Origin of the sequence: Paenibacillus sp. 1_12 (assembly GCF_900114475.1) — a bacterium.
Taxonomy (GTDB): domain Bacteria; phylum Bacillota; class Bacilli; order Paenibacillales; family NBRC-103111; genus Paenibacillus_S.
On record NZ_FOTE01000001.1, the window covers coordinates 601,662 to 659,332 of the forward strand.

56 protein-coding genes and 1 riboswitch (2 of these 57 cut by a window edge) are annotated in these 57,671 nt (G+C 44.0%); of the genes, 13 read left to right on the top strand and 43 right to left on the bottom strand.

Features of this window, described 5'->3' with window-relative positions; translation table 11 throughout:
- From BM210_RS02640 to BM210_RS02665, 6 genes are all read right to left on the bottom strand, one after another.
- Positions 1–474: the 5' end (the start) of a hypothetical protein gene (locus BM210_RS02640; protein ID WP_091164149.1), read on the bottom strand. The gene continues 702 nt to the left of window position 1, outside the view; only the first 474 of its 1,176 coding nucleotides appear in the window; it begins with the start codon at positions 472–474; its stop codon lies off the left edge, out of view.
- A gap of 128 nt (positions 475–602) precedes the next feature.
- On the bottom strand, positions 603–1,835 hold the full coding sequence (locus BM210_RS02645) for an MFS transporter (RefSeq protein WP_256223208.1): 1,233 nt from the start codon (positions 1,833–1,835) through the stop codon (positions 603–605).
- Between the two features lie 199 nt (positions 1,836–2,034).
- Entirely contained in the window at positions 2,035–2,883 is an 849-nt protein-coding gene (locus BM210_RS02650; RefSeq protein WP_256223209.1) for a C40 family peptidase, read from the bottom strand.
- Positions 2,883–3,027, bottom strand: a riboswitch (cyclic di-AMP (ydaO/yuaA leader). (Overlaps the previous gene by 1 nt.)
- Positions 3,028–3,145: 118 nt before the next feature.
- The gene (locus BM210_RS02655) at positions 3,146–3,691 is read right to left on the bottom strand and encodes a hemerythrin domain-containing protein (RefSeq protein WP_091164151.1); all 546 of its coding nucleotides are present in this window, start codon (positions 3,689–3,691) and stop codon (positions 3,146–3,148) included.
- Between the two features lie 174 nt (positions 3,692–3,865).
- Positions 3,866–4,483: a molybdenum cofactor guanylyltransferase gene (locus tag BM210_RS02660; RefSeq protein ID WP_091164153.1), complete on the bottom strand. Its 618-nt coding sequence runs from the start codon at positions 4,481–4,483 to the stop codon at positions 3,866–3,868.
- A 102-nt stretch (positions 4,484–4,585) separates the two neighbouring features.
- Positions 4,586–5,128, bottom strand: a complete 543-nt coding sequence (locus BM210_RS02665) for a DoxX family protein (RefSeq protein ID WP_177237585.1) — start codon at positions 5,126–5,128, stop codon at positions 4,586–4,588.
- A 229-nt stretch (positions 5,129–5,357) separates the two neighbouring features.
- On the opposite strand from BM210_RS02665, the gene BM210_RS02670 reads away from it, so the two are divergent.
- The 3 genes from BM210_RS02670 to arsC are packed head-to-tail and all read left to right on the top strand — an operon-like array spanning position 5,358 to position 7,434.
- On the top strand, positions 5,358–5,681 hold the full coding sequence (locus tag BM210_RS02670; protein ID WP_091164155.1) for an ArsR/SmtB family transcription factor: 324 nt from the start codon (positions 5,358–5,360) through the stop codon (positions 5,679–5,681).
- Positions 5,682–5,696: 15 nt separating this feature from the next.
- Positions 5,697–6,989: an arsenic transporter gene (locus tag BM210_RS02675; RefSeq protein ID WP_091164156.1), complete on the top strand. Its 1,293-nt coding sequence runs from the start codon at positions 5,697–5,699 to the stop codon at positions 6,987–6,989.
- A gap of 22 nt (positions 6,990–7,011) precedes the next feature.
- The gene (gene arsC / locus BM210_RS02680) at positions 7,012–7,434 is read left to right on the top strand and encodes an arsenate reductase (thioredoxin) (protein WP_177237586.1); all 423 of its coding nucleotides are present in this window, start codon (positions 7,012–7,014) and stop codon (positions 7,432–7,434) included.
- 34 nt (positions 7,435–7,468) lie between these two features.
- On the opposite strand, the gene BM210_RS02685 is transcribed toward arsC, so the two are convergent.
- Positions 7,469–8,479: a PAS domain-containing sensor histidine kinase gene (locus BM210_RS02685; RefSeq protein WP_091164706.1), complete on the bottom strand. Its 1,011-nt coding sequence runs from the start codon at positions 8,477–8,479 to the stop codon at positions 7,469–7,471.
- A 43-nt stretch (positions 8,480–8,522) separates the two neighbouring features.
- The gene (locus tag BM210_RS02690) at positions 8,523–9,173 is read right to left on the bottom strand and encodes a response regulator (RefSeq protein ID WP_091164709.1); all 651 of its coding nucleotides are present in this window, start codon (positions 9,171–9,173) and stop codon (positions 8,523–8,525) included.
- Between the two features lie 224 nt (positions 9,174–9,397).
- Here BM210_RS02690 and BM210_RS02695 point away from each other — a divergent pair, with 224 nt between their 5' ends.
- Positions 9,398–9,850 (top strand): MarR family winged helix-turn-helix transcriptional regulator, encoded by a 453-nt coding sequence (locus BM210_RS02695; RefSeq protein WP_091164159.1) that lies wholly within the window; start codon positions 9,398–9,400, stop codon positions 9,848–9,850.
- An 11-nt stretch (positions 9,851–9,861) separates the two neighbouring features.
- Entirely contained in the window at positions 9,862–11,067 is a 1,206-nt protein-coding gene (locus BM210_RS02700; RefSeq protein WP_091164160.1) for an MFS transporter, read from the top strand.
- Positions 11,068–11,102: 35 nt separating this feature from the next.
- Here the strand turns inward: BM210_RS02700 and BM210_RS02705 are convergent, their stop codons facing one another.
- Positions 11,103–11,618 (bottom strand): GAF domain-containing protein, encoded by a 516-nt coding sequence (locus BM210_RS02705; protein ID WP_091164162.1) that lies wholly within the window; start codon positions 11,616–11,618, stop codon positions 11,103–11,105.
- A gap of 286 nt (positions 11,619–11,904) precedes the next feature.
- On the opposite strand from BM210_RS02705, the gene BM210_RS02710 reads away from it, so the two are divergent.
- Positions 11,905–12,642: a Crp/Fnr family transcriptional regulator gene (locus BM210_RS02710; protein WP_091164712.1), complete on the top strand. Its 738-nt coding sequence runs from the start codon at positions 11,905–11,907 to the stop codon at positions 12,640–12,642.
- Positions 12,643–12,729: 87 nt separating this feature from the next.
- Here BM210_RS02710 and BM210_RS02715 read toward each other — a convergent pair whose 3' ends face one another.
- Both BM210_RS02715 and BM210_RS02720 read right to left on the bottom strand, forming a co-directional pair.
- Complete coding sequence (locus tag BM210_RS02715; protein WP_091164164.1) at positions 12,730–13,371, bottom strand: NAD(P)-dependent oxidoreductase; 642 nt, start codon at positions 13,369–13,371, stop codon at positions 12,730–12,732.
- Between the two features lie 13 nt (positions 13,372–13,384).
- Complete coding sequence (locus BM210_RS02720; RefSeq protein WP_091164166.1) at positions 13,385–14,254, bottom strand: VOC family protein; 870 nt, start codon at positions 14,252–14,254, stop codon at positions 13,385–13,387.
- Between the two features lie 239 nt (positions 14,255–14,493).
- On the opposite strand from BM210_RS02720, the gene BM210_RS02725 reads away from it, so the two are divergent.
- Positions 14,494–14,838 carry a winged helix-turn-helix transcriptional regulator gene (locus BM210_RS02725; protein ID WP_091164167.1) on the top strand — a complete coding sequence of 115 codons (345 nt, stop codon included), beginning with the start codon at positions 14,494–14,496 and terminating at the stop codon, positions 14,836–14,838.
- 79 nt (positions 14,839–14,917) lie between these two features.
- Here the strand turns inward: BM210_RS02725 and BM210_RS02730 are convergent, their stop codons facing one another.
- From BM210_RS02730 to BM210_RS02770, 9 genes are all read right to left on the bottom strand, one after another.
- A complete protein-coding gene (locus BM210_RS02730) occupies positions 14,918–15,748 on the bottom strand; it encodes a carbohydrate ABC transporter permease (protein WP_091164170.1) in 831 nt (276 codons plus the stop codon).
- Positions 15,748–16,650 (bottom strand): carbohydrate ABC transporter permease, encoded by a 903-nt coding sequence (locus tag BM210_RS02735; protein WP_091164173.1) that lies wholly within the window; start codon positions 16,648–16,650, stop codon positions 15,748–15,750. The genes BM210_RS02730 and BM210_RS02735 overlap by 1 nt, the downstream gene beginning before the upstream one ends.
- Positions 16,651–16,702: 52 nt before the next feature.
- Positions 16,703–18,052 (bottom strand): ABC transporter substrate-binding protein, encoded by a 1,350-nt coding sequence (locus BM210_RS02740; protein ID WP_371263404.1) that lies wholly within the window; start codon positions 18,050–18,052, stop codon positions 16,703–16,705.
- A gap of 139 nt (positions 18,053–18,191) precedes the next feature.
- Positions 18,192–19,775, bottom strand: a complete 1,584-nt coding sequence (locus BM210_RS02745; protein WP_091164176.1) for a response regulator — start codon at positions 19,773–19,775, stop codon at positions 18,192–18,194.
- Positions 19,750–21,546 (bottom strand): cache domain-containing sensor histidine kinase, encoded by a 1,797-nt coding sequence (locus BM210_RS02750; RefSeq protein WP_091164178.1) that lies wholly within the window; start codon positions 21,544–21,546, stop codon positions 19,750–19,752. Before BM210_RS02750 ends, BM210_RS02745 begins: the two co-directional genes overlap by 26 nt.
- 203 nt (positions 21,547–21,749) lie before the next feature.
- The gene (locus BM210_RS02755; protein WP_091164180.1) at positions 21,750–22,223 is read right to left on the bottom strand and encodes a DinB family protein; all 474 of its coding nucleotides are present in this window, start codon (positions 22,221–22,223) and stop codon (positions 21,750–21,752) included.
- A gap of 136 nt (positions 22,224–22,359) precedes the next feature.
- Positions 22,360–23,739, bottom strand: coding sequence for a hypothetical protein (locus BM210_RS02760; protein WP_091164182.1), 1,380 nt, complete (start codon positions 23,737–23,739; stop codon positions 22,360–22,362).
- A gap of 229 nt (positions 23,740–23,968) precedes the next feature.
- Positions 23,969–24,358, bottom strand: a complete 390-nt coding sequence (locus BM210_RS02765) for a tautomerase family protein (RefSeq protein ID WP_091164713.1) — start codon at positions 24,356–24,358, stop codon at positions 23,969–23,971.
- Positions 24,359–24,459: 101 nt separating this feature from the next.
- Complete coding sequence (locus tag BM210_RS02770; protein WP_091164183.1) at positions 24,460–25,809, bottom strand: multi antimicrobial extrusion protein MatE; 1,350 nt, start codon at positions 25,807–25,809, stop codon at positions 24,460–24,462.
- 142 nt (positions 25,810–25,951) lie between these two features.
- On the opposite strand from BM210_RS02770, the gene BM210_RS02775 reads away from it, so the two are divergent.
- A complete protein-coding gene (locus tag BM210_RS02775; protein WP_091164185.1) occupies positions 25,952–26,515 on the top strand; it encodes a 5' nucleotidase, NT5C type in 564 nt (187 codons plus the stop codon).
- 4 nt (positions 26,516–26,519) lie between these two features.
- On the top strand, positions 26,520–27,095 hold the full coding sequence (locus BM210_RS02780; protein WP_091164187.1) for a MepB family protein: 576 nt from the start codon (positions 26,520–26,522) through the stop codon (positions 27,093–27,095).
- A gap of 9 nt (positions 27,096–27,104) precedes the next feature.
- Here the strand turns inward: BM210_RS02780 and BM210_RS02785 are convergent, their stop codons facing one another.
- The 6 genes from BM210_RS02785 to BM210_RS02805 all read right to left on the bottom strand — a co-directional run bounded on the left by BM210_RS02785 (position 27,105) and on the right by BM210_RS02805 (position 32,695).
- Complete coding sequence (locus BM210_RS02785; RefSeq protein ID WP_091164188.1) at positions 27,105–27,527, bottom strand: VOC family protein; 423 nt, start codon at positions 27,525–27,527, stop codon at positions 27,105–27,107.
- A gap of 163 nt (positions 27,528–27,690) precedes the next feature.
- On the bottom strand, positions 27,691–27,999 hold the full coding sequence (locus tag BM210_RS02790) for a hypothetical protein (RefSeq protein WP_091164190.1): 309 nt from the start codon (positions 27,997–27,999) through the stop codon (positions 27,691–27,693).
- Between the two features lie 82 nt (positions 28,000–28,081).
- The gene (locus tag BM210_RS02795; RefSeq protein WP_091164191.1) at positions 28,082–29,023 is read right to left on the bottom strand and encodes a methylenetetrahydrofolate reductase; all 942 of its coding nucleotides are present in this window, start codon (positions 29,021–29,023) and stop codon (positions 28,082–28,084) included.
- Between the two features lie 628 nt (positions 29,024–29,651).
- A complete protein-coding gene (locus BM210_RS34605) occupies positions 29,652–29,798 on the bottom strand; it encodes a hypothetical protein (RefSeq protein ID WP_177237587.1) in 147 nt (48 codons plus the stop codon).
- Positions 29,799–29,915: 117 nt separating this feature from the next.
- The gene (locus BM210_RS02800; RefSeq protein WP_091164193.1) at positions 29,916–30,275 is read right to left on the bottom strand and encodes a VOC family protein; all 360 of its coding nucleotides are present in this window, start codon (positions 30,273–30,275) and stop codon (positions 29,916–29,918) included.
- 239 nt (positions 30,276–30,514) lie between these two features.
- The gene (locus BM210_RS02805) at positions 30,515–32,695 is read right to left on the bottom strand and encodes a malate synthase G (protein ID WP_091164194.1); all 2,181 of its coding nucleotides are present in this window, start codon (positions 32,693–32,695) and stop codon (positions 30,515–30,517) included.
- Between the two features lie 299 nt (positions 32,696–32,994).
- Between BM210_RS02805 and BM210_RS02810 the strand changes: the two genes are divergently transcribed.
- The gene (locus tag BM210_RS02810; RefSeq protein ID WP_177237588.1) at positions 32,995–33,963 is read left to right on the top strand and encodes a DMT family transporter; all 969 of its coding nucleotides are present in this window, start codon (positions 32,995–32,997) and stop codon (positions 33,961–33,963) included.
- A 71-nt stretch (positions 33,964–34,034) separates the two neighbouring features.
- Here BM210_RS02810 and BM210_RS02815 read toward each other — a convergent pair whose 3' ends face one another.
- The 3 genes from BM210_RS02815 to BM210_RS02825 all read right to left on the bottom strand — a co-directional run bounded on the left by BM210_RS02815 (position 34,035) and on the right by BM210_RS02825 (position 36,758).
- Positions 34,035–34,895 (bottom strand): CAP domain-containing protein, encoded by an 861-nt coding sequence (locus tag BM210_RS02815; protein WP_091164197.1) that lies wholly within the window; start codon positions 34,893–34,895, stop codon positions 34,035–34,037.
- A gap of 314 nt (positions 34,896–35,209) precedes the next feature.
- Complete coding sequence (locus tag BM210_RS02820; protein WP_091164198.1) at positions 35,210–35,392, bottom strand: hypothetical protein; 183 nt, start codon at positions 35,390–35,392, stop codon at positions 35,210–35,212.
- 133 nt (positions 35,393–35,525) lie between these two features.
- Entirely contained in the window at positions 35,526–36,758 is a 1,233-nt protein-coding gene (locus BM210_RS02825; RefSeq protein ID WP_091164200.1) for an aminopeptidase, read from the bottom strand.
- 263 nt (positions 36,759–37,021) lie between these two features.
- Between BM210_RS02825 and BM210_RS02830 the strand changes: the two genes are divergently transcribed.
- Both BM210_RS02830 and BM210_RS02835 read left to right on the top strand, forming a co-directional pair.
- Entirely contained in the window at positions 37,022–37,726 is a 705-nt protein-coding gene (locus tag BM210_RS02830; RefSeq protein ID WP_091164201.1) for a hypothetical protein, read from the top strand.
- Positions 37,723–38,439: a hypothetical protein gene (locus tag BM210_RS02835; protein ID WP_091164203.1), complete on the top strand. Its 717-nt coding sequence runs from the start codon at positions 37,723–37,725 to the stop codon at positions 38,437–38,439. Before BM210_RS02830 ends, BM210_RS02835 begins: the two co-directional genes overlap by 4 nt.
- A 25-nt stretch (positions 38,440–38,464) precedes the next feature.
- Here the strand turns inward: BM210_RS02835 and BM210_RS02840 are convergent, their stop codons facing one another.
- The 5 genes from BM210_RS02840 to BM210_RS02860 all read right to left on the bottom strand — a co-directional run bounded on the left by BM210_RS02840 (position 38,465) and on the right by BM210_RS02860 (position 45,753).
- Positions 38,465–40,069, bottom strand: coding sequence for a helix-turn-helix domain-containing protein (locus BM210_RS02840; protein ID WP_091164205.1), 1,605 nt, complete (start codon positions 40,067–40,069; stop codon positions 38,465–38,467).
- A 5-nt stretch (positions 40,070–40,074) separates the two neighbouring features.
- Positions 40,075–41,841 carry a cache domain-containing sensor histidine kinase gene (locus BM210_RS02845; RefSeq protein WP_091164207.1) on the bottom strand — a complete coding sequence of 589 codons (1,767 nt, stop codon included), beginning with the start codon at positions 41,839–41,841 and terminating at the stop codon, positions 40,075–40,077.
- A gap of 124 nt (positions 41,842–41,965) precedes the next feature.
- Positions 41,966–43,726, bottom strand: a complete 1,761-nt coding sequence (locus BM210_RS02850; protein ID WP_091164209.1) for a glycoside hydrolase family 3 protein — start codon at positions 43,724–43,726, stop codon at positions 41,966–41,968.
- A gap of 254 nt (positions 43,727–43,980) precedes the next feature.
- Positions 43,981–44,811, bottom strand: coding sequence for a carbohydrate ABC transporter permease (locus tag BM210_RS02855; protein ID WP_091164211.1), 831 nt, complete (start codon positions 44,809–44,811; stop codon positions 43,981–43,983).
- Positions 44,812–44,823: 12 nt separating this feature from the next.
- Positions 44,824–45,753 (bottom strand): carbohydrate ABC transporter permease, encoded by a 930-nt coding sequence (locus tag BM210_RS02860; RefSeq protein WP_091164715.1) that lies wholly within the window; start codon positions 45,751–45,753, stop codon positions 44,824–44,826.
- A gap of 294 nt (positions 45,754–46,047) precedes the next feature.
- Between BM210_RS02860 and BM210_RS02865 the strand changes: the two genes are divergently transcribed.
- Complete coding sequence (locus BM210_RS02865) at positions 46,048–46,437, top strand: hypothetical protein (protein ID WP_091164214.1); 390 nt, start codon at positions 46,048–46,050, stop codon at positions 46,435–46,437.
- A 101-nt stretch (positions 46,438–46,538) separates the two neighbouring features.
- On the opposite strand, the gene BM210_RS02870 is transcribed toward BM210_RS02865, so the two are convergent.
- The 9 genes from BM210_RS02870 to BM210_RS02910 all read right to left on the bottom strand — a co-directional run.
- The gene (locus BM210_RS02870; protein WP_177237590.1) at positions 46,539–47,879 is read right to left on the bottom strand and encodes an ABC transporter substrate-binding protein; all 1,341 of its coding nucleotides are present in this window, start codon (positions 47,877–47,879) and stop codon (positions 46,539–46,541) included.
- 112 nt (positions 47,880–47,991) lie between these two features.
- Positions 47,992–49,338 carry an ABC transporter substrate-binding protein gene (locus tag BM210_RS02875; RefSeq protein ID WP_177237591.1) on the bottom strand — a complete coding sequence of 449 codons (1,347 nt, stop codon included), beginning with the start codon at positions 49,336–49,338 and terminating at the stop codon, positions 47,992–47,994.
- A 315-nt stretch (positions 49,339–49,653) separates the two neighbouring features.
- A complete protein-coding gene (locus BM210_RS02880; RefSeq protein WP_091164218.1) occupies positions 49,654–51,819 on the bottom strand; it encodes an alpha-amylase family protein in 2,166 nt (721 codons plus the stop codon).
- Between the two features lie 24 nt (positions 51,820–51,843).
- A complete protein-coding gene (locus BM210_RS02885) occupies positions 51,844–52,881 on the bottom strand; it encodes a Gfo/Idh/MocA family protein (protein WP_091164220.1) in 1,038 nt (345 codons plus the stop codon).
- Positions 52,878–53,726 (bottom strand): carbohydrate ABC transporter permease, encoded by an 849-nt coding sequence (locus BM210_RS02890; protein ID WP_177237592.1) that lies wholly within the window; start codon positions 53,724–53,726, stop codon positions 52,878–52,880. The genes BM210_RS02885 and BM210_RS02890 overlap by 4 nt, the downstream gene beginning before the upstream one ends.
- A gap of 19 nt (positions 53,727–53,745) precedes the next feature.
- Positions 53,746–54,618: a carbohydrate ABC transporter permease gene (locus BM210_RS02895; RefSeq protein WP_091164224.1), complete on the bottom strand. Its 873-nt coding sequence runs from the start codon at positions 54,616–54,618 to the stop codon at positions 53,746–53,748.
- A 111-nt stretch (positions 54,619–54,729) separates the two neighbouring features.
- The gene (locus BM210_RS02900) at positions 54,730–56,040 is read right to left on the bottom strand and encodes an ABC transporter substrate-binding protein (protein WP_256223234.1); all 1,311 of its coding nucleotides are present in this window, start codon (positions 56,038–56,040) and stop codon (positions 54,730–54,732) included.
- 26 nt (positions 56,041–56,066) lie between these two features.
- Positions 56,067–57,056 carry an amidohydrolase family protein gene (locus BM210_RS02905; RefSeq protein ID WP_091164226.1) on the bottom strand — a complete coding sequence of 330 codons (990 nt, stop codon included), beginning with the start codon at positions 57,054–57,056 and terminating at the stop codon, positions 56,067–56,069.
- Positions 57,057–57,083: 27 nt separating this feature from the next.
- A protein-coding gene (locus BM210_RS02910; protein WP_091164227.1) for an aldo/keto reductase crosses the window boundary here: on the bottom strand, positions 57,084–57,671 show its 3' portion. 303 nt of this gene lie beyond the right edge of the window; only the last 588 of its 891 coding nucleotides appear in the window; the start codon falls outside the window, past its right edge; it ends in the stop codon at positions 57,084–57,086.

Genomic DNA, 57,671 nt, shown 5'->3' on the forward strand with positions numbered 1-57,671 from the left:
AATTGGCTCTGACATCAACCAGTCCAGCTCAATCTTGCGATCCGCAAACTCTTCCAAACTAAGCACGCCTTGTTCCTTTAATACCTCTTCCCCATGGCGTGTTACCAAATCAGCGTAATTGAGGTCCAAATCCTCTGCCATTTGTGTAAAAGCTTCGCGCTCTTGGGCGTTGACTCCAAATCTTATCGACATTGCACGTACCCACTCCGACATCGCCAAAGGGCTTTGCTGATACATCATCAAAGCAAAGGTCACCATATCCTTGTCATAAGGCAGTGGATGCCGGGCAAATCGGGCCAAAATGGTTTGAGCATCATTTTCCCGACGCATTAAGCTAAGTGAAAGCACAAGTCCGTTCCAAGCGTTTCCATTGTTAGGATCTTCAAGAATGGCACGATAAAAACAGAACGCAGAAGCACCATAGGACTCTGCTTGTAAATAGTGACGTCCCAAGCCGTTAACATCTTGACTCATTGTAAGTTCAACCCCCGTGTCATGTTACCAACAAGTATACAATACTCGCCAGATCAATCAAAATCTTTTATTTGGTGTCCAACAAGATATTCGGCATTAATTGACATATTTCCTGCTTAGCTTTTATTTCACGTATTCTCCAGTTTGGCTGATTTACCAGTTCGCTTCATATACAGCAGCATCAGAATAGCGCTCCATATGAATGCGGCGATGATAAGGATAAAAGGCAGTCTGGGATCAATCGAATAGGTCCATCCTCCAATCAAGCCTGCCGGAGAAATAAAAATGAGAATCAATACGGATAAAATTGAAAAAATACTTGCACGCTTTTCATCGTCAATGGCATTCTGCACGGCAGCTTCCAGGTTCGGATACACAATAATACTGCCTGCTGCCGTGAGCACTGTGCTTAACAGGATTGGCATGATTGCGCCTGGCGGTGTCACAATCTGAATGATATAGGCGGCCGTACAAATCAGCAAACCGACCAACATATATGAATTCATTCGATCCCGGTTCAATCTGGGTATATACAAGAACAGCAGCAGTAAAGTAGCTACGGACGTCACAGCCGGCAGCCAGGCGATCCATACTGCATCGAATTGCAGCGATTGCACCAAATAAATCGACAAATACGTATTGCGCATCGTCAGCTGAAATTGGTACAGCACATAAATACCGAACACAAGCAGCAAAGCCTTGTTCCCGACGATCGTTTTTAGCACCCCTATGTACTCCTGTAAAAGCGATCTCCACTCAAAGGAGGCGTTCTCCTTCATTTTCCTGATTCCGATTTCAGTCTCATAGGTCGCAAAATGGCGACAAATAAACATGGCAGTCATGCTGAGAAAGGCTAATCCATACATCATTCGTTCGGCTGGGATCAGCGTGTAACGCTCTACCAGAAGTCCTCCCAGCGGTGCGAGCAGCCCGCTTGCCACACTGATAAATTGCAGTGTCGAGAAGATATAAGCACGGTCCTTAGGATGGGTGTCTTCAACGAGCAGACAGTACCATGCGGTGTTGGGCACCTTTTGAAAGCTGTTGAGCGCTGCCGCAATTACGAAAAACCAAACATTGTCTGCGGTCATCCACAGCAGCGTGGCTAGACTCCAACTAATCAGATCATAAATTAATAGCGCCCTCTTGCGCCCCATTCGATCCGTCAAATAACCGCTGATTAAGGAAGTGAATATTTGCAGCACCAGCCCCAGTGACGTCACCAGCCCGATCTCGGTCTCCGTGATGCCAAGCTCCAGCATGAATATGGATGCATAAGTGAGATATAGGCTATAGGGGATAATGAACATCGGCTCATAAATCAAACACCCGCGGGCGTTCCCTTGCAGCTTATTGAACAACGCACTCGCCTCTTTTGAGTTCAGAATAAGAAAGCAACTGATCCATGCTTATAGAGTGAAGATCCTTTCGTGCTGCAGCGGATGCTTTTATTGAAATATTAAATGTTCAGCTTCACTGAAACTTATTATTCTGATATTAACACAAAAGACCCGCCTTTCGGCAGGTCTTATTAACAATTCGATATAATTGCAGCCTCTACTATAGTCGTTTGGCACCTATGTATCTGGAACCCCAGTAACCGCTGCTCAAGCTGGCTACCGTGACACCACCATAGGTAGTGGCCGAGATAAATTGATCATTGCCCATATAAATTCCCACATGAGAGGTTTTTCTGCCTTCAGCAAAAAATACCAGATCTCCTTCTTGAATATCCATTACCCGAGTACCCACCGAATTGTACATTTCTGCCGATGTTCTGGGTAAATAAACTCCACTTAACTGAAATATATAACCTACATAGCCTGAGCAATCAAATCCATTCGGCGAGCTTCCTCCCCATGCATAAGGAACTCCCAAATAGTTAGAGGCGGCTTGCAGGATCGAGGACTTGGGTTTAGGTGCATACCAGGCCGGAGCATGATAAAGGCCATCCGCATCAATGATCGCGACCTTGTTATCCGCATCCCACTGTATTTGATAACCAAAAGTTTCGGATACGAATCGGAGTGGCACGAACACCGTTTGCTGTGAAAACAGCGGTGGTGATTCCAACATAACGGTTTTTCCATTCACAAGCACTTGACGGTCTCCCGTTTGCAGCACGACCTTCTGCTGCTTGCTGCTCAGCGTAACCTGTATCGCTTGTTCATTCTTGCTCCATTCCATCTGATATCCCAGCTGTTCGATCAACAGTCTTAAGGGCACCTGTAAATTACTGCTGCCATCGATGAAGGGCTTGGCGTCAGGAAAGGTCACCAGGTAATCGTTAATTTGTATTTTGACCTCATCAGACGCTGCTGCCTTAGCAACTCCTGCATGCATGACAGCCAACAAACCAAACGTAAAAAAAGCGAAAAACCAAATAAACTTCTTGTGTAATAAATTCAAGTTGTTCCTCCTGCGGCCTTCGAGGTTAGTTGACGGATTCGGGAAGAGGTTTCTCCCTAGTTCGAGACAGACGAACATTCACCCCATGTGAAAGAATCCCCCGTACCAGTTCTTGTGATGAACTGGATTCGGCCTTTTTTTAACAGAGTAGCACACCCCATACCCAAATTTCAAATTTTCTAAACGTCCAATCCGGTAATTATTCCAAATAATTACCAATTATTTTTAACTTTCGCCATATTTCCCCCAAATTATTGCAAATTTAATGGCTGGGAAGTGAATAATTGATATCGTCCAAAACCTGTTGGGTCAGTGGAAAAACAAGCTGTTCCTCCTTAGCCAAATGGTCCTGTAAAATATGGCATGCTTGAACCAAATAGGCAGCGGCCTGCTTGAAGCTCATCGCCTCCGGATTTGCCTTCAGCAAATGAACCGACCTCAGGAAGGCTTGCATGTGCTCATCAGCCAGCTCATGATCTTTCTCTAACGACCAGAAGGAAGGCAGTAAGGAGGGAGACATTTTACGTTCGATATATGAGGTCAGAAAAGGAAACAGTTCGAGCTCCTCCCAATTCGAATGCCGCTCAAGCTCTTCCCGGAACGCAAGCGCCCAGAGTCGTAAATTCAGCAGCGACTGCATCGCTCCCATGTGCTCGGGTGCGGATTCAACCTGCTTCGCTTGCTTTTCCATTTCCAGTAAAACCTGCTTGAGCTCACCATGCTCTTGCTTCAAGCGCTCCAACCCTTCCGATAAGGCTGTCACTGGTGCCTTACTCATTTCAACTCTCGGCTTTTGATATAAGTTCATTGTTAATTCCTCCTAAAGGTTTCGCTAAAGCGAAACCAGCATCGTAAGCATATTCTTTGGGTTTCGCTTTAGCGAAACCGGCATCGTAAGCACATTCTTGGGTTTCGCTAAAGCGAAACCAGCATCGTAAGCATATTCTTTGGGTTCGTTTTTCACCTTTACTATCATGTATATTTATCCGGACTGTACCTTAGTCTTCTCCAGATGCTGTTGCGCAAGAAAGTAATCATCCCTTGTCTTAATCGTAGTCACAAAGCTGCATTCAATACCTACAGCATGAAACTCGGACTCGACAGTCTCCTGCCATAATAAGCCTTTTCTTAGCGATGACAATTCAGAATCCTGATTTTTCAATAAGGTCCAAATGTGCCCTGCACAGTCCCTGTCATAGATACCATGCAGCGGATGCATGACACCTTTGAACCAAGGAATGATTGCGTCCAAACCTGCCTTTTTTTTGCGCAGCATCAGCTCGGCTGCAGCAGGCGATAGAAATGGCATATCGCAGCCAACCACCCAAGCACTGCGGTTACGGGATAACGTAATTCCTGCATGCATCCCACTAAGCGGCCCTTTTCCCGGTATATAATCAGTAATAATTCGTACCGAAGCATCGACTACTCGCAGGAATGGCTTCGGTGTATTAGTCACAATAATAACCTCACTGCACAGCTCCCGCATGATTCGGATTTGACGCACAATGATCGCTTCCTCACCGAGCAGCAGCAAGCTTTTATTTTCACCACTCATACGCAAGCTGTCTCCGCCTGCCAAAATTATGCCTGACAGCATATCCATCCTCTCCTTTCGATGGCGGCCCGTTTATGCAAAGAGGCTGGAGGAACAGCCAAGCTCGACTGTTCTTCAGCTCTTATTCCAATCAACGATGTGAAGTTAAGCATGAGCCCGTTTGTGAGTTTCCCCTGCTGCCGGATGAACCGGTTTGTCTTTTGTATATTTAGTAATCAGCTTACGAGCCACTGGAGCAAGGTAATGGTCAACACCGAACCGACCAGCATTCGTTCCAGCCATGAATATAATGCCACCAAGTAAAATCAACCATGGGTTGGTGCTAACGGTTCCAGCGAACATAAACATAAAGTTCATCAGCAGTCCGAAAAATGCAGCCGTAGTTGTTAGTGCTCCAACGATTAGTCCCAATCCAACGAGCAATTCCCCAATAGGGATTACCACATTGAAAATCGCTGCATTCGGCAGTGCAAAGTGTTCAAGAAATGCTGTAAAGGTCGGATAAATCAGCTCATTGGTCGCCTTGTCGATAACTGGCTTGGTCACAGCCCCTTTGATAAACCCCGTGGCATCAAACCCTCCTGTAAGCTTATGAAAGCCCGCTGTCGCCCATTCCCAACCCAGATAAATCCGAAGCAAACAAAAGATTCCCGCTGCGTATACATTTTCCTTCATCCATTTCATCATCTGAACCATCTCCTATTTTATTGTGAATGACATTCACCTGATTCGCTGCTTAAGTTTGTTTGTTCTCCATGGCTATAATTTACCACTCTGATGTGGCGACCGCTGTGAAATAGATCACATTGGAAAGAGAATTTATGTATAATCAAATAATTATATATTTATTTACAAATGATGTTGATTGTGCGAAAATAATTATTGCTGGAGCGGATGTATGTAGGAAGGAGCAAATATGAGCCAAATCCAAGAGATAGCCGATGTGTTAAAACTGCTGGGAGATAAAAATAGATTAACCATTGTTGCCCTGCTGAAGGAACGGGAATTGTGCGTGTGTGAAATTGTCGACATTTTGCAAACCAGCCAGCCCAACATCAGTCAGCATATGCGCAAATTAAAAGATGGCGGCCTCGTCAAAGAGACGAAAAAAGGTCAATGGGTTTATTATGCTTTACATATTCAAGACAAGCCTTATGTATCCGAAATTCTTAAGCATATCCCTTCACAGAAAGAACAGCTCAAACCAGTACGATGTGAGGATAATGAATGCTGCACTTGATCTCAGGAGGTTGTTATGGTTTACGCTGCTTTTTTTATTTTTGTGGTTACCCTGGTTTTTGTCATCTGGCAGCCTAAAGGGCTGAGCATTGGGTGGTCTGCTGCGGGAGGAGCGATTCTGGCACTGCTGTGCGGGGTCGTCAGCTTCATGGACGTGAGGGATGTAACGTTAATCGTATGGAATGCCACGTTCGCTTTTGTTGGAATTATCCTCTTTTCTATTATTCTCGATGAAATCGGCTTCTTCGAATGGGCTGCGCTGCATGTCGTACGGATGGCTAAAGGAAACGGCATGGTCATGTTCGTATACGTCGTTCTCTTGGGAGCCGCTGTGTCCGCATTGTTTGCTAATGATGGTGCCGCACTCATCCTGACCCCTATCGTGCTTGCCATGGTCCGGGCGCTGAAATTTGAGGATCGGATGATCTTGCCGTTCATCATGGCCAGCGGCTTTATCGCAGACACCACCTCACTGCCTCTAGTCGTAAGCAATCTGGTGAATATCGTCTCGGCCGACTACTTTGGTATTGGATTCTTAGAATACGCAAGCCGAATGATCGTTCCTAATTTCTTTTCGCTCGCTGCGAGCACACTTGGGCTGTATCTTGTGTTCCGCAAGGACATTCCCAAACAGTATGATGTTTTGCAGTTGAAACGCCCCATTGAAGCGATCAAAGATATCCGCCTGTTTCGTTTATCCTGGATCATTCTTGCGGTGCTTCTATTCGGTTATTTGATAAGTGAGTTCCTTCATGTACCCGTCTCAATTATTGCGGGCATTGCCGCTGTTTCATTTGTTGTTGCTGCTCATCGAAGTCCAGCGATTGACACCAAACGCGTCATTCTGCAAGCTCCGTGGTCCGTCGTTGTGTTCTCCATCGGGATGTATGTTGTCGTCTATGGGCTGCGTAATGCCGGTCTCACGGATCAATTGGGAATACTCATTCAGGCGATTGCAGACAAAGGATTACTCTCTGCCACACTGGGGATGGGATTTATTGCAGCCTTGTTGTCATCAATCATGAACAATCTGCCGACCGTGATGATCGATGCGCTGGCAATTCAAGGGACGAACACTGGAGGGGTAATCCGTGAAGCCTTAATTTATGCCAATGTGATCGGCTCCGATCTGGGACCCAAGATTACCCCCATCGGTTCGCTGGCAACGCTGTTATGGCTGCATGTGCTCGCTCGAAAAGGTGTGAGGATCACTTGGGGCTACTATTTTAAAATCGGTATCTTACTTACGATTCCTACGTTATTGATTACATTACTTGGGCTTTATGGCTGGCTATGGCTAATCTCATAAAATCAGGAAAAGAGGCATTTATATGAACAAAAAAATCGTTTACTTTCTATGTACAGGCAACTCCTGCCGAAGTCAGATGGCCGATGGATTTTTACATGCTTTAGGTGGGGATCGCTATGAGGTGCACAGTGCTGGCCTTGAAGCTCATGGCTTAAATCCACGAGCAGTTCAAGTGATGCAGGAGATCGGCGTCGATATTAGCCGCAATATGTCCAATGTGATTGATCCGGAACTACTGAACCTTGCGGAATATGTGATAACCTTATGCGGTCATGCCGATGAGCACTGCCCCGTGATCAGTAATCCAAATGTGGTGAAATGGCATTGGGGCTTTGATGATCCTGCTAAGGCTGCAGGAACAGAAGAAGAAATCATGATCCAATTCCGCGCAGTTCGGGATGCGATCAAGTCACGTATAGAACAATTTGTAGCTCAACAGAATTAGTCTGACTGTCATTTCGTTGATTGTTCAACTCACCTTACCGATACGGGACTACTAGCACCACACGGGTCCCGTTTCCAGGTTCCGAATGAATCGTCAACTGACCTCCTACAGCACGGGCACGTTCCTCCATACTGAATAATCCGACACCTCGCGAACCTGCTTCACGCACAAAACCTTTACCCGAATCCGCAATCTCGACCACTAAGCTGTCGACTAACATCTGCAGACTGACCACAGCCTCATCTACGTCCGCATATTTGCCAACATTCGTTAAGGCTTCTTGAATGGTCCGATAAATAGTGGTTTCTTCCGGCGCTCCCAGCCTTTTACGCAGATTGGTGTCAAAGCTGACCTTGATTCCATAATGCTCGGAAAAATTTTCGATATAAGTGCGGATCGCTGGAACGACTCCGAGATCATCCAGTACCGAAGGTCTCAGCTCCCAGGCCAGCTCACGTACATCCTCAATAATATGCGAGACATGGGTACGGATGGCTCCAAGATCGGAATGAGCATTCTCACCAATCAAACGATCCATCTGGATAATAAGCGAAAACAAGCTTTGGCCGATTCCATCATGCAGCTCACGGGAAAATCGCCTCCGTTCCTCCTCCTGTATGTGCATAACCTGCTTCATCATCAGCTGCAATTCTTCCTGCACCCGCTTCAGCTCGGTCACTTCGTTACGAATGGCCCAATACTGATAAGGCTTTCCTTCCTCGCCTATAAAAGGAACAATCGTTGTATTAACCCAGTAATAGCTGCCATCCTTGGAACGGTTTTTGATGTCGCCGCGCCATACTTTACCCGCAGTAATGGTGCTCCATAAATGATTCATAAAAGCTTTATCATGAAAACCGGAATTGATGATCCGATGATCACGCCCGATCAGCTCTTCCCGATGATATTGAGAAATTTCACAAAACCTATCGTTTACATAGCGAATAATGCCTTTATCGTCTGTCATCGCCACAATCGAGGATTCATCCAATGCAAATTTTAGATCTGCAAGCTGCTTCAAAGCGCCTGCATGGTGATCCATCATGTTGAATGTATGCTCTTGTTCCGAATGTCCGGGATTAGGGTTATTATTCAAAATTCAGCAGCCCCTTTTTCATTGCATATTTAACTAGCTCCGGCCGTGTTTTGAGACCGAGCTTTTCCATCACATTTGCTTTATGAGATTCCACGGTTTTAACACTGATCACGAGCTGCTCAGCCACTTCCTTGTTACTGTAGCCCTTGGCGACCAGAGATACCACTTCTGTTTCACGATCCGAAAGCGTTTCTATGCTGCTGCCTTCACCATCACGAAGTCGATCAACGTATTCAATCATTAACCGCTTAGTTGCTGTCGGATATAAATAGGCGTTACCCGCAGCGACCGAACGGATTGCCGTTAATAGCTCATCATGTGGAGCTGTTTTAAGAATATAGCCTGAAGCTCCAGCATGAATCGCCCTAAATAAATATTCGTCATCATCATGCATCGTCAGAATGAGAATAGCCGTGTCTGGCAAAACCTGCTTCAGATCTTTGGCAGCAGTTAACCCGTCCTTGCCATGAGGCATGCTTAAATCCATCAGCACGACATCCGGACGCAGCCGCAATGCCAATTCAATAGCCTCATTTCCCTCAGATGCTTCCCCAATGACCTCCATATCTTCCTTGGCATTCAAAAGCATCATGAGTCCTGAACGGACTACCGCATGATCATCGACAATACATAGCTTGATCATCTTATCCTCCTCCGAGCTTGCAGCGCAAACTTTCTTCGTATGCTTCATCACCAGACTTCTGTATGTATCGTAACAAAAAAAATGAACCCCAACAACGACGCGTCAGGTCCAGAACCTATTATTTTTATTAACAGTCAAAAGCGTTACATTGACAATTTTAGTTGTCTTGAATATAATTGTTACAACAACTATATATTTAAGCGAAGCCGAAAAGGAAGGTTATTATGACTACTAATTATAACGGTTTGGAACATTCAGTTGGCTTCATCATGGGCATGACCTATCGCAAATTATCTACTCTTTTACAGCATCGACTGAAGCCATATGACATTACACCTGAGCAATGGACGGTTCTTTATCAGATCGAAAGGACCAACGGCATGATTCAAAAAGATATTGCCATGCTTTCAGGAAAAGATAAGCCGACAACGACCCGGATTCTTGATCATTTGGAGGAGAAGGGGTTCGTTTACAAGAAAATCGGTGAAAACGATCGGCGTTCGTTTCTAGTCCATATCACGGATAAAGGCAAATCGGTGATCGAAATGACGACCCCCATCGAATATCAGGCCACTGAAGAGATTAAGCAGTGTATTTCCCAAGACGAGTATGATGTGCTGATGGAGCTGCTTCTCCGGATCAACAACCATGTGAACGAACTAACAGACAGGAAGTAGGAGACCACGCTATGCTGCAAGATATACATCCATCCAGACTCTGGACAAAATCATTTATAGCTTTAACGATTTGCTCATTGCTGCTATTTTTAAATTTACAAATGATGCTTTCGTCTTTCCCAGCGTATGTAAAAAACGAATTTCATGTAGGCGACTTATCGGTCAGCCTTGTTACCAGTGTGTTTGCAATTACTGCGATCCTGTCCCGTTTTTTGAGCGCGGCATTAATGCGTAAGGTGCATCGTAATGTAATTTTGTTTGTTGGACTCGTCATAGCTGCAATCATGACAGGCATTACCATTTGGGCTGGTTCTATAGGTTCGATGCTTGTTATGCGAGTCGGCTTTGGCATCGGATTTGGGATGGTGAGCACGATCATACCGACATTAGTATCACAAATTATTCCAGCTAAACGGCTTGGTGAGGGCATTGGCTATTTTGGCTTGTCTACAAGCCTTGCAATGTCAATGGGGCCCATGATCGGCTTAAACGTAATGAAGTTTTATGGATTCAATACGTTGGCGATCATCAGTACCATAGCCATTATCCTTATTTTTCCGATTATCCTACTTTTCCGTGCGATTCCGCCCGCGGCGCCCACTACAACTCGTTCCGCAGGTGAAGGTTCCAAAAACAAGCAAGCTTTCAATACCCAACTATTGTTTCCCGCACTGCTGAACGTCATACTAGCGGTGACCTACAGCGGTCTGCTCAGCTTCATTGCCTTGTACGGAGAAATGAGGCATCTAGAGCAGGTTGGCCTTTTTTTCTTATTTAATGCATTTACTATCATATTGATCCGCCCCATTTCCGGTAAATTATTCGACAGAAAGGGGCCTGCGGCCGTTCTCATTCCTGCAGCCATTAGTGTGGTCGCAAGCTTGATGGTACTTTCCTATACAACATCCATGTCGATGCTCATTCTGTCCGCGCTGTTATACGGACTCGGTTTCGGCGCGATCCAACCAACCCTGCAAGCCTGGATGCTCCGAACATCGACCAAGGAACAGTATGGCATGGCCAACAGTATGTTCTATAATTCCACAGACCTCGGAGTAGCAGCAGGCGCTTTAACTCTTGGAGCGATCTCATCCATGTCCGATTATGCGATTATGTACCGCTTTTCAGCAGGCTTCATGATTTTGTTTCTGGTTGTGTATGTTGTGTTTCAATTAGTGACAACTGCCAAAAAAAGAAGACACACACGTAATGCTTAACAAAACCTTGTCTAAGTTAAGCCAAACATTTATCACTAAATAGGCTCGTTCGAATAAGTAGATGGCTCTGAAGTCATACCCTGCTCCGTTTGATGTGCTTGATGCCCGTACTTTTGAAGTTGAATGGCAAAATTCATTTCTATAGCGCAAGAATTCAAGTATTGAAGCTCCGATGCCGTGTAAAGCCGAGCTTGACGGGTGCCCATTATTACAATTCCACTCGGGGACGCTGACGAACCCAGTGGAGCTGCCGCGGCAGAGCGCAAGCCCTCTGCAGTCATTAAAGAACATTCCAGCTTCACTCCAGCCAGATCTCTCGAGGAGGCATCCATAGCAACTGCTTCACCAAGCATCCATGCCAGCCCGGGAAGCCCCTTTCCCCGTTTAACGATCATCCACTTATAGCGATAATTCATATTGCCACTGGCATAATACCAGGCAAAGGTCCGCCCGTCTTCCCGGGGGAGCGCTAATGCCGCAAAGTCATTGGACGAGCTGATTCGCAAATGATCAATAAGCCTTCGAATAGGATCCCCTTCGTATTCCACCATTCGCGCTCCTCCTCAAAGTTGATGTTCCTCCGTTGTGTTGTTCTATTGTAACGCCGCATCGCTTTCTTGTATGTCAGGGAATTCCCTGAAAAACCTGTAAGGGAATAATTCGAGGTATACTGTCGATTATCTTAGATAATTCACGGGTATCCCTGAGCTATCTTGTGATTTTCCTCACAGTAGGAGGCAATTTTACCCTTTCCAAAAATCAGGAGATCCCCCGATGCCTTTTTATGAACGCACACGTTATGATAGAGGTATCCAATACGGAGAGGGGATGGCTGGAATGGCCATTGATAAATATATGCAGACAGCTTCCATAGAAGGAAATACGAAAGAGGGGATTTCCAATTTCTTTTCAACGGAAAATATGGAGAGGCTGCAAAGCATTATGTACACCAAGCACGCCAAGGCAGATACCTTGCTGTTCTGGGAGGGTGACCCCGCCGATTACCTCTATTATATTAAAAAGGGTCTGATCAAGCTGACGAAGACCACAGATGCCGGTACAAAAGTTACACTTTATCTGCATCATACCGATGATATGTTTGGACAAATCGATCCTTTTCAGGAATCTGCCCATACCTTTAATGCGGAAGTCATTGAGGACGCCGAGTTCGGTATCATCCAACAAAAGGATCTGGAAACGTTGCTTTGGCAGCATGGTGATCTCGCCATTGAGTTCATGAAATGGATGGGCATGACGCACCGGATGACACAAACCAAATTCCGTGATCTCATGCTATACGGTAAACCGGGCGCACTCTGTTCGCTGCTGATTCGTTTAAGCAATTCCTATGGTGTACCTGAGGGTGAATGTATCCAAATCACCAAAAAAATAAATAATTCGGAAATGGCAGAGATGATTGGCGCTACACGTGAAAGCGTGAACCGGATGCTGAGTGATTTGCGCAAACAAGAGGTGATCTCCATGGAGAATGGGACGCTGACGATTAACGATGTTCACTATCTTCAGGATATTTGCAAATGCGAGAGCTGCCCTAAGGAAATATGCAGGGTTTGACAGATGTCTATAGAAACAAATAAACCTCCTGGGATTCAGGAGGTTATTTGCTGGAGAAGTGTTCTATGTTGCTCCATTTGTAGTATTTTATTCTGCCTCGGACACAACTGTAAACCGTTGATTGGCATGCTGTGGCTTTTCAATTTCATCTACAACAGCAATCGCATAGTCGGCATAGCTGATATAGCTTTCACCTTTAGAATTAACGAGCAGATGATCCAGTCCCTTTTGATAGCTTCCAGTTCTTTTTCCTTCTGGGGAAAAGAAAGCAGATGGGCTGATAAATGTCCATTGGATAGAATCCGTTTGCTGTAAAATGGTTAAGTTTTCTCCTTGATTCTTGGCAGTAGGTAGAAATTGTGCAGGGAATTCCGGTGTATTGAACACTTGAATGGTTTTCTCCGGATCAACGAATAAGCTTCCCGCACCTCCTACTACGATCAGACGTGTGTTAGGTGCATGTTTTAAGGCTTCAATTAGAACATTGCCTGCTTCAACATGAAGATGTTCTTTCCCAGCTGGTGCGCCAAATGCATTCACGACCACATCGAATGGTTTCAGGTCATCAGAGGTAAGCTCAAATACGTCTTTTTCCAATATTGAAATTGAATCGACAAATATTTTGGATGCATCTCTTACAATGGCAGTCACCTGATGTCCTCTATCCACAGCTTCTTTAGCGATAAAACTTCCTGCTTTTCCGCTAGCTCCAACAATTCCGATTTTCATTTATATCCCATCCTTACTTTTGATTATTTATAACTAATCTAATTTCAATACCCGTAGGGTCCTTCAGCGCCCATGCTCCGTCAAGCTTGGTCACGGCAATACCTGCACGTTCAACCCGCTCAAGTACAGCCTGAAGTTCTGTTGAATCTGGAACAACGACAGTGAAATATGCCAATCCCGTGCTTTCTGCTGGTGCAAGAGGCGCGCCGACTCCCGCCCAGATGTTCAGTCCAATATGATGATGATAACCTCCGGCCGCTATGAATAAAGCTCCCATGTTGGCTGCTCCGTCAAGCTCGATCGTAAAGCCGAGAATATCGATATAAAATGCTTTGGACTGCTGCAAATCGCTCACATGAAGATGAATATGCCCAATGATCGTTCCTGGTGGTAGCCCTGTCCAAGGCTCATCTCCCGCTTCCGCAAGCAAGCCGTCCCAATCAATCGGGTCAGTTGCCATCTTATAATTTCCCTGGGCATCACGTTTCCAGCTTTCACGAGGGCGGTCTCTGTAAATTTCAATGCCGTTGTTATCCGGGTCAGCAATATACAAAGCTTCACTGACCAGATGATCCGCCTGCCCGATATGAATACCAGAATGAATCAGGTTTTTTAAAGAAAGACCAAGAGCCTTCCGATTCGGAACGAGAATGGCAAAATGATATAATCCTGCCGACGATCTGCGCGGTACAATGGCACCCGTAACTTCCTGTATAACTAACAAAACCTTCTGTCCATCTACAGTGAATCTTGCGCTATCGACAGTTTGATCCAGAACCTGTAACCCGACAACTTCCTTATAAAACTGAATAGATCTTGCCAAGTTGCTAACCTTTAAATGAACTTTGCCGAGTACAGTATTCGGATGAATGGAATCTTTCATTTTGCATCTCTCCCTTTTAAGAAAAACGACCATCAACGTTAATTACTTTTCGTAACTAAATATATAATTATAACTTTTATATGTCAAGTCTTATATTTACTTTTTGTAACTTAATAATAAATAGTATATAATATAAAATAAAGGATAGAAGTCCGGTAATGTGATTAGAGAGAATAATTTGACCGCCCAGCGGGAACTTATTCACTGGACTTCTAGAACAGAGTGAGGTGATCGTAAATATGAATTCGCCTATTATTCCATTTTCATTATGTCCGAGAGTTGAAAAAGGAATGCAGCTATTAAGTAAACGCTGGTCGATACTTATTATTTATCAGCTGATGAGCGGCACCCAGCGATTCCATTCCTTAGAAGCCGCGCTCCCTGTGAGTGGTAGGCTGCTATCGGAACGTCTTAAAGAATTAGAGCAGGAGGGGATCGTCCTGAGAGAAGTGTTTCCGGAAACCCCTGTACGCATCCAATATTCGTTAACGGAAAAAGGACACGCTTTAGCTCCACTGATTAAGGAAATCGAACGATGGTCTGCAGACTGGGTACAGGTAGAGGCTGATGAAGTAAAATCTTAATACAAAAGAACCTTCAGTCCCACTAAAAATTGTGGAATCCTGAAGGTTCTTTTTTTCTAATTATAATTTTAAACACTGCTCACCCCTTGGTGGCGCCTGATGCGATCCCTTTGACAAAGTACTGCTGTAAGAACAGGAACGCTGCCAGCACCGGTATCATAGAAATAATGGTTCCAGCAAATACCATATCCCACCGAGTCGAAAATTCACCTACATAAGTGAAGATTTCCACCGTTACCGTCTTAGGCTGATCTGAAGGCAATACGAGCATCGGCATCAGAAAATCATTCCAGATTCCCAGACCATTCAACACAACCATACTAACGGTACATGGCCCAAGCAATGGAAACACAATTTTCCAAAAGATACCGTACTTGGAGCAGCCGTCGATTTCAGCCGCTTCCTCAATTTCACGGGGAATGCCCTTCAGAAAGCTTGTATACAGCAGTATGCCAAAGCTTACCGAGCCTGCCACATAAATCACAATCGGCCCGAGCAGGGAGCCATACAAACCAAACAGCTTTAATTCTTTAAATAACGGAATCATGTAGACTTGAAACGGGATCATGATGCCAGCCAAAAAAAAGCCATACATCCAGCTTGACCAAGCTCTTTTCGTTCTTTCCAGCGCATACGCCGCCATAGGAATGACAATAATCATCATCACCGTTCCACCTATGGTCAGGATCGCCGAGTTCATCGTTGCTTTTGGAAAGTCGGTTTTCGCCCACAAGAACTTAAAGCTCTCTAAATAGAAGGTTTTCGGAAATGACACGGCATCCCGCAAAATTTGCCCATTGCTTTTAAAGGCAGAAATCAGGCTGAAATAGAACGGGAACAAAAATATCACAGCTAATATGATCGTTACGGCAAAAAGAAAAAACTCAAAAGTCAGCTGTCTTTTGCGCATTACAACTGCACCTCTCTTTTACGCAGCAGGGCCACCTGAATCAGTGACACGACCAGAATCAATCCGAATAGTGCCAGTGCATTTGCAGTTCCATAGCCTTGACGCATTTCCCCGAATCCTACCTTATAGACGATATAAGTTAAGGTTTCTGTTGAGAAGCCCGGCCCTCCGTCTGTCATGACCGCAATCTGGTCGAACACCTTCAATGAATTAATCATCGATAAAGTCATACATACTGTCACGGCCCCGGCCAACAGCGGGAAAGTGATATGAAGGAACTGCTGCCAGCGGTTCGCACCATCGATCCGTGAAGCTTCTATTAGCTCCTGCGGCACACTTTGCAGGGCTGCTAAATAAATAATCATATAATAGCCAGCTGATTTCCATACAATGGAGAATATGATCGCAATCATCGTATAACGGGTGTCGCCAAGCCAATCTATTTTTAGGGAAGCTAGTCCCCAGCTCTCGAACAGCTGGTTCAACACGCCAAAGTTATAATTGTAGATGACGGTCCAAATAAAGCTCATGACCACACCGCTCAGCAGCACCGGCAAGTAAAAGGCACTGCGAAAAAAATTACGAAACCAACGAACCTGATCCACCAGCATGGCGAGCACGATCGCTGCGGCATTTTCCAGAATGACCAAAGCTACCGACAAGATCAGGGTGTTCTTCAGTGCATTATGAACCCGCTCACTCCTCCACAATTCCACGAAGTTATCAAGACCGATGAACCGGATATCAGGACTGACGCCGTCCCAGGAGGTAAGACTCAGGTATACGCTGCTGATCGTCGGAGTCACAACAAACAGCATATAAAATATAAATGCAGGCAGTATGAATATGAGTGCATACGAGATTCGGAATTTTCTTGGTTTAGGCGTCCATGCAGCAGACATAATCTCCACTCCTTTATACAACGGAACCCCCTTGCGGGGGTCCCATTTTTCTTTATTTCTTCAATGCTTTGACCTCGGTATTCCACTCTTCATCAGACTTTTTCATCGCGTCTTCTACCGTTAATTTACCGCTTGCCCAGTCTTGTGACAGCTTGTAGAACCAGTTGCGGAAGGAGGCCGGCATGGTGTTGTCACCCCAGAAGCCGTTAATTTGCATGGAATGTCCAGTATTCGGATCATTAACAACCTTCAACACGGTTTGTAGTGGTTCAATGGCCTTATACGTGATGTTTTCCTTCGTAGTCGGGATGCCGCTAACCAGCTCCAAATAGTGCGCATACTGCTCTTTAGCAAAAAAGAATTTAATAAATTGCTTCATGGCTGCCGCTTTTTCCGGATTTTTGGCCGCTTCTGCGGTCATGGACCAGCCCTGCTGATTAGGCAGTGTTGCCAGGTTGATTTTACCATCAGTACCCGGAAGTACGTAGAAGCCCAGTTCAAAGGAAGGGTCCGCATCCAAAATCTGTTGGAACATCCAAGGCCCTGAATACAGCATAGCCGCCTTATTCGTCACGAGCAGAGACGTCGTCTGATTGTCTGCGGTGCTTAAGAAGCCTTTTTCCACATAGCCCTTCTCAAACAGCTGCGTGAAATCCTTCATCGCTTTTGTAGGTCCGGCATCGGTGAAGCTGACCTCGCCTTTATTACGCTTGGCATTCCAGTTCGGGTCCTTGATGAACACATCGTCGATCAGGAATTTGTTGATCAGGAAGCCCATATGCCAGATGTCCTTGCCTCCGACTACCAACGGTGCAATTCCTTTGGCTTTTAGCTTTTCGCATATTTCCAGAAACTCGGCGTACGTCTTTGGTTCCTGCGTGATACCGGCATCCTTATACATCTTTTTGTTGTAAATGATGCCTTGCGGAGCAGAGCCGGCAATCGGTGCGGTATAGAACTTGCCGTTCACCTGTGCGGTGAGCTTGAACAGATCCTTTAGGTCAGCTGGAAGTTCGGCCAGCTTGCCTGCATCCGCATACAGCTGCGTATCACGCATTTCCACCAAATCCGGGAACTCGCCAACTGCGTCCTTGGTTTTTAAATATTCCAGATAGGTCGCAGATGAATTATTGGAGATATCGACAATTTTGATATTCGGGTTCGCTTTATTAAAGGCGGCAATAGCGTCGACAACTCCCTGCTTATGGGCAGGATCTCCAGCCGCATAGGCCAGTGTGAAGGAAACCGGCTTCTTCGCTTCCATCTGTGCGGCTGGTGCTGCTCCCGTTCCTGCTGCTGCTTTGTCAGCTGGCTTTTGCTCCTGAGAGCAAGCAGCAAGCGCTGGCGTTATTGCCATACTCAGTGCGAGTAGTCCACCTAATGTTTTCTTTTTCAATATCATGACCTCCCTGTTTCTCATTCATTTCATCGGATTCCATCATGCAATGAAAGTGCTTTCTTCCATATATTAAGACTATCATATGGCCTTAAAGCAGAGAATGAAGTTTTTTAAGCGAGATATGCCCCTTTTTTAAGATGTTTTACTTATGACTCTTGTACTCTTGTGGAAGCTTGCCGAATTGCTTCTTGAACATGTCACTGAAATGTCTAGCGTTATTATAGCCCACCTTTTCGGCGATTTCGTATACCAGCAGATCGGTATGGAGCAGCAGCTTGACCGCGTGCTTCATGCGGATTTCCGTTACGTAATGCTTGAAATTAACTCTCGTGTGCTTTTTGAAAAAGCTGCTGAAATAGTACGGGTTCATATACAGCATAGCAGCCATACTTTCCAAAGTAATATTTTCATTAAAGTGCTGTTCGATATATTCCTTTACCAGCTTCAGCTGCTGACCTTCCTTGCCAATAAACAACAGACGATCAGCAAGCTCTCGCACCCTTCCGCTTACAAACTGCTTCAATTCCTCGTACTTTTGAATTTGCTGCATCTCCAGCAGCCACTTCTGCTGCTCCTGCTCCAATTCCTGCAGCTCCATGCTGATTTCATGAATCTTCTCTACAAGCTCACGGATCATGGCAAAACAGGTCGTAACCGCGATTTCTTTGCTTCCTTGCGAGGTTGCGGCGATCATGTGGAATAGCTGATCCAGCTCTTCGGACAGACTGGCATCGTCCTTGTTCAGCATAGCTTGAAATAAAGCAGCCACCCGTTCCTTAAGCTTTCTCTCGGAAATCGGGTGATCCTGTGACATGAACGTCCAGGGAATGACGGATAGCATGCCGGCAAAATATTGATTCTTGAGTGCAGCTATTGCCGATATATAAGAGGTTCTCAGTTCCTTCAGCTTATGTACGGGACAACCGAAACCAATGGAAATATCAATTTTTAAATAGTAATAAATTTGCAGCACCATTTCCTCTGCCAGCTTTTGTATGGATTGCGTATCGGAATGATTGACTATGATACACAAGCTGTCATGCTTGCGCATCACAAAACCGCCTGCGCGCTGCTGCAGCATCTCTTCGATTACATTCGTGATCGCGAACAAGACCAATCGATTTTCGTGATCCCCCCAACGACCGTCGTCCTCCTGCTTGACGAAGCTCACCACCATCACGGTCAATAGCTCATTAGAGACTTGAAGACTCAGCTCCTGCAGCTTGCGGGTCGCTTCATTGCCGCGAATATCACCTTCCGTTAATCGATCCAACAGCTCCTCGATCTGCGTTTTACGATCCTTCTGCTCATAAACCGCCAGCTTATGTTTGGAGGATTGTCCTTCATGATGCTCCCGCAGCAGCAGCAGCGCTTTATTCACGGCATCGATCAGCAGTCCCTTATCAATCGGCTTCACCAAATATTCAACAGCGCCATAAGCGATGGCATCCTTAGCATAAGAAAATTCCTGGTATGCGCTAATAAAAATAACCCGTGTTCGCAGCTCGCGTTTTTCGATCTCTTTAATGACATCGATACCGCTTCCGTCAGGCATGCTAATATCCGTTATCACGAGATCGGGTTTATGCTCTTCAATTAGCTGCAGCAGTCCGCTGCCTGTCCAAGCTTCACCCACGATTTCAACCCCCATCGCTTCCCATGGGATCAGTTTTTTCAAACCTTTAATAATGATCGGCTCATCATCGGCCATTACGGCTTTCAGCATGGCTGTTCAACTCCCTTATGAGTGGAATGGTCATCCGTACAGAGGTTCCAATCGACGGTTTACTGTTCATTTCAAGGCCGTATTCGTCACCATATAACGTTATAAGGCGGTCATGCACATTTTTCATACCAATGCTGCCTGCTTGCTCTTGGTCGATCTGCCCCGCAAGCTTTTGCCTAATCGATTGCAGCCGCTCCTCCGTTATACCGACTCCGTCATCATCTACAATGATCGTAATCTGGTCCTTGGCAGCCGGCTCCACGGAAATTCGAATTTTGCCTTTACCAATTTTGGGCATAATGCCATGATAAACCGCGTTCTCGACAATAGGCTGCAGAGACAGCTTGGGGATGCTGCAGTTCAAATAATCTGGATCGATTCGAAATTCAATTTCGAGCTTATGCTCTCCATAGCGCATGACCATCAAGCGGAAATATTCCTCAATATTCATTTTTTCGTCCAGCACAGTTACGTTCTCTTCACCCGAATTCAATACATATTTGAGCTGATTGGACAACGAATGAATCATATCCCCAACCTCGTTATCGTCATTAGCGACTGCACTCATTCGGATCACTTCCAGTGTATTGTATAAGTAGTGGGGACGAATCTGGCTTTTTAATGCATTCAGCTCAGCCTGCTTCTGCTTGATCTGGGCCACATATACTTCATCAATGAAGCTTTTCAGCCGAATGACCATTTTGTTAAAGCCGCGGGCCAGCAGTCCCACCTCATCATTGCTTAGCACGGTCACTTGAATATCCAGATTACCCGACTCCATCTTGGCCATCTGCCGCGTCAAGGAACGGATCGGACCCGAGAATCGGTTAGAGAACCAAATCGCAACGGTTATCAAGGAGATCATACATACACAAATCACGATGATTATCGAACGAATAATCCGTTCCACAGCGAGAAACATTTCCTCTTTATAAAAGTCGCCAACCACTCGCCAGCCGGTATTTGTAATCTCTTGCTGCATATGCAGATAGTCATTGGAGGCCTTGGCTATATAATAGCTGCCGATCCTCGCGGGCTGGTTGCTGTACAAGCAGATGCCTGCATCATTCAACACATAGATCTCGTCCTTCGCACCGAGCAGCATCTTCTTAAAAACCTCATCGAATGCACCTTCATTCACATCCATGTACAACGTGCCCAATACCCGAGCTTCCGCATTGACAGGTGCGGTCACATCGAGCAAATTACGGCCGAACGTCGTCACATTACGATTCGAGCCGATAATATAACGTTCCGGATGTGTAGGAATAAACGTTAGTCCTTTGGGATTGCTGCTTAATCGGGCTGACCAGTCGGCAGGCGGGAACGGGAATTGCGTGTCCAAGGCGCGGCTTTCCCTATTCAGCATTTGAATCTGCCCGTTGGGCAAAACGAACAATACATTATTTAAATAGGGATCGGAATATAAAATCGAGCGGACAAAATCACCCAGAGTGGTACGCAAACGACGATCCTCCATTCGGTTCTGCACCATAATCGCCTCACCGAGCTCACCATAACCATCAACCGCATACGTATACATTACTTTGGAAATGTTGTTGTATCGCGTATGCATATCCTCCACATTTTTGCTTGCAAACAGCAGCATCTGTTCAAAATTACTAACAGCGTAACGCTCCATATAACCCGAAAACGTACTTAACGAAATATAGCTGATGACGAGCAGCGGGATTAGTCCCACGGTAATGAAGGAAAATGTGAATTTAGCAAAAATACTATTTTTCAAGCGAAACAGGTTTGTCCTTGCCATACCGTTTTTCGCCCCCATGGTTCAGATGAATGATGTTTATAAATGGTAAAGCCTGTCATTATCATATCAGCACATTTTGCAAAAAAAAATCCCTGCATCCAAATGGGATACAGGGACGATCTCTTCATTATATCTGGTTGTATGTGTCGTTGGGAACGAAGCTATTTAAGGGAAATGTCTGCTTTTTTAAGGTGATCATAATTTCACGGTGTATAGCTAATTTGCTTGACTAGACTTGAAATCACTCCCAAATGTACAGCCTCGTGGATGAATGCGAAGTTGAATAGTTCAGCTGCTGTTCTGAACTCCAAGGGCCCCATGACAAACGGAGGATTCAACGACTTACCCAGAGACTCCGGTGATACCTTCATTAGACTGTCATATTGAGCCGATAATTGCTCCAACAGCTCTTCTTTGGTAGGAGGAGCTGCTGTCCAGTCGGCAGGCTTCGAGCCGCTCATGAATAAAGTGTTGTAAGCATCCGGCAGCTTGTAAGCAAGCGGTACATTCGAAGCCAAGAACCAATTCAGCATGGTGACCTGGTGACCGATATTCCATCTGATCGTATTGTTAGAACCTCCCGGCTGCGTATCGAATAGCTCCTCGGGAATCGCTTGAACGGAACCGATGACAAGTTGACGAACAGTTAAAGCGGTATGAATGCTTGGGTGAGACATGGAATATTCCTCCTAATAGGTTAGTGGGGCTGCCTTACAGGACCCATCCTAACCCATGAAGCACTGCCAAACCCATACATTTCACTGCCATAGCCTGCCAATTTAATAAATATAGTTGCAATTTTCTGATCCATCTTCATTTTTTGTGAACTGATGCCTTATCTTTCATGCTCATCGCGATAACTCTTGCTCCAGCATTTTGCCAATTATATAACGTGCGTTCGGGCACATGGGTGCGAAGCCATTCCAATGCAGCTCTTGACGGAGTATCCAAATGCTCAGCCGAGTAACGTATGCTGTAAGGCTTGATACCCACTATGTATGGAAAGTAGAGCACGTTGAAATGTCTCCATTCATCGGTATTACCGAATTCCTCATCCCCCCGCGGCTTTAATTGCAGGATAATTTCCAATAGTACTGACTTTAACTCAATAGCCCTCTCCAGCACCTCATTCGTCGCGCCACGTTCCCGCAATCTTGTGTCAATCCATTTCAGTTGCGTCAACGGATTCGTTGCTAATCGCTGGAGGTCGCCAATATTGCTTAAAGCTCGCCGCGTGAAACGATACCAATCATCTTCATTCATCTCCTCGGGAGCTGCTTCCTCATCTACACGAACTTGAATGCTTTCCTCAAGTCTTAACCGCGAACTCGCTTGGCGCAGCCTGGGGAAAGTCACAAATGCGATGTTGTCCAGCATGGCCCGGATCGGATACACAAACACTTGGAACGCGATGGAAACGGCGATGCTGATCAAGAGGAGCGCAACCATCGTAAAATTGAAATTCGCCCCCCACATAATGACCAGAGCTACCTGTCCGGAAAATAGCAGCGTAAAAAATACCGAATAATCCAGAGATCGAAAAAAATCAGGCAGCCAAGACTCCCCCTGGTTCTTAATTTCAGTAATCATGACACAGGACGCAAACAACAGTAGTCCGACACCATTTCCAACGTAACCCCATAGTTTCCATGAGCCATCCTGTAAGACCCATATCATAATGGTCATACAAGCATATAGAATAAGCGGTACATGCAATAGTATCCGATAGGTTCCCGATACTTGTGAATTATGAGAAAGGGTTCCCCACAAAGAAAGTGCAATAATGAGGATAAGGGCGATGCTTACGATTGCTTGATAAGAGATTGCATATACGTTCGGATTATTGACGCAGAGCAGCCAGATACTGCTGAATAGAGCCAGCACCAGTACCCCGTATTTCCAAATAGCCCATAATCCGTTTTGTTTACCTTCGTTGTCGGAAGTATAGGAAGTCATAACACCCTGCCAAAGTATCACGGGCAGAAATAATGATAAATCTTGAGCCTTTAACAATACCATGCTTTGAAAAAAGCTTTGAGCATAAGGCAGCAAGATGGCTGAACTAAAACTGCAAGCGTAAACAAATAAACCAAGACCTGCGAGCAGAAGACGAACATTTTTAATATCCCTATTACAGATATACAAACCGAACCACCATACAACCCCAAAGTATGCCAGCTGCAAAAATAACATATATTTCGTCGTTCTCCTTTCTATACATCAGCACATTGACATCAAGAACGACCGCCATATGAATGGCGTCTAATTGGCTAAAAAATTCACATCCAGCCTCCGATATGCGTATGAGATTACATCGAGAAAAAGGCTGCCACAGGGCAGCCCTTTTGATATCGATTTCCGTTAATTCTGGAAACCCATCACGCTTCATCTTAGCCAACCTCTGGACTGCCCGTAACTGAATTTATACATTCACATTATAATTTAACTGAAGCTCATCCCCAGGAAAACCTCTAATCCCCCAATTTGATTTAGGAGTCTCAAAAATTGTGATTTCTAAATCTTGAGGAGAAATATGTAAATGGTTATGAATATTTTCAAATAGCAACCGAATTAATTGCTTTTTCGAATCCACTGAACGTCCTTCAAATATACTTATTTCAATAATGGTATAGGCTTCTGTTCGTCCAGAGGCGTAATAAAAATCTTCTTGATCCATCGAAAAAAAACGATGAAACCTCTTATCGATTGGTAATTTAAAAGCTTCAACTATACAAGAATGAATAATTTCCGAAAACCTTTCCTTAACCGGATTCAGATTTTCCTTAAGACCATAAACTTTCACTTGAGCCATGCTCCTCATCTCACCTTCCTCTTCTCAACTAATTGCAGCTCCACTACTTCCAATATCCCCCTAATTATACCATGTCTTTTAGAAACATGCTGTATCCGCAGTTACATCGTTTTTTTCTTCGCAATCCATGGCAGGCGATTCAGCCGTTGATCCCATTTCGAGGACTTAGTTATGACGACCAGCAGTATGATAACTTCTGCTAACGCCCCAAGCGACTGGGCCAGCGCCCCAATCCTTCCATTCCAGCCTGGAAAAAAAGCGACACAGGTTATTAATGTGAGAAGTACGGTGCAAACGTTCGTGATTTGCGAGTAGACAAATACTTGGGTCTGATTGCGCAGCATTAACAAGCCGTTGCAAAATTCAAGCCAAGGATACACAAAGGTAATGATCATGAATACCCGCAGAGTCGACAGCACTTCCTGCATTAATCGTTCGTTTAATCCCATCATGTGTTCCAAAAAAAACGTTCCAACAGGACTATAAGCCAGTATCGCCATGAACAAGCCTGGGATTAACGAAAGCAGGACTACGAAACGTTTGACGGCTGCCTCGTCTTTTTGATAAAAATTAAGCACGATTTGGTGGATATAAGAGAAAAAGCTATGTACCAGTTCCGTCAGACTGACTGCAACCGCAAATGCGGCTATAGACAGCTTGATATCGTTTGTTTTGCCTAAATATACATTGATCGAAGGCTCGATTAATACAGCAATAAAAGCGGAATACAGCAGCGGTCTATAAAATTTAAAAATATGCCTGGGTTTCTCGATCGGGTGGTCCGGAAGTTTATTGGGGAGCATTTTTTTCAAAATGCTGCGCCCTTCTACAAAGCTGATGATCGCTTCTATAATCATGCCGAACAAAAAGATAATCGCTCCGACACTGCCGCTTGTCACACTATCGGTTTTAATAAAATAAAGCGACAGTAAATACATGGCCGTAAGACGGAAGATCATGCCGATCGTCAGCCATTTGGTCCGAAAATTCGAAATGATGATGCCATGAAAAACACAGCGTATGCCTGAAAATACGGTAACGAGCATCGCGATCCGGTACACCTGCAGCATCGAATCGGTCATACTGGTCTCGGCACTCAACAAATGTGTAAACACAAACGTTCCGAGCGGGGAGTATCCGATAAGTAAATCGAGCATAAAGATGGAACCAAGCACATAGATGGTTACCAAAACCATGGATCGGAAAGATTGATGGTCCCTGACAAGGACGGAACAGGTTTGTCTGAGCAGGAGAGCTGGTCTCTCCGTGATGTACATGATACTCATAGGCAGCGCATAGCTGGCAATAACGAGCTCAGGATCGGCGGATCGGGCTAACGTGCTGTTGATGATGACATGTGAAAGGGCCGTAAGGCTTGCCGAGAAACCAAGCGGAATAAAGAATGCGAGCAACTGCCTCAAACGGACTCGGGCTTGTACGTCGTATGCCATGTGTCCCAAATCCCCTCTTTGTTTAAAAGTTATAGACAGATTTATAATCTTCCTAAAATTGATCTATCTAAGATGAACTAACCATCAATTCCTTTTCAATGTTATAATCGCTTTACCATTATAGTTAGGAGGTTGAGAACGCTTGCATATTGGAGTCGATTTAGACAACACCATACTTGATGCCACATCAGCTCATTTACATTACTATAATCAAGCATCTGGATTATCGTTTACACCTGAAGATGTTAACGATTTTTATTTATACCGTTTATATGGCTGGGATAAGGCAGAACGTGATGCTGTTTATAATAAATACGGTTATGATATTCATTGGAACTCTTCACCTCTACCCATGGCAGTAGAAATTTTACAGCAGCTATTTCAACAGCATCACATATCCATTATTACGGCGCGTCCCTTACTTTTTCGTGATGTTACCATCGAATGGCTTCAACATCATAAGATTCAATATCACAATATTACACTTATTGAAAACAAACTCCAAGCCTGTATTCAATCAAAGGTAGATGTATTGATTGATGATGGGCCTCACTATGCTGAGGAGTTTGCCCTTGTCAATAAGCCCGTTATTTTATATGAACAGCCCTATAATTTGTCCGTTACGAATGACTTCGTATTTCGTGCTTCCAATTGGATTGAGGTCAAACAACATATTGATTACTTAACAGCCAAACGGAGGCTTTGAACAGATGGATAAAACAAATTGGGACTTTTCAGAAACATGTCCTAGCGATCACCATATCGGAACTGACGCCATTCATAGTGACCTGCTTGCAACCAAAGATCTTGTTTATAACCCGTGCGGTTTTGATTGCTCTCAACCAATCCATGAAGCACAAAATGCTGAATATGGGGCGTATGTATTTAACTTAAATGCTCTCTCCATCCGATTTCGTGTCGCGAGAATCACTCCTACCAAAATCGGACAATTTGTGACTTTGTGGGAGCGAAACGGGGATGGACCGATCCAACCCTATGATGTAACAGAACCCATCGATTTGTTTGTTATTAGTACACGTAAAGGTAGTAACTTTGGTCAGTTTATATTTCCAAAAGCTGTTCTATATAATCAGGATATAGTATCCCATAAAGGCAAAGGTGGTAAAAGGGCCATGCGCGTTTACCCACCTTGGGACAATCCCACGAGCCGTCAGGCTCTAAAAACTCAGAAATGGCAGTCGGAATATTTCTTAGAGATTCCTGCGAATATGTCAATAGACTTTGCACGTGCTCAAACGCTCTATCGTCCCCAATCATGGGACTGAAGTAATAATCTATTTAATACGTTTGGAAATGGGATGATCTTCTTTCAGCTCGAGCAAATCCCATAGGTTCCCATATAAATCTTTAAATACTGCAACCATCCCATATGCTTGATCGGTTGGCTCTCTTACAAATTCTATTCCTCTTGATATCATTTCATTGTAATCTCTCCAAAAATCATCAGTGTTTAAAAACAGAAAAACTCTACCGCCTGACTGATTACCTATAAACGGCTCTTGTTCAGGCTTAGATGCTTTTGCAAGTAATATTGTGGTGCCAACTGAACCAGGCGGAGATACGACTACCCATCGTTTATCTTGTTCTGCCTGATAAGTATCTTCAACTAATATGAAATTTAGCTTCTTAGTATAGAACTCTATTGCATCGTCATAATCTTTTACAACTATAGCGATATGTATTATTGATTGAACCATATGCTTACCCCCTCCATATTTTGGACTTGCTTAATCATTTGCAACCCTCCGATGCCATATAAGCCTGCCAGTTACTTCACTTTACGAAAAGGGAGCAGCCGTTAAGCTCCTCCACCATAGTATCCCCAGATAAAAGAGGCAGACAGCACATAATTTTTAAAAATTATCCTTCCAGCACATCCGCCCCAAGTTCGCCCGCAATCTCAATCATCTTGGGGATCACGACTTCATTGGTGCCGGATACGTAAATATCTCCCTGATAATGCCGGAATGGGATCTCTGTACTGCCGAAACTCCACATGAAAAAATCTCCCTCAATGGACATACTGGTAGAGCCCGTCACCGTAAATACGGATGTATAAGAAAAATCAGGTTTAGACGCAAAATACTGTTTGCACTCTTCTAAAGATATTGTTTTCGCCGAATCTTCATTGTCCTGTAATGCTCTTGTAATTCGATAGCGTTGACTCATTGAGATTCCTCCATTATCGTTCCATTTTTATTAAGTTCAACAAAAGCCGGCTTTGATTGGTAGCCTCTTCGTGATGTTAAATTCAGTTTACAACTGCAAGCTTTAACCTCTTGTCTAAGGTGGATTTTATGTCTTTTACCAATTGTAAGGATGCCTCTATTTCTACTTTCCGAGTCGAAACACTTTCAACACTGCATCCCACAGGGATTCCCTTCTCTAATCCGAAATCTAATATTTCTTCAAAGATTTTTTGAGATAGTCTTATTGACTTGTCCAATACATCATTGGAGTTAATTAAGTCGTTTTCTAACCACTTCGGTATACTTATCCCTAACCATTTCATAAATTCCAGAGTTTTTGGGGAACCACACGGAGCAAGATTAAATAAAATAGGCACCATTTCTATTCCGTAATTTGTGCAGTAATAAAAATAATCAGACAAGAAATTCTTCGAAGCCTCCACATTATAAGTTGCCTGTGAAACAAAAAAGTTACATCCATTTTTCATTTTATTGACAACACGTATATGCTCATCATTTTTCATCATATGTCTTTCAGGGATCACAACTCCACCAAAAGTTAAATTTCTATTAAACTGTTTGCTTAATTTATAAGCTTCTGTTAGATCTAATTTAACCTCTTGTTTACTGGAAGAACCGCCCACAAACACGGAAAACCTTTCTTGATCTTCGTCAGCCTTTATCCAATCCACCAACTGTGTTTCTGTATATTTGCCAACACAACGATAATTAATTTTTGGAATTAATAATTGGTTTAAATACACATCACTATATGTAGTCGGGTCAATGGTTGGCAAAAACGGAAACGGTCTTTCGTGTTCAATTCGATCTGCTTCTTCCTGAACATCGTAAAGAATTAAGGCATCAATATCCAGACCTTTAATTCTTTCACACTGTTTTTGTGAGATTTCAGCAATCTTTTCTGGGAGATTGGTTGCCTTTGGCGGGGTCATACCATATGTCAAAATACCAGGCATTCTATTTATTATTTTTTCTTTTAGCATGTTTTCCACATCCTTAACTTTAACATATCATGATTACTTTGTTATTTTCAGAAATAAACTCATATATAACCTGTTCTTCGCCTATTTCTCATTAGAATAGACGTTACTGGACATTCAGAAGTTCCGGCAGGCAACCTTTGCTTTTTTGATTATTACTGCTTGTTACCGACAACAAAAAACACCCCCTCCATAAACGAGAAGATGATCACTGATATTGTTCATATTGCTATTGACCTCCCCATTATAAAGGGCATTCTGTGGCAAGGCAAGAACAGCCGCTTAATGTAACATTTTCCACAAACGGATGAGGACTACTGCCGCTTCCCCTCTTGTGGTTTGTCTGTATGGAATAACTTGATTGCCTTGTTGCAGGTTGATCAGCCCATTGAGTTAAACATTATGATTGAAATACAAACACAGAACCGTTCCATCTTTCATTTTGTCTTATCTCCCAGGTTCCACGAAATTGTTAAATAGCGATAAAACAACTTCTTTGCCCACGCCTCTGCACCTGTATTTCCGACTGCTTCGCGGCAACGATGATAAGTATCGTTTTACATCGTAGTGGAGGATGACAAAAACCGCCATAGTGGCTATGGCGGAAAATATCTTTGACTCTTCTCTCCAACTATTGCGGATTATTTTGCTTGGGAATACCATTTAAACTTGGTGGTCGTTTTGCGGCGTTAGTAGCTCGCAATTCAGCTTCTTCTTCAATAAATTTGTTTTCCTTAAAATCAGGACTTTTGGGAGAACCTGGCTTGGTAACATCCACGGTAAGAGATCACCTCCTGTCCCCACTAGTATCCCTGCAAACAAGTTAACTATTCCCCAACCCATTGTTGGGCTTCTGATGAAATGGCGACAACTCTTGTTGTCACCTTCAATGACTTCATTCGGATTGTGCATGTGCAAGAATATTGATTAGCTTGCCAAATGGGTCTCGGACATAGAATCGCCGAACGCCCCAAGGCTCATCAGCCGGCCCATATTCGATCGGAAACCCAGCTCTCTTCATGCGTTCAAGCGCAACATCGACATCATCGACTTCTATTGAGAGATCAGGCGTAGATGTGTTGGACCCTCCCTGCGAGGCAAAACTAATTTGAATGCTCATTTCCTCGGGCGAGCCATAAGTTCCAATCCAACCATGATCCATCATTAATTCGAGACCGAGCACATCCTGGTAAAAACATTTAGCTGCATTTATATCCGGCGTATCTATATTGGCAACGATTCGTTTGACCTTCATTCCTAACCTCCTAGCATACGCATTATTACATTTTAAAATAAGATAATACATTCGACATATTACAAATATTCCCTCTTAAAATCCATAAATCCGTACAGCTTGTTTGGTTAATCTGCCCGTTTACTGCTTTAATTTTCAGTCATTTGGAATTAAGCACAAAAATACCGCCGTTTCCGACGGCGGCCTGCATAGTAACTACCTATCTAACACGTTCGCTGGCTTTTTTATACAAATACAGCTTAGGCTTTCAAAGCAGCGCTGGATTTATATTCAATACGGCGACGATGCAAAATCGGCTCTGTATAGCCATTCGGCTGATTGTAGCCCTCAAATACGAGCTCGCAAGCAGCTTGAAAGGAAATTGATTGATCGAAATCAGCGGCCATCGGGCGATAAATCGGATCAGCGGCATTTTGCCTATCCACTACAGCAGCCATCCGTTTCAGCGTTTCCAACACCTGCTCCTTCGTACAAATGCCATGGTGCAGCCAATTGGCGATGTGCTGGCTGGAAATACGCAGCGTAGCGCGGTCTTCCATCAATCCAACATTGTTAATATCCGGCACCTTGGAGCAGCCGATTCCCTGTTCAACCCAGCGAACTACGTAGCCCAATATACCCTGTGCATTGTTGTCCAGCTCCTGTTGAATCTGTTCAGTGCTCCACATCGGGTTATTTTCCAATGGAATTTGCAAAATATCGTCGCGCAAATCGCCAATCATTTGCTTTAATTGATCTTGAACCTGCAGCACATCGACCTGATGGTAATGGAGTGCATGCAGGGTAGCCGCTGTCGGTGAAGGTACCCAGGCCGTATTGGCACCTGCCTGCGGATGTCCGATTTTTTGCTTCAGCATGTCGCTCATCAGATCCGGCATCGCCCACATGCCTTTACCAATCTGGGCATGGCCCTGCAGACCACAATCCAGACCGACGTTCACGTTCGATTTTTCATAGCTTTGCAGCCATCTGGAGGTTTTCATCTCGCTTTTGCGAATCATCGGGCCTGCTTCCATGGAGGTGTGCATCTCATCACCTGTACGGTCAAGGAACCCCGTATTAATAAAGACAATCCGTTCTTTAACTTCACGAATACAGTTTTTCAGATTCAATGAAGTCCGCCGTTCTTCGTCCATCACGCCAATTTTAAGCGTATTCCGCTTCATACCAAGCATATCCTCGACGCGATCAAACAATTCATTGGCAAAAGCCGCTTCCGCCGAACCATGCATTTTGGGCTTCACAATATAGATAGACCCTTTGGCTGAATTCTGATAAGGCCCGTTGCCGAGTAAAGTATGCTTGGCAATTAAGCTGGTCATCACCGCATCCATAATACCTTCCGGAATCTCCTGACCATCCTGGTCCAGAATCGCATTGATCGTCATCAAGTGTCCTACGTTACGAACAAATAACAAGGAACGTCCACGCAGGCTAATCGCATCTCCGGTTGGTGACTTATAGTCACGGTCCGGGTTCATTGAACGTGTCACGGTGCTATTTCCTTTCGCGAAAATCGCCTGCAAATCGCCCTTCATGAGTCCCAGCCAGCTGCTATATACGAGCACCTTATCTTCGGCATCCACCGCGGTTACTGAATCCTCACAATCCATAATCGTCGTTAACGCCGATTCCATGACAATATCCTTCACACCAGCTCCATCCGTCTGCCCAATGGCATGAGCACGGTCAATCTGGATTTCAAAATGAAGTCCATTATTGCGCAGCAGCACAGCAGAAGGACTTGCTGATTGTCCCTGATAGCCAGCAAATTGGGCAGCATTTTGCAATCCGCTTACGGACCCATCCTTAAGCGATACCGATAATTGTCCGCCTGTGACTGTATAGGCAACAGCATCATGATGAGAGCCACTGCTGAGCGGTGCCGTCTGATTAAGAAAATTTTTGGCAAAAGCAATAACCTTTTCTCCACGTGCCGGATTATAGGCAGCTTGACGTTCCGCTCCACCCTCATCACTAATCGCATCCGTTCCATAAAGCGCATCATATAGACTGCCCCAGCGAGCGTTCGCTGCATTCAACGCATAACGCGCATTATTGACAGGTACAACCAACTGTGGTCCGGCCTGTACAGCAATTTCATCATCGACATTATCGGTAGTTACCTTGAAATCTGCTGCCTCAGATTCCAAATATCCGATCTCCTGCAAATACGTCTTATAAGCATCAAAATCAAAGTTGTTCTTGTTATTTTTGTGCCAATCATTCAACAACTGCTGAAGCTCATCCCGTCTGACCAAAAGAGCTTTGTTCTTGGGCGACAAATCATGGATTAACGCATCCAGCTCAGACCAAAAAAACTCACCATCCACACCCGTCCCGGGAAGCGCTTGCGTATTGATAAAATCATAAAGAACCGAAGCAACCTGAAGTTTTCCAACTTTAATATAGTCTGCCATTGTGTTTTTCCTCCTAAGGATTTCGCTTTAGCGAAATCAGCATCGTAAGCATTATCTTGGATTTCGCTTTAACAAAATCAGCATCGTAAGTTCAACTTGGACTTTACTTTTGGTACCTGTATTCTAAAAAAATAATCAAGTTCCATATAATGAACTTTGTTCATAAAATATTATAACTCCATTGTAGCATCAATTCACTTGAATGGTCAATTTAAAAGTAGCTGATTTTCTTGTCCATGCGATCCTCTCCACTGTGTTACAATCAGAAGATATTGGAATATTTATATTGGAGGATTTATATGGGTGAGCTGCTTGCTATCGGGGCGCTGCTGCTATTTTCTTTGAACGTTATCATTACCAAGGTCGCCAGTAGCAGGCTTGATTTGAATACCGGATTTTTAATTTCCATATCGATGAATGTGCTGTTTGCCGGTCTGATTTTTCTAGGGCAGTGGGTATGGAACGGATACGCCATGGAGTTTCACGGACTGGGCTTTTTCATGTTCATGTTATCCGGATTATTTGCCTCCTACCTCGGCCGTTATCTGTATTTCGATTCAATTGCCAAATTGGGACCTGCCAAAGCCAGCACATTTATGATCAGTAATCCGCTGTTCACCGTTCTCATTTCGTGGTTGTTTCTGCATGAGCAGCTGCATGCACTGGAGCTGGCTGCGATGCTCATCGTATTAGTGGGGCTTTTTATCGTGAGCTACAAGCCTGCCCAAGCAGGTCAACCCTTAAAAGCACAGGCAGCATCTGGAGCAGACGGCACCTCGGTTAACTCAAATAAACTATTAGGTCAGCCTGCCAAAAACCGTTGGAGTGGATTTATTCAACCCGGAGTTTGGTTAGCTTTGATGGGCTCAATATCGTACGCGCTTGGCAACATTACAAGGGGAACGGCTATTCACGATTGGAATGAGCCTGTATTGGGAGGATTTGTGGGTGCTTTAACAGGGTTGCTGCTCCAGCTGCTGCTGAATAAAACGACAAGAACCTTCCTGACCGATCTGCGTTCCGCGGACAGAAAAGGTGTTTGGCTTTACGCAATAAGCGGGGTACTGACGATATCGGCACAGATCGGGCATATGGCGGCTATGCATTACATTCCCATATCGGTTGCTACTCTGATCACCAACTCACAGCCGCTGCTGGTCATACCACTAAGTTACTTTCTGCTCAAAAACCAAGAGGGCATCAACCTGCGTACAATAACAGGGAGCTTGCTTGTGCTGCTCGGGATAGCTGCCATCATTTTGAATTAACGTAAGCCTCATAACCCAATAGAAAAGGCCGCATCTTAGCGGCTTTTTCTTCATGTAATCCACTTGTTTTATTAAGAAATAAATTCTTGAACCCATTCACCATTGAAATAGCCAATACCAATTTTGGTATAAGTGTTGTTCAAAATATTTGCTCTATGTCCTTCACTATTCATCCATTCGTTCATAACCTGCTCAGGGCTGGTTTGGCCTTTGGCGATATTTTCACCTGCCGTGCTGTATGTGATCTGGAACTTATCCAACATCTGGAACGGTGATCCGTATGTCGGCGACGTATGGTCAAAATAATTGTTATTGTACATATCCTGAGCTTTGACGAGAGCCATTTGAGACAGCTTATTATCCATCATTAGGGCAGCGAGTCCTGAACCCGTTCTTTGTTTATTAACCAGCTGTAGAACCTGCTGTTCATATGGGCTTGATAAATTTTTATCTGCAGGATTTACTGCTGGGTTTGTTTCTGGGCTAGTTCCGGGGTTCGTTGCTGGATATGTTCCTTGATTCGTTCCTGACCCCGTCCCCGGGCTCATTTCAGGATTTGTCCCCGGATTTGTTTCTGGATTGGTCACCGGGTTTGTACCGGGGTTTGTTCCTGGATATGTCCCGGGGTTCATCCCCGTGCTTGTTCCAGGATTCGTCCCCGGGCTCGTTCCGGAGTTCGTCGTAGGGCTTGTCCCCGGAACTTGGTCTCCCGTAAGCCAATTAGGAGGCGTAAATGGATCTTGCTTTGTCGTAATCGTTGATTGTTTTCCCCCTGTTGAAGCTATAGATGATGCCTGTGTAGGTCCATTCAATGCATCCCGAGTAGGCGTCTCCATACGTATTTCTTTAGCCTGCTGCATGCGTGTCATGCCATCATTCCTCGTGCAGCCTGCTGACAGCAGGATAGCGGCGATAATAATTAAAGCTTTCATGGGTATCCCCCTCAATAAGTTATTGTGAGCTGTGACAGCATACATTGAGTTCTGTCACTATATACTCACTTAATATACCCATTGGAGATTTACATTAATGCTGGTAATTCCATAGCAATCGCTACCACGATGAACACAAATGTCGAAGCAACAATATAAAGTATTCACGAATAAAATTTTCTTTAGCCTACCTGTTGGAGTAGAAAAAGAAAACCCCAGAGCAATTGATATGCATCAATAATTCCTCGGGATTTTCTATACTGTGCTGCTGGATTAGTCATCCAAGTGTTAGTTCCGACTTTGAGCCAACTTTTCTAAACTCCATTTAAATCAAGCGGTTCCTCTTCATTACCTTCATTAAGGTCATCCTTCATTACATTCACAAAAGTTGTGCTTTTCGCATTTTCCAAGGTGTCGTTTACAAAAGCCATATCTTGATTTTCCGCCTTCGTATTCGTTGTCCCTACATAGTTATTTTTATGCTTTTTATTTTCCATTTTAAATTGCCTCCTTATTAGGTTGTAAGTACATAAGGATAGGATGCCCCATAAGGGGCTCAAACCATTAAAAAAAGCACAACCTTTGTGGTTGCGCTTCGGTTTGAATCATAGGAAAAACTTTACTTTGTGGTCAAAATGCCCAATTGCCCTTATGAAATACAGGTTCTCTGCTGCCTTCTGCTGTCACTCCGTAAATGTCCATCTCTGCGGAACCGATCATAAAGTCCACATGAGTAATACTGGTGTTAAGTCCTTTTGCCTTCAACTCATCCTGCGACATCTTCTTGCCGTCTTTGAGACAAAAAGCATAGGCGCTGCCAATCGCCAAGTGATTAGAAGCATTTTCATCAAAAAGTGTATTGTAATAAAGAATGTTTGACTCCGAAATAGGAGAGGCATGAGGAACCAGAGCAACCTCGCCCAAATAATGAGACCCTTCATCCATATTGATCAGGTCCTTCAGCGTTGCTTCACCCTGAGAAGCCGTGCAATCAACAATGCGACCATTTTCAAAAGTGAGGGTAAACCCGTCTATAAGTTGACCACCATAGCTTAATGGTTTTGTGCTGGACACTTTGCCATTAACCCCGCTGGCGAATGGAGCCGTAAATACTTCCTCTGTCGGCATGTTGGCGACAAACGCATTCCCGCTCTCGGCAATACTGTCAGCAGCCACCCAGATATGTCCTTCAGGGAGTTCAATGGTCAGATCGGTGCCAGGGGCTAGATAGTGCAATTTTTTGTATTTCTTGGCATTGAGATGGTCAGACTTCTCGTTCAATCTACGGACATGCTCTTCCCAAGCCTTGATGGGATTTTCCTGATCGACTCGCACAGTTCGGAAAATCGCTTCCCACAGCTTAGCTACTTGATCTGCCTCTGGCACTTCAGGAAACACCTTAGCCGCCCAATTTTTCGAAGGAGCTGCAACTACACACCAGCTGAATTTATCAGACTGTAAATACTGCCGATACTTTGCCATCGCTTTACCGTATGTCTTTTGATGATTGACAATTCGCTCTTGAGATACGCCTTTGAGCAGGTCGGGATCGGACGATACGACACTGATTACCGCGGCGCCTTTCTCGACAAGCTCCAGCATTTCCCCAGCATACCATTTAGGCTCTTCCAAGAACGACTCCTCTGCCGCCATATCGTATCGCAAACGGGATACGGTGTCATCCGTCCAATTGACCTTAACCAGATAGGCACCGGCTTCATAAGCCTTTTTTGTGATGACCCGAATCAACTCGGCTGCCTCAATCGAACCGTTAATAACGAGCGTTTGTCCCTTTTGAATATTAACACCGATTTTGACGACGAGCTCGGCATAGCTGCTTAACTGTTGTTGGAATTTCAGCATTGAGTATCCTCCTATGAATTCATGGTTTCTCTTTACATTTTAATGTATATAAACAGAAAAGCAAAAGTTGATCAAATTGGGTGATTCTAATATGGGTAATTGGGGTATTCACCAATGATAGGCAAAAGGGGGCTCAGATGTGCATACAAGTTTGCTTTGAAGCTGGTACTAGAGAAATGTAGTACTTATTATGAACCAGAGGTTGCTGTAATATAAAATCAACACGATGTATTCATGATTAATATCGCAGGGGGTGCCTACTATTGAAAACGAATCAATTCATCTTGATTGTTCTCTTCCTTATGTGTACATCATTTTTAACTGCATGTGGAGAAGGAAAGCATTCAGGCAAAAGCTATGATAAGGATATACTCAATCATCTTACATACAGATATAATGAAGATTTCAAGATCATAGACCGGGTAGGCGAAAATTCACAAGGTTATGAGAAGTTATTGATAACTCCCGTTAACAATCCTGATATCAAGTTCCTTGCCGCTATGAACTATTACGCAGGCATAGGGGACATTATGAAGTCCAGAAAAATATCACATCAATTCATGGAAGGCCTCTTTTTCGCTTATGCTCCTGAACTGTATGCCAAGCATCTTAACATCACGATCCCGCCTGATTATTTCAGTCATACACTTAAATATGGTGATGCCTTAGAACCTACAGGTGCTACTGCACCAGTTCCTTATGTGGTGACAGGCGTTAAGGAACAAGACCTTATTGGTCTTTCTAAAAGTTTTTTTGAGGTTCTAAAAGGCATCTATGCACATAGACCTCCTAAAAATATCAATGGCCTTACAGGAGATTTTATAAAGCTGCCGTATACGTTTGAGGGAAGCCATCAAGTGAACTATGTCAAGCTGGGTTTAGCCGACGCATTTCCTTATGACTCCTACGTGATATATAACCAACTTAAGCAAGAGTATGACAAAGTGTCAGAGAAGGTGAAACCATGACAAATAAGAGTTCAATGCTAATTGTTGTATTATGTCTCCTACTGATGACAGGCTGCTCATTGGGCAAGGCCAAATCAGGAGGGAGTTATCAAAAAAATACGGCTGTCCTCTTGAAGGCTATATACAGCATCGATTTTTCTTTTTCCAAAGTTGTAGGTAAAAACGATAGCGGATTTGATATCCTCGAATTTTATCCTGACATGAATCCTGACCTTAAGTTTGAGTATCAGAGCTTCGTGAGCGAGAATTATCCAAAAGCAGGCGATAAGTACGATTACAAACAAAATTTTATTGAAGTGCTCGTGATACAAAAGTATGCCGATGTATACTCGAAACATCTGGGCAAAAACGTAAATGCTTTGTCAATCCGTGAAAAATATCGAACCGTTGATTATCGAAAAGTAAGGTTCACAGATTTCTTTAAAACAACGGATTATGTCATAACCATTTCAGAGCCTAACATCCAAGAGATGTCTCACAAGATGAACGCGATGTTAGAAGAAATAGCTAAATTTCCTGAATTGAAACGATATGGGGGTGGCCCAATTCGAACGATGGCATACCGGTTTGATAATCAGAAAGACATGAAAGCCGCTTACTACTTATCAGAGAATGTATTCCATTCCGCTTACGGTCAATTAGAAGAAGCCATCACGAAAGATATAACACAACGTTACCAGTATATGAAGGAAACTGGTGAACTGAACAGCTAACCCCTATCGTTCTCCTCCTGCTCTTTTATATCTTATTGCGGTATTCCGTAGGTGACTGGCCCGAGTAGGCCCGAAACAATTTAAAGAAATAGCTGCTATTGTCAAAACCAAGCTCCTCTGAGATTTGTTCTACACTTTGATTGGATTGATTCAGCAACTCCCGAGCCCTCTCCATCTTGCTTTTCGTGACAAATTCTACAAACGTTATTCCAGTTTCCTTTTTAAACATTCGGCTGAAATGGGAATAATTAAGATCTAATCGTTTGGCCATTTCTTCCATACTGATCTTTTCGTGCAGATGCATCAGCACATAACGCTGGGCCTCGACGATTTCTTTGCGTTTGGAATGATCCTGATGGGTTTGCATGATTTCCATTTTTTCTATTAAAACATGAATTAACCATTCACCCAGATGATCAAGGGTATCGATCGCATATACAGTGTGCTGCAGCAGCTCAGCACTGTAATTCGTTAAAAAGTACTGCATGACCGTATATTTCAATTCTATATCCGTAACGATCTTTAACACCCAGCTGCGAACGGAATCCATCGGATATTTATGAAGATTGATGTGTGCAATCCATTTGTTTATGGTCTCTTTTATATAGTTAACATCACCATTTAGGATACAATTTTTAAAATCATCGGCAGCTGCTGAATAATGGACAAATAGATCATCCTTAGTTGTCTCCAGCTGCTGATTTTTTAGGATGCGGTGTTCTCCTGAATAAAAGCGAAAGGTTTTGGCATGCAGTAATAAAGTCACCTGTTTTTTCAATACCGACATCGTATCGCAAACTTCACCATAATAAAAAGAGGTTCCAATTTTCATATATCCCCTCATTGAAGCCTGAATCATTTGCAGCTCCTTGTTGATTTCCTCACGAATATTCCGCTGTATCGACTTCGGAAATGGATACAAAATATAGTAATGCCGCTCGTTTAGGGTGATGACCACATTCCCTTCAATATTAACCGCTTCGCTGAGCGCATTATCTATGGCGAACTGAAGCTGATGCCCGCCTCCAAACCTCGCCTCTAAATCCGTAAAACGTTCAAGCACGCAAAGCACAGGTAAATAGGGTATCTCTTCGGAGAGAAGAATGCCTAAACTACGGGCTTTTTCCGTCCATTCTGATAGATTCCATAACGGTTGTTCGATCAAAGCACGCAAAAATGCCGTCCTTAAGGGTGACAGGCTTTGAACAGCAACATCCTGCAATTTTTGCCGATCACGGCGAGCTGCTTTTTCTTCGTTCAGCTGAATCGTAAGTTGACTCAATATATCGACCAGCTGTTCGATGCGAAGTGTTTCTTTTAATATATAATCATTTACATTCAGCTTGACAGCCCTTTGTGCAAATTGAAAATCCTCATGACATGATAAAATAACGGTCTTTAAGTCAGGATTGATAGCTCTCGCAGCTTCAATTAAATCTAATCCATTCATGATGGGCATTCCAATATCAGTAATCAGGATATCCGGTGGCAGACGTTTACACGCAAGAGCCGCTTCACCTCCGTCAGAGCAAGCTTGGGTAAGCTCTAACCCGAGTTCTTTCCATGGAATTTTGGCCTCCAGGTATTCAATAACAGGCATATGATCGTCAGCTATAATCACTTTATACATAAGTTTTATTCTCCATTTTTAATTGGGATCATGAACAGGATCGTCGTACCTTGATTCAATTCACTTTCTATCGTCATTTGAAACCGCTCACCATAAATTAACTTTAACCGTTCATATACATTGGAAAGTCCTATTCCGCCAGATATGGGCTTGCTTCCATGGTGGGTAGATTCTTCTATGATTTGTCGCTTATTCAGGAGCAAGCTTTCCTTCAGCTGGCCCAATGTCTCTGAATCCATGCCAAGTCCATTGTCCGTAAGTGAAATCAACAAGCTTTCTTCTACTTGATCCACATGTATCGTGATGCAGCCGCTTTTTCGGGAAAAGCCATGCTTATAAGCATTTTCAATAATGGGTTGGAGTATGAACCGCGGAACGGTCTCGAGAAGAAGCTCCGAATTCAACTGGATACGAGAAACGACCGGATGCCTTGTCGTAAAATTCATCAAGTCCATATACTGCTTGGCCATCTCGATTTCAGCAACCAAAGACACAAATTCTTGTTGGGTTGAAATGGTAGATCGCAGTAAGGTTGATAAAGAACCGATCAGTTCGGCGTTCTCATGATCATCTTTCATGAGCAGCTTTAAACGGATGGAGCTAAGCACATTAAACAGGAAATGAGGATGAATTTGTGCATGCAGCATGGCAATTTCGGCTTGCCGCTTAAGCTCCTGCTCAAGCTTAACTTGCTCCAGCATTTGAATAATACGGTCAAGCATTTGATCGAAAGCACGACCCAGACGCCCTACTTCATCTCTTCCTCTTATGTTGGATCGTATCTCAATATCACCAGCTTCAACCTTAAGTGCAACCTGGCCGAGCACTTGAATGGGTTTTGTAAATTTACGCAGCAAATACGCAAGGATAAAAATAAATCCAACAACAAACAACACTTGTAAAACCAAACCAGATCGGGAGATATTGTTCAATCTATCCGTCAATTGCTCGTAAGGAGCCAGACTAACCAAGGTCCAGCCTGCATGACGAAGGGGGACCGCTACATGGAGGTGCGTTTGACCATGCAAGCTAATAGTCTCCGGGGACTCAATAATCCCTTTCTGAATAAGGTGTTTGAAGTCATCTCCAATGTACATCTTATCTCTATGGGACAGTATGCGGCTATTCGGGTCCAACAGAAAAATTTCCTCGGAAAATTTATCAAAAATATGACTGAACGTAGTCTCCGTTCGGCTTACAATTAAATATGCAATCGGATTGGATGAGCTATCTGTTAATACTCTGGCTGTCATGATGACATAAGGATTCTCTTCTGCCTGAGACTTTATATAATTAGGCTGAACGCCTATAAAAAGTGTATCGAGGGCTGAATAGTGAGATAATTCACCAAGCCATGATTGCTTCCTGAAATCCGTAGGTTCAAATTCATAATACGAATAACTGGAATAGTAACGGCCATCCATCATGAGTAGAGTAAGCTTCATATCCGGCTTATCGTTAACCAGCTGTTCCAGTTTCGTCGTGACCGCCTTCGATACCAAAGGTCCAGATGTTCCTTGAAGCAAGCTCTTCAGCTCCGAATCAAATTGTATCATGTTCGATACCGCTACCATCTCGTCGATGACCTTGTTGATTTGAGTCTGTACATTTTGCAAGGTCTGATTGGCACTCTCCAGCGTATGCTCGCGAATAATCCGCTGCGAAAAAACATTGGTGATATACAGCATGATCAGAGTAGGCAAAATTAAACAAGCAATCGATGTCATAATTATTTTTTTTCTAAGCGATAGATTTTGCAAAAATAAGTTCATTATAAGCTCCTATTGTAGAGACTAAAGAACAAACAACAGAAGACATCTTGCTCAGGAGCCAGATGCCATTCCGTTAACTACTAGATTATATCATGAAAGAAACCTGATGGTGTATGCGTTGGTTTTAAATACGGGTATCCCATACGCCGCAGAACGCATCCACTTCGCTAACTCCTTTAAAGGTCGATTCGCCGGTGATCTTGGAAATCGTTTCCTGGATGATGGTTCTGGTAGGCGCGTACGCGTTGATGTAGGTCTTGACCATCGGCACATCATACAAATGAAACGGATTGTTCAGGGAAACAAATACGGTCGGCATCGATGTGACATACCATGGAATCTCGCTGCTCATCGGTGAGGACCACTTGATACGAGCATAATTTTGTTGGGCAAAATCCTGAACATTTGCAAACAAGATCACCGCATCATATGCATCTGTAAATGCTGAAATCTTCTCACGTTTAAATCGTTGGACAGCAATTGGCGCTTTCTTGTCATCAGCACTTTCCTGTTTGGCTCGCGCCATCTGCTCGGAAGGTGTTTCATACAAGGTGACGGCGAAGCCTGCTTTCTCCAATTCTTCAACGATCATATCTTTGACGCCTTGCTGTTTTTGCCCAAAAAATACGAGGTCATCACCGAGAACATACACCATAATTCGACGATGCGTCTCCGGCTTAAGAGGCAAATCCGCACGCGTTTGTTTCACAAGCGTGATGGATTGATCAGCAACTTCTCTCGCCATTGCCTTATGCTCTTCACATCCGACTACACTTAGAGCTGTTTTCGGCGGTACAAGCGTGCCTGCTTGCTGTTTACCAGGCAAACCAAGGGAAGCCTTTAAACCTAAGATGCGAGTAAGCGCGTCTGTCAGACGTTGTTCGGTAATAATTCCATCCTTGTATCCATCCATCATAAACTGAAAATCCTCTTCGGGATCATTAAAAAACAAGAACATGTCGCAGCCAGCCGCTATAGCGTACGGTAATTGGTCTGAGCGTTTCATAGCCGATGTAAGTCCCAACATCGCAGAAGCATCAGTAAGCACCAGTCCATTAAATCCAAGCTGCTCGCGCAGCAGACCCGTAACTAATTCTGGCGATAAGGTTGCAGGCAGGATATCTGCATCTGTCATATTGGGGTTTAACCTACGGGAGTATGCAGGTAATTTGATATGACCGATCATCACGCTCTGAACCCCTGCTTCAATCATCCCTTGATACACCTTGCCATAGGTTTGATCCCATTCTTCGCATGACTTCGTATTGACACTCGCTAATAAATGATGATCACGCTCGTCCACACCATCACCAGGGAAATGCTTCATCGCTGCAGCAAAGCCGCTCTGACTGATCCCGTTAAAATAGGCTTTGGACATGTCCAGAACAACATCCGGCTTATCGCTGAAGCAGCGTGTCATTGTTACCGGATTTCGCCAGTTGTAGTTAATATCAACCACAGGTGCAAATGACCAGTTGCATCCAACCGCGGCTCCTTCAACACCACTTACATACCCTAATTGATAAGCATATTTAGAATCCTGAGTAGCCCCGATTTGTACATGAGTACCAATCAATGTCCCATCTGTACAAGCCCCGTTGCCGCCCGATTCCGTATTCGCCGCAATCAGTAATGGAATCTTGCTGTTTTCCTGCAAATATTTATTTTGCTCATAGATCGTTTCTGCATTATTGGGATTATACCGCACCCCGCCAATATGATACTTTTCCAGTATTTCCTTTAAATATTCCTGATCATGACGGTATCCTAAATTAATAAACAGCTGTCCAATCTTTTCTTCGATCGTCATGGAGGCAATCATCGTTTCTACCCATTTGATATCTTCGTCGCTTAAGTGAAAAGGTTTTGCTTTTAAATCCACCATAGTTCTCAGACTCCTTTTTTGGTTGAGATTGGCCGTTCTGTATAAGATGAACCAAACATCCAGACAGCAAGGAGACGCTGCGAAAGCAGACCCTTCTTCCAATCGCTGTTGCAGCCAGATTCTTTCGATTCTTAGCCCTATACGGGTAAGAATCCGTCTGCAAAGGCGAACACTTCGTTTCTCCAGAAGGGTCCGCTTTCTCCGCTTGGGCTGTATGTTTCCTTGGTTCATCTTATATAGCTGCTAGTTGTAGTTTATCCCTTTACACTGCCCATAGCTACACCTTCAATAACATGCTTTTGTCCAATAATAAATATGATCAACAGCGGCAAAATAGCCGAAACAGCGCCCGCCATAATCAGAGAATAAAATTCACCATTCGCATCCGCAAACTTACGCATACCGATCTGAAGTGTAAACAACGCATCCGACCGGATAAAAATCAACGGGTTTTGGTAATCATTCCAGGTCCATATGAATCGCAAGATCATGTAAGTCGCCAATGCCGGCTTAACCAGTGGAACGGTGATCTTGGAAAAGATAATCCAGTGATTCGCCCCGTCGATCCGAGCCGATTCAATAATTTCATTATGAATCCCCATGAAAAACTGTCTCAGTAGAAATGTCCCCAGAACCCCCGAGGCACCTAACAAAATCAGACTGATATGGCTGTCAAATAATCCGATCCAACGCATCATAATAAATTGCGGCACCAATATGGCTTGGGAAGGAATCATAAACGTCACCAGCACGAGAACAAACAGCATATCCCGCCCCTTGAAGGTTACCTTGGAAAAACCATAGGCAGCCATGCATGAGATGAGTAATGAAAACATGGTTGTCAATACGGAAACCTTCAGACTGTTCCAATAATATAGAGAAAAGGGCAGCGCTCCCGCCCATACCTCTGTATAATTTTCTACCGCTCTCCATGTCGTCGGAATCCATTGAATGGGATAGGCTAGTACCTCCAGTTCTGGCTTGAAGGACGCTGAGATCATCCAAATGAAAGGCAAAATGAAGAATATTCCCGCACCCGCCATTATTACAGTAACTAATGCACGATCAAGACGAATTGATTTCATAGGAACACCTCCTTAATAGTTTACCCATTTCTTTTGACCTACCCATTGAATAAGCGTAATCACAAGAATGAAGAGCAGTAATACGATACCCATCGCTGAAGCATAACCCGACTTCAAATTAATGAAGGCCGTTTCATATAAGTAAAACACGATGACGGAAGTGGACCCCGCAGGTCCGCCGTTCGTCAGGATCATAATGAGATCAAAAGCTTTAAAAGAAGCGACCAGCCCGGTTATTAATAGAAAGAAAGTCGTTGGCGAAAGCATCTGCAGGGTGATGGAGAAAAATTGGCGAACGGGCGTGGCTCCATCAATATCAGCGGCTTCATACAAGTCCTTCGGTATATTCTGCAGCCCAGCCATAAATATAATCATATTAAATCCCAGAGAAGACCATACCATAATAATCATAACGGACAGCAGCGCATAATGCGTATCCGCAAGCCATAATGGCGGGTTATCGAACCCGATTGACTTTAAGAAGCCATTGATCGGTCCGTTAGTAGGATGAAATAATACCCTCCACAATACAGCAACAGCAACAAAGCTGGATATGAACGGCATAAAATAGACGACCTTGAAAAAGGTTTTGAAGTACGTCGCTTTATTAATAAGCACCGCCAATACTAAGGAAAGGAATAGCGATACCGGTACAACAGCCATCAACGCGATGTTATTTTTCATGGAAAGAATAAACTCATCATCATGAAACAGCTTTACATAATTAGAGAACCCTACGGATTTGATATTCTCTAGACCTGATATAAAGTTCCAATCGGTGAAGCTGATAATTCCAGAGAGCAGAATCGGGATAATGGTAAGCACGGTGGTCGTTATGAGCATAGGTGCGGTAAAAAAGAATCCAGCCCACGCCTCACTATCGGAACGCTTACGTGTTTGCTGCAAAGTCTTCTTGGATACGGTAACGTGCGAGCTTTCCATCAAACCTTGTTTCAAATTGATCACCTCATGTTGTTCGGATATGCTTTCATTATAGGGAGCTGAAGGAGCAAAAACATCGAAGAAATTTTTCTATTGGAAAAATTATTTGCGCGCTTTTCTGTCGACTTGTCAACGGAGGACCCAACCCAAAGTTTCCTTAACAAACAGGCAGCAATTTCGTTATCATTGCATAAAAATTTCTGTTTTTGCAAAAATCATTTGATGTGCTGAGGTTTGTATTACCTTATAGTAAGGTTAGACATTCTTTTATTGGCAATCATGAAGGAGGTTATCATGCGAGTAGATTTAAAACAAAAAATACTTTTATCATTCTATCTGGAGTATCAAAAGGATTCATCAAATTTGATGGATATTGATCATCATATAATCGGGGTAGAACCTGATCTATTTGTATCAGCACTAGAGAAATTAGAAAATGAAGAACTAATCATTTATGAACTTACCTATCCTTCAGCTAATCCTAAAATTGTGTCTTACGTTGCCATCACTCGCAGAGGAATCGATTACATTGAAAATAAGTTCGGCATTGATTCCGTTCTAAGTGGGCCAGAAAAGGTATCCAAGGCTGTAATGTCTCTCAAGCATTCTGCAGAAATCTCCAAGCTTTTAGCCAATCTACATATTCCGGTTCCCGTATGTAATAGGAACAGAGTGTCGATTTGAAGCCATAATTGATTCGGACCGCCAAAAAATCCCAAGGAAAAGCTTCCTCGGGATTTTTGCTTTGCAACCTTTATGATTTCATTTTACAGGTTCAGTTTTTTCTATTTACTGTTATTTTTTATGATTTCCTGAATTTTTTGTTCAGCATTATAAATGGTCGTTTCTCGATCTACTTCGCCAAGCAAAAATTTTTCAACTTCCTTCACATAAGCATTATCGATTTCATCATGATAAGGGGTCGGAATGTTGAATTTTTGCGCAATGCTGTTGTTCATCACATACAATAAAGTTTCCTTATCGACTTTATCCGGTGTTTTGGAGGAAGCAATGATGTTATCAAGTACGCGGGAGACATCCGCTTTTTTCCATGATGGGATATATTTGCCTTGCAGCGTTATCCCTTCCGTTGTGTACCAACGCACGAATTGGTAAGCTTCTTCCTTATGCTTCGACTTGGCATACACACCCATAAGATCTCCACCTGATGTGGTTGTGATGGGGTCGTTCTTATTTACTTTAGGATAAGGGGCGAATACCGTTTTGTAGGTTGCAGGCAATTTATCCGTTCCCCCGGTTTCTGGAATCATATAATCACCTATGAGAATCATACTCACCTTTTCATTGAAATATTGCTGTCTATAGCTCAGCTTTTGGCTGATTGTTTCCGAATACGGAGTAGCTGATTGATCAATAATTTCAGCCTGTTTTCGAATATCTAATGAGCGTCTAATTAGCGGATTATCGATATTAGGTGTCTTGCTATCGGTCCTATACAGGTAATAGTTGTCCATCTGATTGATCTGCGCGATTTGATAATAAGAAGGAAATGTATGGAAGAAAGTTCCGTACCTTTTATTCGTCCCTTCACCCTTGGTCAGCTTCTTCGAATAGTCGAGAAACTCGTCCCATGTCCAATCCTTGGGAATCGGCAGGCCTGCTTCGTTCAAATGATTGTTGTTCAGCATAACGAAAAAAGTCGTTTTCTTGGCGGGAAGTGCATAGGTCTTCTCCCCGATCGACGGGTCAATATAATATTCATCCTGAACCTTATATCCGTCCTTTGCAATGAATGGGTTTAAAGGCTCCAGCATTTTCATAGCTGCGCGCTGTGTATAATATTGAAGCTGAGAGAACAGCATGACATCAATCTGGTCTCCAGATGCGGCAGCAAGATCAAGCTTTCTCAAATATTCTACTGAATTATTATCCCCGGCAGTTACAGATTCAATCTTAATATGCGGATACTTTTTCTCGAATTCCTTATATACGGTTTTCCAATTGTCTTGGCTCTCATTGTACCAAAAGTAAAATTTCAGTATAACTTTTTCAGACTTATTATCGACAGTCTCTGAAACGGCAGCATTAGGGCCATTCATACACCCGCTGAGCAATCCTGCAATGATTGAAATAGCAGCTAGACTACAAGCTATTGGTTTACGCATCTTGTGCCCCCTTGTCTCCTCATGTAGCAACTGCTTCATTTCATGTTATGCCCTTATACAGGAAAAATCAACGGCCGCCTCAGATCGTCTGAGAGAACCGTTGATTTTGAAATTATTTGCTGTTATTTTTAATAACTTCCTGAACCTTCTGAGAGGCATTTTTAATGGCAGTATCCGCATCTACCTCACCAAGCAAAAACCTTTCAACTTCCTTCACATAAGCTTTATCAACTTCATCACTATAAGGAGCAGGAATATTGAATTTTTGAGGTATGCTGTTTTTCATCACGTTCAATAAAGATTCCTTGTCCACCTTATCCGGTGTTTTGGAAGAAGCAATCAGACTATCAATGGTTTTATTTACATCTGCTTTTTTCCATGATGGGATATATTTGGCTTGAAGTTGAATGCCTTCCGTTGTGTACCAACGAACGAATTGGTACGCTTCTTCCTTATGCTTGGACTTGGCGTACACACTCATAAGATCTCCACCTGAAAGGGTTGTCGTTGGGTCGTTCTTGTTCACTTTAGGATAAGGTGCGAAAACCGTCTTAAAATTAGCCGGTACTTTATCTGTTCCGCCGGCTTCAGGGATCATATAATCTCCTGTTAGAATCATGCTTACTTTTTCGTTGAAATATAGAGGCCTGTAATTCAGTTTCTGACTGATTGTTTCCGAATAAGGTGTTGCCGATTTATCTACAATTTCCGCTTGTCTGCGAATATCGAGTGAACGTTTAATGAGCGGGTTATCTATGTTTAATGTTTTACCGTCAGCCTTATACAGGAAGTAATTGTCCATCTGATTGATCTGAGCCACTTGAGTCATCAATGGGAAAGTGTGGAAGTAGGTTCCATACCGCTTATTCGCTCCCTCGCCTTTGGTCAGCTTCTTGGAATAGTCAAGGAATTCATCCCACGTCCATTCCTTGGGAACCGTTAGACCTGCTTCATCCAATTGATTTTTGTTCATCATAACAAAGAATGTAGCTTTCTTTGCGGGAAGAGCATAGATCTTATCTCCAATGGAAGGATCTATATAATACTCATCCTGTACCTTATATCCGTCTTTTGCAATGTAACTGTTAAGTGGCTCCAGCATATTGATAGCTGCTCGCTGCGAGTAATATTGCGGAGCAGAGAACATCATCACATCGATCTGGTCGCTGGATGCTGCAGCAAGATCAAGCTTTTTCAAATACTCGATTGAATTGTTGTCCCCAGCTGTTACAGATTCAATCTTAATATTTGGATATTTTTTCTCGAACTCTTTGTAAACATTTTTCCAATTATCCTGATCCTCATTATACCAAAAGTGGAATTTCAGTGTAACCTTCTCACCACTCTTGACAGCAGCCCCCGCCGTATCGGTACCTGCACCCGTACCACCCGCACATCCGCTGAGCAATCCTGCGATGATCGAAGTAACAACAAGACCACGAATTGTTTGATTAAGCATTGAATCCATCCCCTTTTTCATTTAATAATCTCACTCTACTGGGCCCTCAACTAAGCGTTGTAAGCGAATACAAATGAATTATAGTACAATACAAATTCATAAACATTCAACGATTTTTGCAAAAATCGAATTTTTTTTTCTGAGAGTCCACATTTTTGGGGTAAGCATTACAATTCCCAACGGAACAAAAAAATGACGTACTTTGGAGATGCCTCCAGAAGTGCGTCATTTTCCATTATTATTCATTTAAAGAACTGCGCTGGACCTGCCACCTTATCGGTTTGGTGAAGTGTCAGTTTCCAGCCTCGCACCGTTTCACTCTAGCACAACGAATTCATGGCTGACTATCGAATCAATTTGAATCGTTGCCCAGGAATCCTTAGCCTCAGGCTTTATTTCTACATGGCTTACTCGCAGGCTTGCACGCTGCGGGATCCATCCATCGACCTTGAAGGATATTTGAATCGGTCCGATCGGAAGAAATTCCTCAATATATCCGTGGGTCTGATTCGTTCCGCTTAGATTAATTACATGCAGCAGCAGCCTTTCCCCCTGCCTGTACAGCTTGCAATCCAAATAACCAGGGCCTTGTATCTTTACGGGAGTTTTGTCGGCGGCAGCCCATTGTACAGCATGAGCAAGCAAGTCACCAAGGTCTGGTAGGTGGGTACGTCCATAGCAGCGGTCTATATCACCTGCGAAGTAAAATAGGCGTCCTCCTGAGGCATGCTCTCCTGTGAACATAACAGGAATATCCGTGTGAGGCTCCCTAACCCAACTGAATTCAGGCGGGTAGATTGGGTACGAAGGGATATAGGTAGCAATTGCTTTCAGCTGCTCGTTCGTTTCCACTCTATGAACCGTTCCTCCAAAAGGCAGTATGGCGGTATTGTCAAATTCAGCAAATACCGCATGGCGCTCTTGCGGGATTCGCAAATAATTATGAGCGTCGTAAACTTCCCAATCCGGGCTTGACTTTCCGACAACTCCATCCACTTTGTGCAAATGTTGAATACCTGTAATCGATTGAAGCGGAAATGACTCCCTCACTTCGCCCCACTCATTCAGCGTTGCCGAAACCCCAGTGAATACCAGACTGCCTCCCGATTCTACAAACGTTCGGACTGCTTCGCATTGCGAATCGGTCATCGCTGCCAGATCAGGCAATATCAATACGTCCAACTTACTCGCTTCTCTCGCAATATGATCGGCGTGTACAGGTACGAATGGAATTCTCGCACGGGTCATGGCGCGAGCAAAGCCATGCCAAGGCAAGGTAACCCTTTCTTCAACTTCATCACGTCCGTAGAATTCCGTGTTTTCCTGCGACCATAGCAATCCGATATTGGCGACTGGCAAGCGGTTATATAAATAGGCTTCGTTCTGCTCATGCCACTGCATGACCGGGGGTGCATTCTGATATTGGCGCCGGTCTTCCTGGAGCGCGCCTACATGGTGATACCACGGTGAAATACCTCCGGCAATCCCATCCAGCATCCACAATTGCGTTTCCTTCGACGGATTGCTGCCTTGGCGGAAAGTGCGAACACCCCGCACATAATTGGACATGCTTTCCGGGATTAAGGTATCCCATCCTGCCAAGCTGTGCAGCAGGTAACCGTTAAGGCTGTTTTGCTCAAAGCCAGTCATATTGTCTCGAGTCTGATGATCGCACATAATGATTTTCGAGCGTTGACCCACTTCCTTCAGGTCGCAGAAATTGGTATGTGGTCTGAGCGGGTCCGCATTAAACATGCCCAGCCATAAGCAATCAGGTCCTCCGAATTCCTGTGTTACTGCATTGAATAAATCCCAATTTTCTATGCGGCAGTTATAGCTCCAAGTAATCCATTTCCGATACACCGGATCATCATAATTTGCTGTGGTTGGAAGCTCCAGATCGGCATCTGCCTTAAATTTGCTTTTGCAATAGCCGCAATGGCAAATGATCTTGCGGGACGCACCCGTCCAACTGTTATCGGTAAAACCTTCCGGCTTATACTTGGCGATAATCTCTTTGAGCACTTCCGGTATATACTCTTTATAGTACGGACTGTTCACGCAGGAAAAATAGCGTCCGTTCGATTGGGCTGGTTCTCCCTTGGCATTAACTACAAACCAATCTGGATGTGCGTCGTAAAAATCCTGGGTTGCCCGGTTAATGTCCATTCTCGCCAAAACGACCAAGCCCGCTTTTCTTGCCTCCGCTGTAAATTCCCCGAATAAATCTGTATCGCCTAACCCAACCGCCCGATATTGCATGGCCTGATCACTGGGATAATAGGCTACAATACCGCCTGCATTAATAATGACGCCCTGTACCTTGGTTTGCTTCCAGTAATCTTTCCAAAATTCCTTATCCCAGTTGACAGGGTCCATCTCGGTCAGATTGGTCTGTCCCCAACGAACTGTCCTTTCAAACCATGGGCTTTCCTCATTTGTTGCTGTAAGCTCTGTAAGCTTCGTTTGATCTGTTGTCATTGTTAATCCATCCTTTATATTGGTTTAGGCTTCTATTTCCTGATTAACCAGCTCACGCAATCGTTCCACCAGCTCAAGTGTCTTAAGCGTATCCTCCATATGAGGCATCGGTTGTTTATGGGTCAAGATGCAGTCAACAAAATGCTCGAACATATTTTCAAATCCATAAAACGTAAAATTATTAAGCTGGGCAAAATTTTGATTCCAGATCAAGGTATCGCCATCTTCATCAAACTGCATCGAAGCTATGTTCACTCTACTTGGCGCAGGCCGATTGTACTGAACGGATCTAATATTGTCGACGATCACATTCCTCAGATTTCCGGTTACCTCTACCCTTTCCATCGGATATTCACCATATTGAAGCGAGCTGGTCTGGATAACCCCGATACATCCCTGATCGGACCTGAACGAGATATTGTATCCCATTCTTCTTGGATCTACATAAGCCCTTTCCACATGCAGCAGCTTAAGCTCACCGAGTAAATATCGCGCCACATCCAAATGATGAATCGCATGATTCCAGATGAAAATCTCCTCTGATTCATAAGCAGAAGCATGATATTTGGCCAAATACATCGTGGGAGCCCCGAATTCCTGCTTTTCCATTGTGTTCTTTGCCATGACATAGGATGGGGCATATCTTCTATTGAGACGGGGCATCACATAACGATTCGTTTGCCTCTGGATTTCAATCAGTTCGAGCGCTTGCTGCGTATTTAAACAGATCGGCCTTTCAGAGAACACATGGGCACCCGCCAACAGGCAATTACGCGTTACCTCATATTGGGCTTTATAGGCCGGAAAAGAAATGACCAAGTCCGGTTTTTCCATATCCAGCATTTCCATGTAATCCTCATAAACCGCAGGACAATAATATCTTTCCGTGAACGCTGCTGTGTTTGTATGGCTATCGCAGATTGCAGCCAGCTTCATAGGGAACCTTTTCGTGCAATCGTAAATAAAGTCATAAACAAACTGCGAGCAGCCGATTATGCAAAGCTTTAACATGGTGCGTTTAGCTCCTTTCCCTTGGAAAATCCCGCCAGCATTGATAATCATCCTTTGACAGCTCCGGCGACCATACCGCTAATAATTTTGTCCTGTAGAAATCCATATACGATTATCATCGGAACGACGGCAACGACGACCCCGGCAGACATCATCCCATATTCCACAAAAAATTCATTTTTGGCCGAAGCCAGCAAAATCGTCAGCGTTCTGAATTTGATATTCGGAATCATCACCATCGCATAGGCGTATTCATTCCAAATCGATACGAAGGCAAGGATGATAACCGTAACGATTCCATTTCTGCTGACAGGCATTACAATCCTGATCAATACATCAAACGAATTAGCCCCGTCAATCTTCGCAGATTCGATAATGGATGGAGGTATGCTTTGCATAAAGCCAACCAGAAGAAACAGGGCGATGGATAGTTCAAATGTGGCATAACAAAGCGCAATCGGGTATTGCTTGCCAAGGAAGCCGAACATTTGAAAATTTTTGAATTCCGCGATCAGGATAGACAGCCTAGGCACGATGATGCCAATGACAAAAAACAAATAAATCGTTTGGGCAAATCTGAATTTGTACTGGGAAAGCAAATAGGATGCCGGGATCGCACAAACCAGCATGATCAATAGGCTTAGGGCTGTTATCGTTAAAGAGTTGTAAAAGGCAAGCGGTATGCTTGTTGCAAAAATCATTTCATAATTTTTAAAATAGGTCAGACTTTCAGGTATAACCGCAAATTTCGAAAAAATTTGATCATTCGTACGAAACGAATTCGATAACGTCCACAATAACGGAAAGATGGTAACGACGGCATACAACAGAAGTAACATATATCGACTTGTGTTGACCGTTTGATACTTGAGCTTACTGCTGCTATCGCTTATCAAACCTTTGCCCCTCCTTCCCTTACGTATCTCTGGTTTTGGTAAGTGTCTGAAAAATAACGGTAAATGACAATCCCAGCATAAAGATAATGACCGCAACCGCAGTCCCGTAGCCATAACGCAAGCCGATAAACGCCTTATCATACATGTAAGTAGCAAGCACGTGTGTGGAGCTGCCCGGTCCTCCGGCGGTTAAAATGTAAACATAGTCAAAATTTTTGAATGTACCCGACACGGTCAAAATAATACATATTTGAATAATGCCCCACATCATCGGGATCGTAATTCGGGTTAGCTGCTGCCAAGCATTGGCCCCATCCATTTTGGCCGATTCAAATATTTCTTCGGATATCGACTGAAGTCCGGACAGCAGGATTACCATATAGAGTCCGATTCCTTGCCAAATGGGTACGGCAATCGCAGCATAAAAGGCAACACTGGCATCCCCCAGCCATACCTTCGCCAGGTTTCCCAAGCCAATAGAACGTAACAGCGCATTTAGCAGCCCGATATCGTTATCATACATAACCGTAAACATGACACAGATGGCCGCGGAGGACATGACCACCGGAATAAAATATACCGCCCTGAAAAACTGCGAGCCCTTGATTTTATCCTTAAGCACGTTGGCTAACAGCATGGCAATACTGATTTGGACGATACCCTGGATCAGCGCCCATTTTAAAACTCTGCCCGTACTGGCATAAAACACACTGTCATGAAACATTTCCCAATAATTTTTCATACCAATAAAAATCGGTGTATTAATTCCATCCCAATTATAAAGACTGTAAATCATCGTCTGAATGAAAGGTAATATGAAAAAAATGCAGTATAACACCAGAGCCGGAATGATATAAACCAAATAGAATGATTTAAACTTTAATACACCCATGTCGATTCGCTCCTACACAAATAATGGTCGGCTGCCTCAAAGCCAATGAAGCGTCTGCTGATATAAGTGAAACGGCTTCGAGACAGCCTTTTTGCTGTTATTTAGCGAACGTCACTTCTGATAAAAGATTTCATGGAGTTTTTGGGCAAATTCCTTGCCCGTATATTTACCTGCCCAAAACTCCGAATATACGCTATAAAACGGTTCTTTTCTTTCAGGATTGGCGAAGGAAAGCGGCCATTTTACTTGATTGGCCGGGTCTGCAAGTGATTTGGCCTCAATCAGAATTTTTGCAACCCTGGTTGGATCGAGCTTCAAGTCCTGATTCGGAGTCAAGGTTTGATTCTTATATACTTTAGCATCGGAAAATTCCTGACTGCACAGAAATTTAATCCAATCCAACAGGATCGGTTTCTTGACAGGATCGGCCCAAGCTTTGCTGCTAATATAAGCGACTTCAGTCAAGTCCTTATCCTGTATAGGATTGTTGTCTGCTGCACCCGGGATAGGCGGAAACTTCATGGGAACCAACTTATCCAAAAGCTCAGGCTTTATAGTAGGAAGCCCATACGTACCGTTGATATATAAAACGGCCTTCTCGGTGTTAAAGTACTTGGAGGTTGCTTGCGTATCGTCCAAAGTTGTAGAGTCGGGTGCCGACTTGCCGGCAACCAAATCATATAAGTGCTCGGCAGCCTTGATTGCTTCAGGTGAATTGAACGGTGCTTTACCTGCAAAAGCATTCAACACGCCATTCTCACCTCTGCTGGTCAGGAATCTGTCGAATACATAACCAAGCGGTCTTTCCCAGCCTGATGCAAATGGCTTCGTTGAAACGCCCCAAGGTATATACCCTTTTGCTTTGGCGACATTCGTCAGATTAACAAGCTCCTCCCAAGTTTCAGGAATCTTGAGTCCCAGCTTTTCAACGATCTCTTTATTTGCTAAAAACATAATAAAAGCGTAGCCTGTCGGGATCGCGTATAGCTTGCCATCCACTGTAGATGTGTTTACCGCGTATTCAGCAAATTTGTCTTTAAAAAAAGACTCGTTTTTAATTTCCGAAAGGTCGGCCAAAGCGCCCGCCTGAATAAATTTGTCTACCCCATAGCTCGGCTCAGGTCTCCAATAGAAAAACGTATCCGGGATATTATTGGCTGCGATATCCATCGATATCTTGGAAGGATATTTGCCTGATTCCGCCGTTTCTACTACAAATTCCACATTCGGATGCGTTTTCTTGAAGGTCTCCAGCAGTTCGAGATTGACTTTATCGCCTGCAGGGGATGTCTGCCAGGAAATACGGAAAGTAACCTTCTCCCCCGCCTTCGTTCCGGGTGCCGCTGGGTCGGCGCTTCCACAGCCCATGGCCAGCACAGCCATCATACACATAATGATTAACAGGCTACCGAATCTCTTCATATTGTTCACTTGAATCAACCTCCCATTTAGTTTTGTTTCATAAGCAGTGTGAGCTGATTCATGAAGTAGTCGGCAAAAGGAATGCCTTCCCGACACGCATCGGACTGTAAATATCCGTTTAACAGCTTTCCGTATACGTCCAGCGTCAGTTCAAATCCTTCATGATTATACAATCTCACGGTTTGTTGATAATCGAATTGTTCGGCAACCCAATCCGGGATTGCTGCGTATTCTCTCTTAGGACCCTGTTCCGTAAAAAAACAACGTTCCGTATTGTCATGCATGACGTCCTTTAATTGCTGCTCCGATAACCCGCATCGGATCGCTTCAAGCCACGAAATGCACTGCGGCATCGATTCGTTGCGTGAGTAGATGACCGGATATTCGCTCCCCCACATGATTCTGTCGATGCTCGCCTGTTCAAACACATAGCTCATCCAGGGCAAAAAGTCGGAATGCGGATAGGACTCTGTGCTTCCTGTGCCTCCGTGGCGCGAAAATATGACATGAAACCGGGGATGGCGCAATAAATCTCTTACTTGCTGCGACTGCTTTAGCGCCTCACAGGCCGATTGCGAGTACAGCAGATGAGGTGCCGCGATGCTCGATTGCGGGTATTCTTCCAGCCAATCCAGATAAATTCGACTGATAGCTTCCGAGTGAAACGGACTAATGGCAAATATCCACTTTCCTTGCTCCCCTAACGTTCTCAGGATGGCCGGATTTGCCACGATTTCCGCGGGCTCCATCCTTAATCCGATGACGCCCGCCTTCAATTGAATCGCAACCATTTCCTCACGCTGCTGCTCGGTCTGCCCAAACGGAATGCCCACACCTCGGATCGTATGGGGATAGTCAGCGATGCCGGCAAACAAGCTGGTAAAATCAGGCACCGTTTTGGCCAGTACCATCACGGATTTCTTTATTTGAAACCGCTGCATATGTTGCACAAAATCAGCCAATCCGCCATAACGCGGCATGCCTATGTGAGAATAGGCGTCTGTAATCCATGTCATGCAATGAACCCCCTTTTTATGAATTCATTAAGCTAAACCATTTCGTTGATCATCGGTCTCATAGATTTTAACCGTCATACGAGGCAGGTCGACAATATCAAAGGTTGGCGTGTAAGCATCCAGCAATTGAATATTGGTGCTAACCTCTTCAGGCGATCTCATCCCTATATTAAGCAAATGAACACGGGAATCGGATAACAGGAACTTCAGGCAAAGCGCATAAATATCTTGCTTTTCAAGTAAATGGGGAGCCAGATGCTCCAATAGTCTCTCAAATATGCCCGAGGTCATCGGTCTCATAACGGCTACGCCCATTTGTTTCTCTGCTGCCAAGCCCAGCAGGTGAAGTGCAGCGGACTGATAGATGATGTTGTAATTAACCTGCACGACATGGAACAAATTCGTCTCGATCAGATTTAAAGCTGAATGTGCATCCTCCGTCGTCAAACCCAGCCATCTTACTTTGCCCTGCTTCTGCAGCTCCTGCAGCGCTTCCATCGGCCCGCCGCTCAGAATGTGATCGTTATCCTCCTGCGTATAGATGCCCCCGTGGAACTGGATGACGTCCACGTAATCTGTCTGTAAGCGAGCAAGACTCTCCTCTACACTGCGAAT

Bases quoted from the DNA above. Each gene is read 5' to 3' on its own strand.
- BM210_RS02655 (WP_091164151.1), bottom strand. From the start codon at position 3,691: ATGAACTTATATCAAAAGCCGAGAGTTGAAATGAGTAAGGCACCAGTG.
- BM210_RS02660 (WP_091164153.1), bottom strand. From the start codon at position 4,483: ATGCTGTCAGGCATAATTTTGGCAGGCGGAGACAGCTTGCGTATGAGT.
- BM210_RS02665 (WP_177237585.1), bottom strand. From the start codon at position 5,128: ATGATGAAATGGATGAAGGAAAATGTATACGCAGCGGGAATCTTTTGT.
- BM210_RS02670 (WP_091164155.1), top strand. From the start codon at position 5,358: ATGAGCCAAATCCAAGAGATAGCCGATGTGTTAAAACTGCTGGGAGAT.
- BM210_RS02675 (WP_091164156.1), top strand. From the start codon at position 5,697: ATGGTTTACGCTGCTTTTTTTATTTTTGTGGTTACCCTGGTTTTTGTC.
- arsC (WP_177237586.1), top strand. From the start codon at position 7,012: ATGAACAAAAAAATCGTTTACTTTCTATGTACAGGCAACTCCTGCCGA.
- BM210_RS02685 (WP_091164706.1), bottom strand. From the start codon at position 8,479: ATGATGGATCACCATGCAGGCGCTTTGAAGCAGCTTGCAGATCTAAAA.
- BM210_RS02690 (WP_091164709.1), bottom strand. From the start codon at position 9,173: ATGATCAAGCTATGTATTGTCGATGATCATGCGGTAGTCCGTTCAGGA.
- BM210_RS02695 (WP_091164159.1), top strand. From the start codon at position 9,398: ATGACTACTAATTATAACGGTTTGGAACATTCAGTTGGCTTCATCATG.
- BM210_RS02700 (WP_091164160.1), top strand. From the start codon at position 9,862: ATGCTGCAAGATATACATCCATCCAGACTCTGGACAAAATCATTTATA.
- BM210_RS02705 (WP_091164162.1), bottom strand. From the start codon at position 11,618: ATGGTGGAATACGAAGGGGATCCTATTCGAAGGCTTATTGATCATTTG.
- BM210_RS02710 (WP_091164712.1), top strand. From the start codon at position 11,905: ATGGCCATTGATAAATATATGCAGACAGCTTCCATAGAAGGAAATACG.
- BM210_RS02715 (WP_091164164.1), bottom strand. From the start codon at position 13,371: ATGAAAATCGGAATTGTTGGAGCTAGCGGAAAAGCAGGAAGTTTTATC.
- BM210_RS02720 (WP_091164166.1), bottom strand. From the start codon at position 14,254: ATGAAAGATTCCATTCATCCGAATACTGTACTCGGCAAAGTTCATTTA.
- BM210_RS02725 (WP_091164167.1), top strand. From the start codon at position 14,494: ATGAATTCGCCTATTATTCCATTTTCATTATGTCCGAGAGTTGAAAAA.
- BM210_RS02730 (WP_091164170.1), bottom strand. From the start codon at position 15,748: ATGCGCAAAAGACAGCTGACTTTTGAGTTTTTTCTTTTTGCCGTAACG.
- BM210_RS02735 (WP_091164173.1), bottom strand. From the start codon at position 16,650: ATGTCTGCTGCATGGACGCCTAAACCAAGAAAATTCCGAATCTCGTAT.
- BM210_RS02740 (WP_371263404.1), bottom strand. From the start codon at position 18,052: ATGATATTGAAAAAGAAAACATTAGGTGGACTACTCGCACTGAGTATG.
- BM210_RS02745 (WP_091164176.1), bottom strand. From the start codon at position 19,775: ATGCTGAAAGCCGTAATGGCCGATGATGAGCCGATCATTATTAAAGGT.
- BM210_RS02750 (WP_091164178.1), bottom strand. From the start codon at position 21,546: ATGGCAAGGACAAACCTGTTTCGCTTGAAAAATAGTATTTTTGCTAAA.
- BM210_RS02755 (WP_091164180.1), bottom strand. From the start codon at position 22,223: ATGTCTCACCCAAGCATTCATACCGCTTTAACTGTTCGTCAACTTGTC.
- BM210_RS02760 (WP_091164182.1), bottom strand. From the start codon at position 23,739: ATGTTATTTTTGCAGCTGGCATACTTTGGGGTTGTATGGTGGTTCGGT.
- BM210_RS02765 (WP_091164713.1), bottom strand. From the start codon at position 24,358: ATGGCTCAAGTGAAAGTTTATGGTCTTAAGGAAAATCTGAATCCGGTT.
- BM210_RS02770 (WP_091164183.1), bottom strand. From the start codon at position 25,809: ATGGCATACGACGTACAAGCCCGAGTCCGTTTGAGGCAGTTGCTCGCA.
- BM210_RS02780 (WP_091164187.1), top strand. From the start codon at position 26,520: ATGGATAAAACAAATTGGGACTTTTCAGAAACATGTCCTAGCGATCAC.
- BM210_RS02785 (WP_091164188.1), bottom strand. From the start codon at position 27,527: ATGGTTCAATCAATAATACATATCGCTATAGTTGTAAAAGATTATGAC.
- BM210_RS02790 (WP_091164190.1), bottom strand. From the start codon at position 27,999: ATGAGTCAACGCTATCGAATTACAAGAGCATTACAGGACAATGAAGAT.
- BM210_RS02795 (WP_091164191.1), bottom strand. From the start codon at position 29,023: ATGCTAAAAGAAAAAATAATAAATAGAATGCCTGGTATTTTGACATAT.
- BM210_RS02800 (WP_091164193.1), bottom strand. From the start codon at position 30,275: ATGAAGGTCAAACGAATCGTTGCCAATATAGATACGCCGGATATAAAT.
- BM210_RS02805 (WP_091164194.1), bottom strand. From the start codon at position 32,695: ATGGCAGACTATATTAAAGTTGGAAAACTTCAGGTTGCTTCGGTTCTT.
- BM210_RS02810 (WP_177237588.1), top strand. From the start codon at position 32,995: ATGGGTGAGCTGCTTGCTATCGGGGCGCTGCTGCTATTTTCTTTGAAC.
- BM210_RS02815 (WP_091164197.1), bottom strand. From the start codon at position 34,895: ATGAAAGCTTTAATTATTATCGCCGCTATCCTGCTGTCAGCAGGCTGC.
- BM210_RS02820 (WP_091164198.1), bottom strand. From the start codon at position 35,392: ATGGAAAATAAAAAGCATAAAAATAACTATGTAGGGACAACGAATACG.
- BM210_RS02825 (WP_091164200.1), bottom strand. From the start codon at position 36,758: ATGCTGAAATTCCAACAACAGTTAAGCAGCTATGCCGAGCTCGTCGTC.
- BM210_RS02835 (WP_091164203.1), top strand. From the start codon at position 37,723: ATGACAAATAAGAGTTCAATGCTAATTGTTGTATTATGTCTCCTACTG.
- BM210_RS02840 (WP_091164205.1), bottom strand. From the start codon at position 40,069: ATGTATAAAGTGATTATAGCTGACGATCATATGCCTGTTATTGAATAC.
- BM210_RS02845 (WP_091164207.1), bottom strand. From the start codon at position 41,841: ATGAACTTATTTTTGCAAAATCTATCGCTTAGAAAAAAAATAATTATG.
- BM210_RS02850 (WP_091164209.1), bottom strand. From the start codon at position 43,726: ATGGTGGATTTAAAAGCAAAACCTTTTCACTTAAGCGACGAAGATATC.
- BM210_RS02855 (WP_091164211.1), bottom strand. From the start codon at position 44,811: ATGAAATCAATTCGTCTTGATCGTGCATTAGTTACTGTAATAATGGCG.
- BM210_RS02860 (WP_091164715.1), bottom strand. From the start codon at position 45,753: ATGGAAAGCTCGCACGTTACCGTATCCAAGAAGACTTTGCAGCAAACA.
- BM210_RS02865 (WP_091164214.1), top strand. From the start codon at position 46,048: ATGCGAGTAGATTTAAAACAAAAAATACTTTTATCATTCTATCTGGAG.
- BM210_RS02870 (WP_177237590.1), bottom strand. From the start codon at position 47,879: ATGCGTAAACCAATAGCTTGTAGTCTAGCTGCTATTTCAATCATTGCA.
- BM210_RS02875 (WP_177237591.1), bottom strand. From the start codon at position 49,338: ATGCTTAATCAAACAATTCGTGGTCTTGTTGTTACTTCGATCATCGCA.
- BM210_RS02880 (WP_091164218.1), bottom strand. From the start codon at position 51,819: ATGACAACAGATCAAACGAAGCTTACAGAGCTTACAGCAACAAATGAG.
- BM210_RS02885 (WP_091164220.1), bottom strand. From the start codon at position 52,881: ATGATTATCAATGCTGGCGGGATTTTCCAAGGGAAAGGAGCTAAACGC.
- BM210_RS02895 (WP_091164224.1), bottom strand. From the start codon at position 54,618: ATGGGTGTATTAAAGTTTAAATCATTCTATTTGGTTTATATCATTCCG.
- BM210_RS02900 (WP_256223234.1), bottom strand. From the start codon at position 56,040: ATGAAGAGATTCGGTAGCCTGTTAATCATTATGTGTATGATGGCTGTG.
- BM210_RS02905 (WP_091164226.1), bottom strand. From the start codon at position 57,056: ATGACATGGATTACAGACGCCTATTCTCACATAGGCATGCCGCGTTAT.